Origin of the sequence: Nocardia sp. AB354 (assembly GCF_049538315.1) — a bacterium.
Taxonomy (GTDB): domain Bacteria; phylum Actinomycetota; class Actinomycetes; order Mycobacteriales; family Mycobacteriaceae; genus Nocardia; species Nocardia nova.
In genome coordinates this window covers 1-56665 of the sequence record NZ_JBMVFU010000018.1, presented here as the reverse complement: position 1 = coordinate 56665, position 56665 = coordinate 1, and the positions used below count along the sequence as shown (strand labels likewise).

Annotated in this window: 54 protein-coding genes and 1 tRNA gene (1 of these 55 cut by a window edge); 25 read left to right on the top strand and 30 right to left on the bottom strand. The window is 69.3% G+C overall.

Going from position 1 to position 56665, the window contains the following annotated elements; genetic code table 11:
- The 4 genes from mshC to ACPCUW_RS24195 form a co-directional block, all read right to left on the bottom strand.
- Positions 1 to 937 carry the 5' portion of a cysteine--1-D-myo-inosityl 2-amino-2-deoxy-alpha-D-glucopyranoside ligase gene (mshC, locus tag ACPCUW_RS24210; protein ID WP_063016775.1) on the bottom strand. 302 nt of this gene lie to the left of the window's left edge, so 937 of the gene's 1239 nt are visible here — the first part of the coding sequence; the start codon lies at positions 935 to 937; its stop codon lies off the left edge, out of view.
- 189 nt (positions 938 to 1126) lie between these two features.
- Positions 1127 to 1966 (bottom strand): SCO1664 family protein, encoded by an 840-nt coding sequence (locus ACPCUW_RS24205; RefSeq protein ID WP_423427275.1) that lies wholly within the window; start codon positions 1964 to 1966, stop codon positions 1127 to 1129.
- Positions 1967 to 1972: 6 nt separating this feature from the next.
- Positions 1973 to 2557, bottom strand: coding sequence for a DUF3090 domain-containing protein (locus ACPCUW_RS24200; RefSeq protein WP_062964358.1), 585 nt, complete (start codon positions 2555 to 2557; stop codon positions 1973 to 1975).
- Positions 2558 to 2581: 24 nt separating this feature from the next.
- Positions 2582 to 3331, bottom strand: a complete 750-nt coding sequence (locus ACPCUW_RS24195; protein ID WP_063016787.1) for a histidine phosphatase family protein — start codon at positions 3329 to 3331, stop codon at positions 2582 to 2584.
- A 270-nt stretch (positions 3332 to 3601) separates the two neighbouring features.
- Between ACPCUW_RS24195 and ACPCUW_RS24190 the strand changes: the two genes are divergently transcribed.
- From ACPCUW_RS24190 to ACPCUW_RS24175, 4 genes are all read left to right on the top strand, one after another.
- Entirely contained in the window at positions 3602 to 4564 is a 963-nt protein-coding gene (locus ACPCUW_RS24190; protein ID WP_063016805.1) for an aldo/keto reductase, read from the top strand.
- Positions 4565 to 4637: 73 nt separating this feature from the next.
- Positions 4638 to 5807 (top strand): heme/hemin ABC transporter substrate-binding protein, encoded by a 1170-nt coding sequence (locus tag ACPCUW_RS24185; RefSeq protein WP_423427273.1) that lies wholly within the window; start codon positions 4638 to 4640, stop codon positions 5805 to 5807.
- A gap of 377 nt (positions 5808 to 6184) precedes the next feature.
- Entirely contained in the window at positions 6185 to 7189 is a 1005-nt protein-coding gene (locus ACPCUW_RS24180) for a FecCD family ABC transporter permease (RefSeq protein WP_082857269.1), read from the top strand.
- Entirely contained in the window at positions 7186 to 8043 is an 858-nt protein-coding gene (locus ACPCUW_RS24175) for a heme ABC transporter ATP-binding protein (RefSeq protein WP_423427271.1), read from the top strand. Before ACPCUW_RS24180 ends, ACPCUW_RS24175 begins: the two co-directional genes overlap by 4 nt.
- 8 nt (positions 8044 to 8051) lie before the next feature.
- Here ACPCUW_RS24175 and ACPCUW_RS24170 read toward each other — a convergent pair whose 3' ends face one another.
- The 3 genes from ACPCUW_RS24170 to ACPCUW_RS24160 all read right to left on the bottom strand — a co-directional run bounded on the left by ACPCUW_RS24170 (position 8052) and on the right by ACPCUW_RS24160 (position 11476).
- The gene (locus tag ACPCUW_RS24170; protein ID WP_423427269.1) at positions 8052 to 9041 is read right to left on the bottom strand and encodes an RNA polymerase subunit sigma-70; all 990 of its coding nucleotides are present in this window, start codon (positions 9039 to 9041) and stop codon (positions 8052 to 8054) included.
- 23 nt (positions 9042 to 9064) lie between these two features.
- Entirely contained in the window at positions 9065 to 10057 is a 993-nt protein-coding gene (locus ACPCUW_RS24165; RefSeq protein WP_423427267.1) for a zinc-binding dehydrogenase, read from the bottom strand.
- A gap of 177 nt (positions 10058 to 10234) precedes the next feature.
- Complete coding sequence (locus tag ACPCUW_RS24160; RefSeq protein WP_423427265.1) at positions 10235 to 11476, bottom strand: epoxide hydrolase family protein; 1242 nt, start codon at positions 11474 to 11476, stop codon at positions 10235 to 10237.
- 85 nt (positions 11477 to 11561) lie between these two features.
- Here ACPCUW_RS24160 and ACPCUW_RS24155 point away from each other — a divergent pair, with 85 nt between their 5' ends.
- Positions 11562 to 11999, top strand: a complete 438-nt coding sequence (locus tag ACPCUW_RS24155; protein WP_423427263.1) for a MarR family winged helix-turn-helix transcriptional regulator — start codon at positions 11562 to 11564, stop codon at positions 11997 to 11999.
- A 41-nt stretch (positions 12000 to 12040) separates the two neighbouring features.
- On the opposite strand, the gene ACPCUW_RS24150 is transcribed toward ACPCUW_RS24155, so the two are convergent.
- From ACPCUW_RS24150 to ACPCUW_RS24140, 3 genes are read right to left on the bottom strand one after another with little or no spacing between them, the layout of a single operon-like run.
- Entirely contained in the window at positions 12041 to 14191 is a 2151-nt protein-coding gene (locus tag ACPCUW_RS24150; protein ID WP_245925637.1) for an MMPL family transporter, read from the bottom strand.
- On the bottom strand, positions 14143 to 14676 hold the full coding sequence (locus tag ACPCUW_RS24145) for a hypothetical protein (protein ID WP_030516907.1): 534 nt from the start codon (positions 14674 to 14676) through the stop codon (positions 14143 to 14145). The genes ACPCUW_RS24150 and ACPCUW_RS24145 overlap by 49 nt, the downstream gene beginning before the upstream one ends.
- A 56-nt stretch (positions 14677 to 14732) precedes the next feature.
- Positions 14733 to 14978, bottom strand: a complete 246-nt coding sequence (locus tag ACPCUW_RS24140; protein ID WP_227463155.1) for a hypothetical protein — start codon at positions 14976 to 14978, stop codon at positions 14733 to 14735.
- 259 nt (positions 14979 to 15237) lie between these two features.
- Between ACPCUW_RS24140 and ACPCUW_RS24135 the strand changes: the two genes are divergently transcribed.
- The 4 genes from ACPCUW_RS24135 (at position 15238) to ACPCUW_RS24120 (ending at position 19654) form a co-directional block, all read left to right on the top strand.
- The gene (locus ACPCUW_RS24135; protein WP_423427262.1) at positions 15238 to 16260 is read left to right on the top strand and encodes a YncE family protein; all 1023 of its coding nucleotides are present in this window, start codon (positions 15238 to 15240) and stop codon (positions 16258 to 16260) included.
- The gene (locus tag ACPCUW_RS24130) at positions 16260 to 16550 is read left to right on the top strand and encodes a DUF5703 family protein (protein ID WP_051024622.1); all 291 of its coding nucleotides are present in this window, start codon (positions 16260 to 16262) and stop codon (positions 16548 to 16550) included. Before ACPCUW_RS24135 ends, ACPCUW_RS24130 begins: the two co-directional genes overlap by 1 nt.
- 3 nt (positions 16551 to 16553) lie before the next feature.
- Entirely contained in the window at positions 16554 to 17648 is a 1095-nt protein-coding gene (locus ACPCUW_RS24125; RefSeq protein ID WP_423427260.1) for a quinone-dependent dihydroorotate dehydrogenase, read from the top strand.
- Between the two features lie 173 nt (positions 17649 to 17821).
- The gene (locus ACPCUW_RS24120; RefSeq protein WP_063032312.1) at positions 17822 to 19654 is read left to right on the top strand and encodes an AMP-dependent synthetase/ligase; all 1833 of its coding nucleotides are present in this window, start codon (positions 17822 to 17824) and stop codon (positions 19652 to 19654) included.
- A 79-nt stretch (positions 19655 to 19733) separates the two neighbouring features.
- Here ACPCUW_RS24120 and ACPCUW_RS24115 read toward each other — a convergent pair whose 3' ends face one another.
- Together ACPCUW_RS24115 and ACPCUW_RS24110 are read right to left on the bottom strand one after the other, a co-directional pair.
- A complete protein-coding gene (locus ACPCUW_RS24115) occupies positions 19734 to 20285 on the bottom strand; it encodes a YbhB/YbcL family Raf kinase inhibitor-like protein (protein ID WP_063017762.1) in 552 nt (183 codons plus the stop codon).
- Positions 20286 to 20318: 33 nt separating this feature from the next.
- Entirely contained in the window at positions 20319 to 21668 is a 1350-nt protein-coding gene (locus tag ACPCUW_RS24110) for a M20/M25/M40 family metallo-hydrolase (RefSeq protein WP_063017760.1), read from the bottom strand.
- 276 nt (positions 21669 to 21944) lie between these two features.
- On the opposite strand from ACPCUW_RS24110, the gene ACPCUW_RS24105 reads away from it, so the two are divergent.
- Both ACPCUW_RS24105 and ACPCUW_RS24100 read left to right on the top strand, forming a co-directional pair.
- Positions 21945 to 22598, top strand: a complete 654-nt coding sequence (locus ACPCUW_RS24105; protein ID WP_423427258.1) for a hypothetical protein — start codon at positions 21945 to 21947, stop codon at positions 22596 to 22598.
- A 3-nt stretch (positions 22599 to 22601) separates the two neighbouring features.
- Positions 22602 to 22970, top strand: a complete 369-nt coding sequence (locus tag ACPCUW_RS24100) for a hypothetical protein (protein ID WP_423427256.1) — start codon at positions 22602 to 22604, stop codon at positions 22968 to 22970.
- Between the two features lie 30 nt (positions 22971 to 23000).
- Here the strand turns inward: ACPCUW_RS24100 and ACPCUW_RS24095 are convergent, their stop codons facing one another.
- Positions 23001 to 23906, bottom strand: a complete 906-nt coding sequence (locus ACPCUW_RS24095; RefSeq protein ID WP_063017754.1) for a sterol desaturase family protein — start codon at positions 23904 to 23906, stop codon at positions 23001 to 23003.
- A gap of 176 nt (positions 23907 to 24082) precedes the next feature.
- On the opposite strand from ACPCUW_RS24095, the gene ACPCUW_RS24090 reads away from it, so the two are divergent.
- The 4 genes from ACPCUW_RS24090 (at position 24083) to ACPCUW_RS24075 (ending at position 26887) form a co-directional block, all read left to right on the top strand.
- Positions 24083 to 25540 (top strand): sensor histidine kinase, encoded by a 1458-nt coding sequence (locus ACPCUW_RS24090; RefSeq protein ID WP_423427254.1) that lies wholly within the window; start codon positions 24083 to 24085, stop codon positions 25538 to 25540.
- A complete protein-coding gene (locus ACPCUW_RS24085; protein ID WP_423427253.1) occupies positions 25537 to 26193 on the top strand; it encodes a response regulator in 657 nt (218 codons plus the stop codon). Before ACPCUW_RS24090 ends, ACPCUW_RS24085 begins: the two co-directional genes overlap by 4 nt.
- Before the next feature lie 186 nt (positions 26194 to 26379).
- Positions 26380 to 26694 (top strand): integration host factor, actinobacterial type, encoded by a 315-nt coding sequence (mihF, locus tag ACPCUW_RS24080; RefSeq protein ID WP_030516894.1) that lies wholly within the window; start codon positions 26380 to 26382, stop codon positions 26692 to 26694.
- A 107-nt stretch (positions 26695 to 26801) separates the two neighbouring features.
- A tRNA-Leu gene (locus ACPCUW_RS24075) sits at positions 26802 to 26887 on the top strand.
- Between the two features lie 351 nt (positions 26888 to 27238).
- Here ACPCUW_RS24075 and ACPCUW_RS24070 read toward each other — a convergent pair.
- The 8 genes from ACPCUW_RS24070 to ACPCUW_RS24035 form a co-directional block, all read right to left on the bottom strand.
- Positions 27239 to 27889 carry a hypothetical protein gene (locus tag ACPCUW_RS24070; RefSeq protein WP_423427251.1) on the bottom strand — a complete coding sequence of 217 codons (651 nt, stop codon included), beginning with the start codon at positions 27887 to 27889 and terminating at the stop codon, positions 27239 to 27241.
- A complete protein-coding gene (locus tag ACPCUW_RS24065) occupies positions 27886 to 28140 on the bottom strand; it encodes a hypothetical protein (protein WP_423427249.1) in 255 nt (84 codons plus the stop codon). The genes ACPCUW_RS24070 and ACPCUW_RS24065 overlap by 4 nt, the downstream gene beginning before the upstream one ends.
- Before the next feature lie 103 nt (positions 28141 to 28243).
- Positions 28244 to 29965 (bottom strand): SulP family inorganic anion transporter, encoded by a 1722-nt coding sequence (locus ACPCUW_RS24060; protein ID WP_423427247.1) that lies wholly within the window; start codon positions 29963 to 29965, stop codon positions 28244 to 28246.
- Between the two features lie 126 nt (positions 29966 to 30091).
- On the bottom strand, positions 30092 to 30904 hold the full coding sequence (locus ACPCUW_RS24055) for an SAM-dependent methyltransferase (RefSeq protein WP_227463153.1): 813 nt from the start codon (positions 30902 to 30904) through the stop codon (positions 30092 to 30094).
- 90 nt (positions 30905 to 30994) lie between these two features.
- Entirely contained in the window at positions 30995 to 31279 is a 285-nt protein-coding gene (locus ACPCUW_RS24050; RefSeq protein ID WP_423427245.1) for a hypothetical protein, read from the bottom strand.
- A gap of 9 nt (positions 31280 to 31288) precedes the next feature.
- Positions 31289 to 32593 (bottom strand): S8 family serine peptidase, encoded by a 1305-nt coding sequence (locus ACPCUW_RS24045; protein ID WP_423427244.1) that lies wholly within the window; start codon positions 32591 to 32593, stop codon positions 31289 to 31291.
- A 65-nt stretch (positions 32594 to 32658) separates the two neighbouring features.
- A complete protein-coding gene (locus ACPCUW_RS24040) occupies positions 32659 to 33570 on the bottom strand; it encodes an NAD-dependent epimerase/dehydratase family protein (RefSeq protein WP_423427242.1) in 912 nt (303 codons plus the stop codon).
- Between the two features lie 59 nt (positions 33571 to 33629).
- Positions 33630 to 34304 (bottom strand): PaaI family thioesterase, encoded by a 675-nt coding sequence (locus ACPCUW_RS24035; protein ID WP_423427240.1) that lies wholly within the window; start codon positions 34302 to 34304, stop codon positions 33630 to 33632.
- 140 nt (positions 34305 to 34444) lie between these two features.
- Here ACPCUW_RS24035 and ACPCUW_RS24030 point away from each other — a divergent pair, with 140 nt between their 5' ends.
- The gene (locus ACPCUW_RS24030) at positions 34445 to 34924 is read left to right on the top strand and encodes a nuclear transport factor 2 family protein (RefSeq protein ID WP_423427239.1); all 480 of its coding nucleotides are present in this window, start codon (positions 34445 to 34447) and stop codon (positions 34922 to 34924) included.
- Here ACPCUW_RS24030 and hrpB read toward each other — a convergent pair.
- The 4 genes from hrpB to ACPCUW_RS24010 form a co-directional block, all read right to left on the bottom strand.
- Positions 34921 to 37362, bottom strand: coding sequence for an ATP-dependent helicase HrpB (gene hrpB, locus ACPCUW_RS24025; protein WP_423427237.1), 2442 nt, complete (start codon positions 37360 to 37362; stop codon positions 34921 to 34923). The genes ACPCUW_RS24030 and hrpB overlap by 4 nt on opposite strands.
- Complete coding sequence (locus ACPCUW_RS24020) at positions 37359 to 38984, bottom strand: class I adenylate-forming enzyme family protein (RefSeq protein ID WP_423427235.1); 1626 nt, start codon at positions 38982 to 38984, stop codon at positions 37359 to 37361. Before ACPCUW_RS24020 ends, hrpB begins: the two co-directional genes overlap by 4 nt.
- 77 nt (positions 38985 to 39061) lie before the next feature.
- On the bottom strand, positions 39062 to 39988 hold the full coding sequence (locus ACPCUW_RS24015; RefSeq protein ID WP_104365251.1) for a cyclase family protein: 927 nt from the start codon (positions 39986 to 39988) through the stop codon (positions 39062 to 39064).
- An 81-nt stretch (positions 39989 to 40069) separates the two neighbouring features.
- Positions 40070 to 41494, bottom strand: a complete 1425-nt coding sequence (locus ACPCUW_RS24010; RefSeq protein WP_423427233.1) for an amidase — start codon at positions 41492 to 41494, stop codon at positions 40070 to 40072.
- A 323-nt stretch (positions 41495 to 41817) separates the two neighbouring features.
- Between ACPCUW_RS24010 and ACPCUW_RS24005 the strand changes: the two genes are divergently transcribed.
- Positions 41818 to 42579 carry a dienelactone hydrolase family protein gene (locus tag ACPCUW_RS24005; RefSeq protein WP_423427232.1) on the top strand — a complete coding sequence of 254 codons (762 nt, stop codon included), beginning with the start codon at positions 41818 to 41820 and terminating at the stop codon, positions 42577 to 42579.
- Positions 42580 to 42705: 126 nt separating this feature from the next.
- Here the strand turns inward: ACPCUW_RS24005 and ACPCUW_RS24000 are convergent, their stop codons facing one another.
- From ACPCUW_RS24000 to ACPCUW_RS23985, 4 genes are all read right to left on the bottom strand, one after another.
- Positions 42706 to 43119, bottom strand: a complete 414-nt coding sequence (locus ACPCUW_RS24000; protein ID WP_063017731.1) for a VOC family protein — start codon at positions 43117 to 43119, stop codon at positions 42706 to 42708.
- 76 nt (positions 43120 to 43195) lie between these two features.
- Positions 43196 to 43702 carry a hypothetical protein gene (locus ACPCUW_RS23995; protein WP_423427230.1) on the bottom strand — a complete coding sequence of 169 codons (507 nt, stop codon included), beginning with the start codon at positions 43700 to 43702 and terminating at the stop codon, positions 43196 to 43198.
- Between the two features lie 70 nt (positions 43703 to 43772).
- Positions 43773 to 44210: an META domain-containing protein gene (locus ACPCUW_RS23990; protein ID WP_423427228.1), complete on the bottom strand. Its 438-nt coding sequence runs from the start codon at positions 44208 to 44210 to the stop codon at positions 43773 to 43775.
- A 30-nt stretch (positions 44211 to 44240) separates the two neighbouring features.
- Positions 44241 to 45437 carry an Ig-like domain-containing protein gene (locus ACPCUW_RS23985; protein ID WP_423427226.1) on the bottom strand — a complete coding sequence of 399 codons (1197 nt, stop codon included), beginning with the start codon at positions 45435 to 45437 and terminating at the stop codon, positions 44241 to 44243.
- Positions 45438 to 45712: 275 nt separating this feature from the next.
- On the opposite strand from ACPCUW_RS23985, the gene ACPCUW_RS23980 reads away from it, so the two are divergent.
- From ACPCUW_RS23980 to ACPCUW_RS23960, 5 genes are all read left to right on the top strand, one after another.
- Positions 45713 to 46399: a rhomboid-like protein gene (locus tag ACPCUW_RS23980; protein ID WP_423427224.1), complete on the top strand. Its 687-nt coding sequence runs from the start codon at positions 45713 to 45715 to the stop codon at positions 46397 to 46399.
- Between the two features lie 235 nt (positions 46400 to 46634).
- Positions 46635 to 48242: an ABC transporter substrate-binding protein gene (locus ACPCUW_RS23975; protein WP_423427222.1), complete on the top strand. Its 1608-nt coding sequence runs from the start codon at positions 46635 to 46637 to the stop codon at positions 48240 to 48242.
- A 5-nt stretch (positions 48243 to 48247) separates the two neighbouring features.
- Positions 48248 to 49204 (top strand): ABC transporter permease, encoded by a 957-nt coding sequence (locus ACPCUW_RS23970; protein ID WP_423427350.1) that lies wholly within the window; start codon positions 48248 to 48250, stop codon positions 49202 to 49204.
- Positions 49197 to 50072, top strand: a complete 876-nt coding sequence (locus ACPCUW_RS23965; protein WP_423427220.1) for an ABC transporter permease — start codon at positions 49197 to 49199, stop codon at positions 50070 to 50072. Before ACPCUW_RS23970 ends, ACPCUW_RS23965 begins: the two co-directional genes overlap by 8 nt.
- Positions 50073 to 50140: 68 nt before the next feature.
- A complete protein-coding gene (locus ACPCUW_RS23960; RefSeq protein ID WP_423427218.1) occupies positions 50141 to 51745 on the top strand; it encodes a dipeptide ABC transporter ATP-binding protein in 1605 nt (534 codons plus the stop codon).
- 8 nt (positions 51746 to 51753) lie between these two features.
- Here the strand turns inward: ACPCUW_RS23960 and ACPCUW_RS23955 are convergent, their stop codons facing one another.
- A complete protein-coding gene (locus ACPCUW_RS23955) occupies positions 51754 to 52833 on the bottom strand; it encodes an ABC transporter permease (protein ID WP_423427216.1) in 1080 nt (359 codons plus the stop codon).
- A 256-nt stretch (positions 52834 to 53089) separates the two neighbouring features.
- Here ACPCUW_RS23955 and ACPCUW_RS23950 point away from each other — a divergent pair, with 256 nt between their 5' ends.
- The 3 genes from ACPCUW_RS23950 to ACPCUW_RS23940 all read left to right on the top strand — a co-directional run.
- Positions 53090 to 54172 carry an LLM class flavin-dependent oxidoreductase gene (locus tag ACPCUW_RS23950; RefSeq protein ID WP_423427214.1) on the top strand — a complete coding sequence of 361 codons (1083 nt, stop codon included), beginning with the start codon at positions 53090 to 53092 and terminating at the stop codon, positions 54170 to 54172.
- 2 nt (positions 54173 to 54174) lie between these two features.
- Positions 54175 to 55539 (top strand): NtaA/DmoA family FMN-dependent monooxygenase, encoded by a 1365-nt coding sequence (locus tag ACPCUW_RS23945; RefSeq protein ID WP_423427212.1) that lies wholly within the window; start codon positions 54175 to 54177, stop codon positions 55537 to 55539.
- Positions 55536 to 56665 (top strand): LLM class flavin-dependent oxidoreductase (locus ACPCUW_RS23940; RefSeq protein ID WP_423427209.1); only part of this gene is annotated, 1130 nt, incomplete at its 3' end. The genes ACPCUW_RS23945 and ACPCUW_RS23940, both read left to right, overlap by 4 nt.

The window sequence follows — 56665 nt, the reverse complement described above, 5'->3', positions numbered from 1 at the left end:
TCGCCGACGGATCCACGCCCGCGCGCCGCAACTTCGACACGAACACCAGATTGCCCCGCGACTTGGACATCTTCTCGCCGTCCAAGCCGATCAACCCGGCATGCACGTAGTGCCGGGCGAAGCGCCGATGCGACACCAGCGCCTCGGCGTGCGCGGCCGAATACTCGTGATGCGGGTAGATCAGATCGCTGCCGCCACCCTGAATGTCGAATTCGGGGCCGAGCCGGTTCAACGCGATAGCCGCACACTCGATATGCCAGCCCGGGCGGCCCTCGCCGAACGGCGCCGGCCACGACGGCTCACCCGGCCGCGCCGCCCGCCACAACAGCGCGTCGATCGGGTCGCGCTTACCCGGGCGCTCCGGATCGCCACCGCGCTCGGCGAACAGCCGATCCATCGTGGCCCGGTCGTAGCCGGATTCGTAGCCGAACTGCTCGGTGGCGTCGTGGCGGAAGTAGATGTCGCGGTATTCGGCGTCGTCGACCACATACGCCGCCCCGGCGGCCAGCAGTTTGTCCACCAGTTCGACGACCTCGCCGACCGATTCGATCGCGCCGATGTAGTCGCGCGGCGGCAGCACCCGCAGCTGCGCCATATCCTCGCGGAACAACTCGATCTCGCCGGTGCCGAGTTCGCGCCAGTCCACCCCGTCGCGCTCGGCCCGCTCGAACAGCGGATCGTCGACGTCGGTGATGTTCTGTACGTAGTGCACCTCGTGGCCGCCGTCGCGCAGGATCCGGTTGACCAGATCGAAGGCCAGATAGGTCGCCGCGTGCCCCAGATGCGTGGCGTCGTAGGGTGTGATGCCGCAGACATACATGGTGGCGGTCGCGCCGGGCGACACCGGGCGCACCTGCCGGTCGGCGGTATCGAACAACCGCAACGGCGGTCCGGATCCGGGGACGGCGGGAACGGAGATTTCGGACCAGGACTGCATGATTCGAGGGTAAGGGTCCGGGCGGGCACCTCGCCCGCCGCCCCCGGCTACCGGGGCCGTCGCGGGGTGTTCGCCACCACATCCGACCTCGGCCGGGGTCAGCGGCGTGGCGAAGTCAACCGTTGTACGCCGCGCGCACCGAATGCGGCACGCACGTCGGCGGATCGGCGCGACCGGATTCGCGCCGGCTCAGAACGCGGGCCAGGGAATGGGGCGAGAGCTGATCGGTTGCGGTAGCACCGGATCGTTCAGCAGCTCGCGGGCCCGCGCCTCCAGGGCCTCGATCTCGTCGTCGGTGATGTGCTCGGCCAGCGCCGAACCGATCGGACCCGAAAGCCGGTCGGCGAACACGGCGATGTCACCGAGCAGTTCCTCCCCCACCGGCTCACCCGCCCAGCCCCACAGCACCGTGCGCAATTTCGGTTCGCTGTGCAGGCAGATCCCGTGGTCGACCCCGTAAACACCGCCGTCGACGCCTTCGAGGGCGTGCCCGCCCTTGCGGTCGGCGTTGTTGAGCAATACGTCCAGCACCGCCATTCGGCGCAGTCGCGGATCGTCGGCATGGACGAGTGACACGCGCGCACCCGTGCCGTCCACCGCCCGCAGCACTTCCCGGAACCCGGCGGGCACCGCACCGGCGGGCACCAGATCCACCAGATCCAGGCGCTCCGGCGCCGCCTCACCCGGGTCGACGGTCTCGATCCAGCGCTGCACCATGCCGGGCCCCAGCGGACCCTCCCGCAGAATCGTCTCCGGAATCACCGACCACCCCAGCGCCGCCGACACCAGATATGAGGCCACCTCGCGCCCGGCCAGCGTGCCGTCGGGGAAATCCCACAGCGGACGCTCCCCGCGCACCGGCTTGTACACCACCCGCAGCGGCTCCGCGCCACCGTCGACCGGCGGGTCGATCTCACACACCAGGGTCAGGTTGCTGGCGGTGGTCACCCGCCCGATGATCGACAACTCACCGCTGTAGAGGCCGTCGCGGGCCGCGCCCTCGTCTGCGGTCGCCGCGCGCGTGGTCACCGGTCCTCAGTCCTCCAGATCGGTCGCGCCGAAGATGTCGCCGCGCTTGTAACCATTGGTGCGCACACACATGTGCCCCTTGGGCGAGAGCGGTTCCCCGCACAGCGGGCACGGCGGCCGTCCGGCCGCGATCACCTTCGCCGACCGCAACGCGAATTCGCGGGCCTGCTCCGGGGTCAAGAACACCCGCACCGCGTCGGGGCCTTCCTCGGTGTCGTCGAGGACCACCGATTCGTCGACCTCGGTCTCGGTGATGGCCAGCAGTTCCACCACCACCGCGCCGGCATCGGCGTCCCAGCCCAAACCCATTGTCCCGACCCGGAATTCGGTGTCGATCGGCATCTGGAGCGGAGCCGTGTCGGAGACGTCCTCGGCCTGCGGCGGCACCGTGGCGCCGAACCGCCGCGCCACCTCGTCCAGCAGCAGACCCATCCGGTCGGCGAGCACCTTCACCTGCTGCTTCTCCAGCAGCACGCTCACCACGCGGGGTTCCTGCACGGCCTGTAGGTAGAAGGCGCGATCCCCTGGCTCACCGACGGTTCCGGCGACGAAACGGTCGGGGGTGCGAAACACATGGATTGCTCGGGCCATCTGCACCTCCTGAAACCGACTGCATCACTGATTACGCTCGTTCCCCGAATCGGGGGGATCCGCAATATTCCCATTATCCGCCCGCGGCGCGGCGCCCACCTCACCGCCGGGGACGGGCCCGGCCCGCTGCTCGGACGGTTGTGCGACCGCGGCCAGCGCCGACAGGTCGGAGCCGGTGTCGTTGACCCGCCACACGTAGGGGGCGGCCGGGGTGTAGCGGACGACGCTGATGGAGGCCGGTTCCACCACGATGCGCTGGAACCCGTCGAGATGGATGCCGAACGCGTCGGCCAGCAGCGACTTGATCACGTCACCGTGTGTGCAGGCCACCCACAGCACATCGCGGCCGTGGCGTTCGGCGAGTTCGGTGTCGATCGCGCGCACCGCGGCCACCGCCCGGTACTGCACCTGGGCCAGGCCCTCACCACCGGGAAACACCGCACCCGAGGCGTGCTGCTGCACGACCTTCCACAGCGGTTCCTTCACCAGCTCCGAGAGCAGCCGGCCGGTCCATTCGCCGTAATCCACCTCGAGCAGGCGCTCGTCGGGTTCGGGTTCGAGGCCGAGTTTGTCGGCCAGTGGCGAAACCGTGCGCGTGCAGCGCAGCAGCGGCGAATGTGCGATGTGCTCGATCGGTAACGGTGCCAGGCGTTCTGCCACCGCCAGTGCCTGCTCGGTGCCGCGCTCGGTGAGCTCGACCCCGGGACTGCGGCCGGCCAGCGTGCGCGCGGTGTTGGAGGTCGACACCCCGTGCCGCAGCAGGATCACCGTCATGGGACCAGACTAGGCGATCACCACCGCCGGGCTCGCGCCGTCACCGGCCCGCGACCTCGGCCGCCCGCCCCGGCGATGCGGAACCCGCTGGTATGCAACCTGTTTCGCTGTCGGAGGAATCGGCGACCGGGCCTGTGACTCGGCCTCCCCGCACCGGCGGGCGCTGTGGTACACCTCGCATCTTCCGGCGGTTCGCGAGTGGTATCCGTTTCCGGGACCGGTTGTGGCCCTAGGCTCGGACACTGTGACGAGAGCTGGGGCGGTGTGGTGATGGAACAGCGGGCGGTGGGCCGCAGTGGCCTGCGGGTATCGCGGATGGGGCTGGCCACCCACACCTGGGGCCGGGAAACCGATGCCGAGGACGCGGCGGCGCAGCTGGTGGCCTTCGTGGAGGCCGGCGGAACGCTGGTCGACACCTCGCCGGTGTATCAGGGCGGCGCCGCGCAACGCATGCTCGGCGAGCTCGTGGGTGAGCTGGTGCCGCGCGACGATCTGGTGATCAGCGGGTGTGCGGGCCTGGTGCCGGTGCCCGGGGTCACCGATCCCGACGGCGGACCCGCGGCCGGCATCCACTGGAGTGTGGACGCGTCGCGACGCACCCTGATGCGTCAACTCGACCGCACCCTCGCCGAACTGGGCACCGACTATCTCGACATCTGGAGTGTGGCGGCCTGGGACCGGCACACCCCGCTCGACGAGATCGCGGCCACCCTCGACCATGCCGTGCGCTCGGGCAAGGTGCGCTACGCGGGGGCGCGCGGCCTGAGCGCCTGGCAGCTGGCCACCCTGGCCTCGGCGGCCCCGATCGTGGCCGCGCAGTCGCCCTATTCGCTGTTGGCACGCGGTGCCGAAGCCGAACTGCTACCGGCGGCCGGGCACCACGGGGTCGGGTTGATCGCGGCCTCACCGCTGGCCGGTGGCATCCTCACCGGCAAATATCGCGACGGTGTGCCCGCCGACTCGCGTGGCGCCGACGAGGCGACCGCAGCCGAAATCCGCGAACGTCTCGACGAACACGCCACCCGGGTGGTGGACGCGGTGGTCACCGCGGCCGACGGGCTGGGCACCTCGCCCCTGGCGGTGGCGGCGGCCTGGCTGCGCGACCGGCCGGGCGTCGCGTCGATGATCGTCGGCGCCCGCGATATCGGTCAGCTCACCGGCGTTCTCGCCGCGGAAACGCTGGAACTTCCGCGGGCGATCGCGGCCGCTCTCGACGACGTCAGCGGTATCTGAGCGGCCGCGCCGGCGGGACGTGCGCGCACAGGGCGGTGACAACCGGCCCGCGCGACCACTTAGGCTTGCCTACATGAGGTGTCTCGACGTCCGATCGGCCCGCATCGCCTCCGCCGCACCGGCGGGGCCCACCGAGCCGGGCGCGCCGGCGCTGAGGTTCGCGACGACCGCACGGAACCGTTCGGCATCGACCGAGCCGGGTGGACGGCAGCGGCCGGCCCGGGGCGGCACCCGGTGGCTGCTCACGGTGCTCGCGGTGCTCGCGGTCGTGCTGCTCGCCGGAGTCACCACCGCGTGCGGGGGCAGCGGCGCCTCGGGCGAGCAGCAGGGCGCGATCACCGCGACGCTGGCGAATCCGGATCCGACGCCGATCGGCCCCGAGCCGGTACCCGCGCTACCGGTCACCGTGCGCTCGTTCGACGGCGCCGAGGTCACCGTCACCTCCGCGGACCGGATCGTGGCCGTGGACCGCTACGGCACCCTGGCCCAGACCGTGTGGGCGCTGGGCCTGGGCTCCAAACTGGTGGGCCGCTCGACCTCGGCGGCCTTCCCCGCGGTGCGCGACGTGCCCAACGTGGCGGGCGGCAACGGCAGCATCAACATCGAAGCCGTTGCCGCGCAACGGCCCACGGTGTTTCTCACCGACACCACCAGCGCCACCCCCACCATGCGTGATCAGCTGCGCGCGCTCGGCATCACGGTTGTGTACTTCGACCCGCAGCGCACCATCGACGGTGTCGGCCCGCAGATCCGGTCGGTCGCCGACGCCTTGGGCGTCCACGACCAAGGAGTGAAGCTGGCCGAGCGCACGCACGCCGAGATCGCCGCGGCCACCGCCGCGATGCCGAAACGCCAGCCGCCGTTGAAGATCGGATTCGTCTACCTGCGCAGCACCGCGATCACCATGCTCGCCGGGCCCGGCTCGGGCGCCGATTCGCTGGTGGCGGCACTGGGCGGCGTCGACGCCGGAACCGCGGCGGGACTGACCGAACCGTTCACCACCATCACCAGCGAGGCGATGATCAGCGCCGCACCGGACGTGCTGCTGGTGATGTCGGACGGGCTGAAATCGGTCGGCGGCGTCGACGGCCTGGAGAAGGTGCCCGGGGTCGCCCAGACGCCGGCCGGGCGCGATCACCGCGTCGTCGACATGTCCGATGCGGTGCTGCTCAGCTTCGGACCCGAAACCGGGCATGTGCTCGAAGCGCTGTCGAAGGCCGTCTACGGCACCCAGCCCGCATGAGTCCCGGCGATTCGCCCGGTGAGGACTCGGCCGCCGATCCCGGTCTGCGACCGTCCGGACCGAATGTGGCACCTTCTGCGGGATCCGTTGCGGCACAACATATCTCGGACCTGCCCGGTGCCGAGTCGAGCGCGAACGGCGCATCCGAACCGGAGAACGGTGCGGGCGCAGGCACTTCCGGGCCCGATGCGCTCAGCGGCCGGAGCGCCGAACGGTCGACGGTCGCACCTTCGGCCGGGACCGGCGGCGGTGCGGCTTCCGGCACGCAGCGGGCAGAACCGCATCCGAGGTCCAACTCGGCCGCTTCCGCTCCGGGCGACGCCGTCGTCGGTCCGCGCACACCGCGCCGCTGGTCCCGCATCACCGTCGTCTTCGCGATGTCGATCGCACTGCTGGTGATCCTGGCGCTGATCTCGGCCGCTGTCGGGCAGGTCCCCACGACCCCGCTCGAGGTGGCCGGCAGTGTGCTGCACCGGATCGGGCTCGACTGGGGGCCGATGCCGCACCACCCCGCCGGTGAGGTCACGCTGTGGGAGGTCCGGTTCCCGCGGGTGGTGCTGGCGATGCTGGTCGGGGCTGCGCTGGCGACCGCCGGAGCGCTGCTGCAGGGTGTGTTCGCCAATCCTTTGGCCGAACCCGGCGTGATCGGTGTGTCCGCGGGCGCGGCCGTCGGGGCGGGTGTGGTGATCGTGGTCGGTGGCGCGTTCGTGGCGGCCTGGTCGGTCGCCGGAGGCGCGTTCGTCGCCGGACTGGGGACCACACTCGCGGTGTATCTGCTGTCGCGTTCGGGCGGGCGCACCGAAACCGTCACGCTGGTGCTGACCGGTGTCGCGGTCAACGCCTTCGCCGGCGGTCTGATGTCGTTTCTGCTGTTCACCGCCTCCCCCGCGGCGCGCGATCAGATCGTCTTCTGGCAGATGGGCAGCCTGAACGGCGCCACCTGGCAGGCGGTGGCCGTGGTGGCGCCGCTGGCCGCGCTGGGTGTGGCGGCGGCGGTCGCGATGGCGCCGCGCCTGGATCTGCTCGCCCTCGGCGAATCGGCGGCGCGGCACCTCGGTGTCGACGTGGAACGCTTGCGGCGCAACGTGATCGTCGTCGTCGCGATCCTCGCCACCGCCGGGGTGGCCTTCACCGGCATCATCCTGTTCGTCGGATTGGTCGTCCCGCACGTGGTGCGCATGCTCGTCGGTCCCGCGCACCGGGTGCTGATCCCGCTATCAGCGATCCTCGGCGCGGTGGTGCTGCTGGCCGCCGACATCGGGGCCCGGACCCTGGTCCACAACGCCGATCTCCCCCTGGGCATGCTGACCTCGCTGGTCGGCGGGCCGTTCTTCTTCTGGCTGCTGCGGCGCACTCGCGCCCGATCGGGAGGCTGGGCATGAGCGGCGCCGGAACGGCACGCGTGCGCGCACTGATCCGCACACTTCGCCCTGCCCACGGTCTTCCGGAACCGACACCGCGCGGTGCGGTGACCCTGCGAGCGCGCGGCATCGATATCGCGCGCGGCGGGCGGCCGGTGCTCGAATCGGTCGACATCGACGTCGTCGCCGGGCAGATCCTGGCACTGGTGGGTCCCAACGGCGCGGGCAAGTCGACGCTGCTGGCCGCGCTGTCGGGCGAACTCGAACCGGCAAGCGGCACAGTCGAACTCGACGGCCGACCGGTCACCGATTGGACTCCCACCGATATGGCGCGCCGCCGCGCGGTGCTGCCGCAGAACCACACCGTCGGATTCCCGTTCACGGTGCGCGAGGTCGTCGCCATGGGCCGCTCTCCCTGGGCGCGAACCCCGCGCCAGGAATTCGACGACCGGCTGATCGCCGCCGCGCTGGCCGCCACCGATATGGAACATCTCGCCGCACGGCCGTTCCCGGCGCTTTCCGGTGGTGAGCGTGCCCGCGCGGCACTCGCCCGGGTGCTGGCTCAGGACACCGAGACGTTGCTGCTCGACGAGCCCACCGCCGCATTGGATCTCGGCCATCAGGAACAGGTGCTGCGTCTGGCCGCGGCCCGCGCCGGCGAGGGCGCGGCGGTCGTGGTCGTACTGCACGATCTGGGCCTGGCCGCCGCCTACGCCGACCGCGTCGCCGTGCTCGACGCGGGCCGCCTCGCCGCTGTCGGCCACCCGCGCGAGATCCTCACCACCGACCTGCTGACCCGCGTCTACCGTCACCCCGTCGAGGTCATCGACCACCCCGTCACCGGCGCCCAGCTGGTCCTGCCCGTGCGACGCTGAACCCCCGTTCAGTCCGCGAGCACGTCCGGGTGGCCGAACAGTGCGACCAGCGCCGGATCGTGGAACTTCACCACCCGCGATACCCCGGTGGCGGTCGCCGCCAGCACCACGATCCCGTCCGCACGCAGCAGGCCGTTCGCGGCCCGGTGATAGACGACGGCGGCGGGCTGTCCGTTGGCGGTGGTGGCGACCATCCGCCACCGGCCGGGCACACCCAGCACGTAGGTGTCGAGCATGCGGAGGCAGTGCGCCCGCCCGGCCTGCCAGTCGCGGAACGGGGTCGCCTCCAGCGTGGCATCGGTGCGCAGCACCTGTTCCAGCAGCGCGACGTCGGACCGCTCGAAGGCCGCGATGTAGCCGTCGAGCAGTGCCCGTGCGCGCCGGTCGGTGGGTTCCAGTAGTTTCTCGGGTGCCGGGTCCAGTTCGTCGAGGCGGGCGCGGGCGCGTTGCAGTCCGCTTTTCACCGCCGCCGTCGTGGTCCCGAGAATCTCCGCGGTCTCGGCCGCGGAAAAAGTCAGCACCTCGCGCAGCAGGAGGATGGCGCGCTGGCGCGCGGGCAGGTGCTGCAGACTCGCGACCAGCGCCAGCCGCAGCGATTCGCGTGCGACCACCACCGCTTCCGGATCGTCGGCAGTCGCGATCCAGCCGTCCGGAAGCGGTTCCAGCCATGAAACCTCGCCTGCCGCAACATATCTCGGCGGGTTGCCCGACTCGTTGTCCGGACCGCCGAGTCCCGAGGGCAGTACCCGCGTGTGATGCGAGGTCCTCGCGGTGAGGCAGACATTGGTAGCGATCGTGTACAGCCACGACCGCATTGACGCCCGGCCCTCGAACCCGGCGTAGGAACGCCAGGCCCGAAGGTAGGTCTCCTGCACCAGATCCTCGGCATCCTGTGCCGAACCGGCCATGCGATAGCAGTGCGCCAGCAACTCCCGGCGGTAGCGCTCGGAGTCGGCGGCGAACCGGTCCCGGTCGGCCGTGCGCACATGCGCGGTCATATCGCCGAGTGTAGGAGCCGTGATCACGGCCGCAGCGCCAGTTTGCCGACGGTCGCGCGAGCCTCCAGTTCGGCCAGCACCTTCGGGCCCTCGGCCAAGTCGTAGACCGTGGGCCGGGCCGGTTCGACCACGCCGGCGGCGACGAGGGCGAACACCTCCGCCATGACCGCGCCGAAGATTTCGGGCGCCGCCTGGATCAGCACGCCGATGTTGAGGCCGATGAGCTGAATCTGGTGTTCGTAGATCAGCTGCCGATTGCTGATCGTGGCATCGCCACCGGCCGCGCCGAAGACGACCACCCGGCCGGTGACCCGTTTGGTCGCGGCGAGGGTATCCGCGAAAACCGAACCGCCCGCGGATTCGAGCACCAGATCGGCGCCGGCGCCGCCGGTCAGCTCCCGCACCTCGGCGGCCAGGTTCTCGCCGCGCGAGTCCAGAACGTGGTCGGCGCCCAGCTCGCGCACGAGGTCGTGTTTGCCGGGCGCCGCGGCGGCGATGACCGTCGCCCCGAAGTGTTCGGCGAGAGTCACCGCGGCCTGTCCGGTCGCGCCCGCCGCGGCCTGGATCAGCACGGTCTCACCGGCCACGAGGCGGCCCAGCGGTTTCAGCGCGGCGAGCGCGGTAGGGAGGTTGACGGTCAGGCCCAGGGCTTGTTCGGCGGTCCAGCCCTCCGGCACCGGCACGGCCGCCGCGGCCGGAAGGACCAGGTATTCGGCGAACGCGCCTTCCCCCACGCCGGCCACGCGTGCTCCCGGCCACGGTTCGGTTACGCCCTCGCCCGTTGCCACGACCTCGCCGGCGGCTTCGAAACCGGCCGGGTACGGCGGCTGCGGGCCGCCGAGGAACGTCCCTCGGCTTTTCGAGATGTCGGCGAAGTTGACCCCGGCCGCGGTCACCCGGATCAGGATCTCGCCGCGGCCCGGGTGCGGCACCGGCGCGTCGGTGATCAGGCACGTGTCCTGCGGGCCCCGCAGGGACGTCTGGCGCAGGGCTCGCATGGTCGCGGGAACGCTCACGGCACTCTCAACTCTCTTTCTCGGCTCGTCGCGGCCCACCGGTTCGGCGCCGCCGACCATGTAGACCTCGGGTGCCGCGAAAAGGAATCGGTGGGCCGGCCCGAGTTCGCGGAGCGAACGACCTTGACGAGCCCGGCCGGTCTCTGGTTCTCGCCCCGGTGACCCGCCGCTACCGGGTCAGCGCCGCCCGCGGAAGGTGCGGCGCAGGTCGTCGATCCACAGATCCGGGATCTCCCACGGGATGAAGTGGCCACCGCGGTCGTGGACGGTGAGCTCGACGTGGTTGTACCACTGGGCGCGGTCGCCGGTGCGGAAGTTCTCGACGCGGTCCTCGGTGTCGACACCGGGCGGGTTCTCGTAGCCGACGAAGGTGATGCCGGTGGGTGCCTGAACGACCGGAAGGCGGTCGTGTGAAGGCGTCCAGGGATAGCGATTGTTGTTGGCGTAGAGGCGGATCGAGGTGCCGATGGTGTTGGTGGCCCAATAGATCGTGGCGTGGGTGAGCATATCGTCTCTGCTGAACACGGTTTCGACGTCACCGCCGTTGTCGCTCCACTTGCTCCACCGCTCCAGAATCCACGCCAGCATGCCCGCCGGAGAATCCGAGAGGGCGTGGGCGAGGGTGCTGGGGGCGAGCAGGTGCGCGGCCAGGTGGACGGCGAAACGTCTGTCCAGCTCCACGAATCGTGCGTGCACCGCCGCGGGCAGGTCGTCGGGAATCGGCCGCCCACCGCTGAAGTCCCAGGCTCGATCGCCGTTGAACAGGGTCAGTTTCAGCCCGGATCCGATGTGGATGGCGTACAACTCCTCGGCGTACTTGTGGCCGAGCTGCGCGGTGACCAGCGCGCCGACGTCGCAACCCGCGGCGGCGTATTTCTCGTACCCCAGCACCTCGGTCATCAGTGTGTGCCAGAGGTCGGCGACCTTCCAGAAGTTCAGATCGGGGCGGTCGAGCAGCGGACTGGAGAATCCGAAGCCCGGAAACGACGGCACGATCACGTCGAACGCCTCGGCCGGGTCGCCGCCGTGCGCACCCGGATCGGCCAAGGGGCCGGCGACCTTGGACCAGTGCCAGAACGTCCAGGGCCAGCCGTGCGTCAGGATCAGCGGTGTCGGATTCGGGCCGACTCCGGGTTTGCGCATGATATGGATCGGCACCCCGTCGATGTCGACCTTGTAATGCTGAAAGGTGTTGATCTCGGCTTCGGCTGCGCGCCAGTCGTATCCGCTGCGCCAGTAGTCGACGAGCTCCCGCAGATAACCGGCGGCCACGCCGTAATACCCGTCGTCGTTGCCCACGTCGTCGGGCAGGCGGGTCCGCTCCAGGCGCTGCCGCAGGTCGGCGAGCACACTGTCGGGGACGTGAATCGTCGTGGGAGTCAAGGGGAACGGTCGGGCATCGTCGGTGGTGTCGTTCATATGGCCTCCTGCGCCGTGTGAACGCCACAATTACATAAGCAACTTATTTAAGCAACTTGTATAAGTTCCGGATATAGTTGCTCGTGTGGACGACATCGATGATTTCGACGTGGACGGGTTCGCTGCGGTGATCGAGGACTTCAACCGCGTCTACATCCGCATACCGGTCCGGGAGAAGCTGCCGTTCACCACGCTGTCGGTGCTCGACACACTGGCGCAGCGGGGCCCGATGCGACTGACGGAGCTGACCGATACCGAACAGATGACCCAGCCGGGCATCACGCAACTGGTCGCGCGCCTGGAGCGCGACGGCCTGGTGCTGCGCCGCCGCGACCCCGGTGACGGGCGGGCCGTGCTCGTGCACCTCACCGAGGCCGGCCGGCAGATCCGGCGCAGCCGCCACGACGACCGGGTGTGCTATCTGGTTCCGCTGATCGGCGAACTGAGCCTCGCGCAGCGCCGGGCCTTGGCGGCCGCCCTACCCGCGCTCACCCGGCTGGCGCAGTTGGAACGGGAGCGCTGACACCGCGCATCCGTCCCGGCCCGCTGTTGCCTGCGGAAGGCTCACCGCCACACCAATTTCAGCACCGCGGGGGTCAGCAGCATGCGGATCACGGTGGCATCCAGGATCAGGGCCGCGATCATGCCGTAGGCGATGTATTTCATCAGCACCAGATCGGAGAAGCCGAACGCACCGGTCACCACGATCAGAATCGCCGCCGCCGAGGTGATCACCCCGCCGGTGTGGGCGATGCCGTAGCGGATCGCCTCCGCCGGCGGCGCCCCGCCCGCCCGTGCCTCGGCCATGCGCGATTGCAGGAACACTTCATAGTCGGTGGACAATCCGAAGAGCACCGTCACGATCAGCACCAGCACCGCGAACATCAGCGGCCCCGGGGTGAAGCCGAGCAGGCCCGCGCCGTGCCCTTCGACGAACAACCACGTCAGAATGCCCAGTGCGGCACCGAGACTCAGCGCGCTCATCAGCACGGCCTTCAACGCCAGCACGATCGAGCGGAAGGCGATGTACATCAGCACCAGGGCCGCAGTCGCCAGAATCGTTGCCAGCAAGGGTAATCCGTCGATGAGGCCGTGGATGGCGTCGCGTTCCAGGGCCGGCACCCCGGCCACCATCACCTGCACCCCGGGCGGATGCGGAATCGCACGCAGCGCCGCGATGGCGGCGTCGGCGTCGGTCTTGTGCACCAGACCGGTGGACAGCACATTGATCCCGTTGGTCGTCGGCGCCGCCGCCTCGAACGGTCCCGTCAGCCCCGGTGCGAAATTGGCTTGGAACCGGATATCGGACAACTGCTGCGGATCCGCCCCCACGACCACCAATTTCAGTGGCTCCGTGCGGAATTCGGGAAACAGCGCGTCGAATTTCTCCTGTGCCACGCGGGCCGGGTTGTCGGCCGCCAGGTATCGCTCCGACAGGCCGCCGAATTCGATGTTGCGGAACGGGATCAGCAGGAAGAGCAGTCCGGCCACCACCGGCACGATCACCCGCGCGGGATGACGCATCGCGAACAGGGCCAGCTTGGAGAAGAACCCGTTGTCGATCTCCTGGGCGCTGCGGATCCCGGCGAACCGGTGCCAGCCCCACAGATCGATGCGCCGCCCGACGATACTCAGCGCCGCCGGCAGCGCGGTCACCGACAGCAGCGCCGCCAGCAGTACCGAACTGATGCCGCCGTAGGGCACCGAGCGCAGCACCCCGTTCGGGTAGATGAACAGCGCCGCCAGGCTCACCGCGATGATCGCGGCGGAGAACAGCACCGTGCGCCCGGCCGTGGCGACCGTGCGCGCGGTCGCCTCCTCCACACTGCGCCCGGCCGCCAGCTCCTCCCGGAACCGGGTCACCGCGAACAGGCCGTAGTCGATCGCCAGCCCCAGGCTCACCAGGGTGACCACGGCGCTGGCGAAGACGTTGACGTCGATGTGGTCGGTGAGCAGGCGCATCATGCCCTGACTGCCCAGGATCGTCATCCCGCCGATGAGCACCGGCAGCAGCGCGCCGACCACGCCGCCGAACACGAAATACAGCAGCACGGCCACCACCGGCAGCGCGATCAGCTCGGCGCGGTGGATATCGTCCTGCATCCCGATGTTGATGCCCTCGACCACCGGTTGCAGACCCGCCAGCTGTACCGTCGTGCCGCCCGGTCCGCGCCCGGAACCGCCTGCGCCCAAATCCTTTTGGATGGCGAGGTAGTTGTCGACGGTGGCGGTGTCGGAGCCGTGCAGGCCGATGCTGGCGAAGGCGTGGGTGCGGGAGGCGTCGGCGAACTGCCCCATCATCGAGCCGTCGAAGTAGCTGTCGATCTTCTTGATCCGGTCCGGATACCGGTCGTGCAGATCCTTCAGGGCCGAGGCGATCGCCGTGCGGATCGGCGGATCGTCGACGGTGTGGCCGGGTGGTGCTGTGTAGAGCACGATCACGTCGGCATCGGTGTCGCGGCCGAAGGTCTGGTCGGCGAGTTTGGAGGCGACCACCGATTCGCTGTGTTCGTCGAACCACCCGCCCTGCGTCAGCCGGGAGCCCAGATCACGGCCGTAGAACCCCGAGACGGCCACGATCAGTACGAAGATCGCGAACACCAGGTAGCGATGGCGATGAACGAATCGACCCCAGCGCAGCAGAAACCCCTCGAGCATGCCGGGGGTCAGCCGCAGGCCGCGGTGCGGTAGTCGGCCGAACGCAGGATCCCGCACAGATCGTTGCGCGAGATCTTCCACTTCCCGTCGATATCGACGAAATGCACGATGGTGGTGCGCACGTTCTCGCCGCTGCCGTCCTTGTCCAGCCGCATCGTGGCGGTGAGGGTGCCGTCGTGGTTGTCGAATACCGGATCGACCACGCCGTAGACGGCGCGCGGATTGTCGTGCAGCGCCTTGTACATGTCGGGAATGGCGTCCTTGAACGCGGCGCCGTCCTCGATCAGGTCGGTGCGTTCACTGTCGGGCAGCGAGGGATCCAGTGCGCGTTTGATCTGTGAATCCAGCTGTGCGGCGGTCGGCAACGGCGGCCGGTTGGCGCTGCTGACGGCGGCCGCCTCCGAGGAGGAGGTGAGCGCGGCGTAGGCCGACGAGCGCGCCGCCGCCACCGAAGCCTCGTCGGGACCGCTGTCGCAGGCGGCGATCACCAGCGCGAGCATCGTGATTCCGAATGCGCCGTGGACCGTGCGTCGCAATGCCATTACGTCCTCGAATGTGTCGAAAGTAACCGGTGGTTCCTACAGTCTGGCACGTGTGATCAGCGGCCCTCGATGACCGCGCTCAACCGGTTCAGCAACGCGCGCACCGTCGTGGTCGCCCCGCGCTGCGCCGGGACCGGCACGGCGGTCGGCACCAGATCACGCACCAGGGCGCGCACGCTGCGGGCGTCGTCGAGGTCGATATCGGTGACGGCGGCCTCGACCACGGCCACCACATCCTCGGGGCCGGGCACGTCGGTGGGGGTGTCGGCGCGGTAGATCTCGAGGGTGAGGGTGGAACGCACCGTGCGGAAGGCGAACGGCTGCCCCTCGGCCGTTCGGCCGAACCCGTGGGCGAACGGACCAACGGTTAAATCTTCAAGTGTGAATTCAGACGTGCGGTCTGTTTCCAACCGAGACTCCCCTGGTTCGACGTCCGATATGAGGTATCCACGGTAACGGGTGAGGCGCGTGCCACGCCGGAACCACCCCGGTGACCGGGCCGCGTGTCCGATCATGGTCAGATGAAACAGTACGCATGAGTCACACGAAGGAGTTCGGAGCATGCGGGGTTATCGGTCGGCACTGGGTGCCGTCCTCGCGGCCGCCGGCGCCGTCGTGCTCGTCGCGGGCTGTTCCTCCCACAGCGACGACACCACTGCCCCCGCGGCCGGTGCTCCCGGACGCGCCGCCGCCGCGCCGGCGGCGACCGCCACGCCCGCCGGAGCCGTCACCGCCTTCGGGCCGGTCGGGACACTGCTCGCCGAACCCGCCACCGGCCGGGTGGTCGCCCTCGACCCCAACGGCCTCGGGTTACGCCTGGTCGACCCCGCGAATCCCGCGGCCGCGCGGGCGCTCACCCTGCCCGCGCAGGCCACCGGCCTCGCCCTCGGCGCCCCGGGCGAGGTACTCGTCGCGGCCGGGCGGGAGGTGTTGCGCGTCGATATCGCCACCGCCGCGATCCGCCCGGTGCCCGTCGACGGCGACGTGCGCGCGATCGCGCGGCGCGGGGACGGCCGTCTGGTGGCCGGACTCGACGGTGGCCGCGTGCAGATCCTCGACGCGGACGGACATCCGAACAAGATCGTCAGCGGCCTGAGCACCGTCGACGCGGTGGCCGCCACGGCGAACGCGGTGGCCACGCTGGATCTGGACCAGACCACTCTCACCGAACTCGACCTCGATCGCGACCGCCCGGGGCTGGCCCTGCGCGCGGGCCTGGGCGCCACCCATGTGATCAGCGACCATTACGGCCGCCTGCTGGCCACCGATACCTCCGGCGGAGCCCTGCTGGTCTACACGACCGATCCGCTGCTGCTGCGCCAGCGCTTCCCGGTCGGGCCCTCCCCCTACGCCCTGGCCTACGATGAACGGTCCGACACCGTGTGGCTCACGCTCAGCGGAAGCAACGAGGTGGTCGGTTTCGATCTGTCGACCGGTATACCGGAAGAAGTGGGTCGCTTCGCAACGGTGCGCCAGCCCAATTCGCTGACGATCGACAGCCGCACCGGCGACATGTTCGTCGGGTCGGCAACCGGAGACGGTCTGCAACGCATCGGCGCGGACCAGAGGAAGAGAGGTCAGTGATGGCTCGAGCGCCTCGATACGAGTCGGCGTCCGGCGCCGCACACCACGACCGGCGCAGACGGTCGATTCCCGCGGGATGGGAGGAGACCAGCGAAGAAGGAGAATACGAGTACGTGCCGCTACGACTACCCCCGGACGTGAATCGGGTCACCGCGTCCATGCGCCTGGCCATCCAGGCCGAATTCGGCGGCTGGGAGCTCTCGCGAGTGCGCGCCTACACCGACGGCAGCCGGCGAGTGTTGTTGCGGCGGCGCAAAACCAGCTTCCCCGTGACCGAAACGGGGATGTGAGGGATGTATTCCTTATTCCTGCGGTTGCTGTTCCTGGTGCCGCCCGAGCGTATCCATCACCTCGTGTTCACCGTCATCCGGCTCACGACCGCTTTCCCGCCCACACGATGGCTGGCCCGAAAACTCACCGCGGCGGGCAATCCGATCCTCTCCACCACCGTCTTCGGCGTCCACTTCCCGGCGCCGCTCGGGTTGGCGGCCGGGTTCGACAAGAACGCCGCCGGTGTGAACGCTTGGGGCGCACTGGGTTTCGGGTTCGCCGAGATCGGCACCGTCACCGCGCAGGCGCAGCCGGGTAATCCGGCGCCGCGACTGTTCCGGTTGCCTGCCGACCGCGCGCTGATCAACCGGATGGGCTTCAACAACCACGGGGCCGCCGCAGCCGCGGGACGGCTGGCCGCACGCCGGAGCGGTGGCGTGCCGATCGGCGCCAACATCGGCAAGACCAAGGTCGTGGAGCCCGAACACGCCGCCGAGGACTACGCGCTCAGCGCGCGGCTGCTGGGCCCGCTCGCGGACTTCGTCGTGGTCAACGTCAGCTCACCCAACACCCCGGGGCTGCGCGATCTGCAGGCCGTGGAATCGCTGCGCCCGCTGCTGCGCGCGGTGCTCGACAGCGTCGCGGCCGGCGCCGAACCCAAACCGGTCCTGGTCAAGATCGCCCCCGATCTGTCCGACGAGGACATCGACGCGGTCGCCGACCTGGCCGTCGAACTCGGGCTCGCCGGAATCGTGGCCACCAACACCACCATTCGCCGCGACGGACTGGCCACTCCGGCCGCCGAGGTCGCCGCGATGGGCGCGGGTGGGTTGTCCGGACCGCCGGTCGCCGACCGCTCGCTCGAGGTGCTGCGCCGCCTCTACGCCCGCGTCGGAGACCGGCTGGTACTGATCTCGGTCGGCGGCATCGAGAACGCCGATCAGGCCTACGAGCGCATTCTCGCGGGAGCCTCGCTGCTGCAGGGCTACACCGGGTTCATCTACGGCGGGCTGTTCTGGACACGCTCGGTGCACCGCGGCATCGCCGCGCGCCTGCGCGCGGACGGATACCGCAGCCTCGCAGAGGCCGTGGGCGCCGCCCACACCGCCCGCGCCTGAGCGCGGCTGGCCCCACCCGCTCGCCGATAACTCTGCTGCGGCCGGTTTCCGGTGCGCGGAGCCGGTTGCTACCGGCCGGAACAGCCCCCCGAATGTCCGATTTCACGTTTAGGATGGGTGATCCGCATCACGTCCCCGACGTGATGTTCGTGCACCGACCGGGAACAAGGGATATGACCACAGCAGAGATCGGCTACACCCACCACACCGGCGCCACGGTCCGCACCGTGCCCGAGGCCTTCCAGCAGACGGCGACACTACGCCCGAATCAGGTCGCGTTGCGGACCGTCGGCGGTACCCAGCAGATCACCTGGGCCGACTACGCGCGCCGGGTGCGCGCGATCGCGGCCGGGCTGGCGAAACTCGGTGTCGCGCACGGTGACACGGTTGGGATCATGCTCACCAACCGGCCGGAGTTCAATCTGGTCGACACCGCGATCCTGCATCTGGGCGCCACCCCGTTCTCGGTGTACAACACCAGCTCTCCCGAACAGATCGCGCACGTGTTCGGCAACGCCGAGAACGGCGTGGTCGTCACCGAACAGGCGTTCCTGGCGCCGATCACCGCCTCCGGGGTGAAACTCGAGCACGTGATCGTCGTCGACGGCGCCGCACCCGAGGGCGGGCTGACCCTCGATCAGGTCGAGAACGATCCGGCCGAGGATTTCGATTTCGACGCCGCCTGGCAGGCGGTGCGGCCCGACGATCTGGCCACCCTGATCTACACCTCCGGCACCACCGGGCCGTCGAAGGGCGTGGAGATCACCCACGCCAATGTCGTCGCCCAGATCGTCGCGCTCACCAACGGCGCCCTCGTCGCCGATATCGAAGCGCGGGCGGTGTCGTACCTGCCGGCCGCCCATGTCGCCGACCGCATCTCCGGACACTGCCTGAACCTGTTCACCGGCGTCACCATCACCTGCGTGCCGGATCCGCGCGAGATCGCCGCCGCTCTGCCCGATGCCCGGCCGACCTTCTTCTTCGGCGTGCCGCGGGTGTGGCAGAAGATCAAGGCCGGTGTCGACGCGGCGATCGCCACCGAATCCAGCGCGGTCAAGAAGGCGCTGGCGCAGTGGGCGATCGGCGTCGGCGTGGCCACCGCCCGGGCGCGATTGGCCGGCGGCAACGGCGGCCCGCTGCTGGCCGTCCAGCACAAACTCGCCGATGCGCTGGTGTTGTCGAAGTTGCGCGCCACCCTCGGCCTGGACGAGTTGAAGGTCGCCTCCTCGGGCGCGGCCGCGATCCCGCCCGAGACGCTGGAATTCCTGCTCGGGCTGGGCTTCACGGTCAGCGAGGTGTGGGGCATGTCGGAGACCACCGGCGTCGGCACCTTCACCGAACTCGAGAAGCCGCGACCCGGTTCGGTGGGCCGGGCCGTCGACGGGGTGGAGATCCGCCTCGACAGCGACGGCGAACTGCTCATCCGCGGCGGCATCGTCAGTCACGGCTACCGCAAGATGCCCGAGAAGACCAGTGAGGCCATCGATTCCGACGGCTGGCTGCACACCGGCGATATCGCGACCATCGACGGCGACGGCTACGTCACCATCGTGGACCGCAAGAAGGAATTGATCATCACCGAGGCGGGAAAGAACATCTCCCCCACCAACATCGAGAATTCGGTGAAGGCCGCCTCGTCGCTGATCGGCCAGATCGTCGCCATCGGCGACTCCCGCCCGTACATCGCCGCGCTGGTCGTGCTCGACCCCGACACCGCCGCCGTGCGCGCGAAGGCGCTGGGCATCCCCGACGCCGATCTCGACGCCCTCGCCGCCCATCCGCAGATCCTCGAGGAGGTGCGCGCCGCGATCGTCGCCGGTAACGCCAAACTGTCGCGGGTGGAGCAGATCAAGCGTTTCCGCATCCTGGCGCGGGCCTGGGAACCCGGCGGCGTGGAACTCACTCCCACGCTGAAGTTGAAGCGCTCGCCGATCGCCGCCGAGTACGCGGCCGACATCGCCGAGCTCTACACCGATCCGGTCCCCGAGGGAGTGCACAACCTCTAGTCGAATCGGTTCGGACACAGTCTGTTTCGCGTCGGCGGGGTCTTCGGCAGTTACCGAAGATCCCGCCGACGCGTCGAGACTACTTCTGTTCGTAGGTGCCGACGAGCGTCGCACGCGCGATGGCGTGGGAGAACAGATTGAAACCCAGATAGGCCGGGGTCGCGTCCGCGCCGACGCCCAGCGATTCGACGTCCACGGCGTGCACCACGATGAAGTAGCGGTGGTAGCCGTGTCCGGGCGGCGGGCCGGCGCCGACGAATCCGGCGAAGCCGCCGTCGTTGCGCAACTGGATCGCCCCGCTCGGCAGGGCGCCGCCTTCACTGCCCTCTCCGGCGCTGCCCGCACCCGATTCCAGCGAGGTCACCGACGCCGGGATGTCGGCGACGGCCCAGTGCCAGAAGCCGGAGCCGGTCGGTGCGTCCGGGTCGTACATGGTGACCGCGAAACTCTTGGTCTCGGCCGGGAATCCGCTCCACGACAACTGCGGGGAGATATCTCTGCCGCCCGCCCCGAACACCCCGCTGACCTGTTCGTTACCCAGCGGCTGTCCGTCGGTGACATCGGTGGAGGTGAGGGTGAACTCGGGCAGCTGCGGCAACGCCGCATAGGGATTGTAGGAATAGTCGGGCACGAGGACCGTCCTTTCTGCTAGTCGAGCGGATCGTCAGCTGTGCAACAGGAAATGCTCCATGACGCGAGCGCCGAATTCCAGCGCCGACACCGGCACCCGTTCGTCCACGCCGTGGAACAGTGCGGAGAAATCCAGCTCCGGCGGCAATTGCAGGGGCGCGAAGCCGAAACACCGAATTCCCAAGCGCGCGAACGCTTTCGCGTCCGTGCCGCCGGACAGCATGTAGGGCACGGTGCGGCCGTTCGGGTCGTGGGCCAAGATCGCGTCGTTCATGGCATCGACCAGATGCCCGTCGAACGTTGTCTCGTAGGAGTCGAGTCTGGTGATCCACTCGCGCTCCACGTCCGGGCCGATCAGCTCGTCGACCTCCCGTTCGAAGGCCGCCTGCCGGCCCGGCACCACCCGGCAGTCCACCGTCGCCTCGGCGGTCTGCGGAATCACATTCGCCTTGTACCCGGCGCGCAACATGGTCGGGTTGGCGGTATCGCGCAAGGTCGCGCCGATGATGCGCGAGATGGTGCCCAGTTTCGCGAGCTGACCCTCGATATCCGGGCTGTCCGGATCGAAGTCGATGCCGGTCTCCTCGCTGACCGCGGCCAGGAATTCGGCCACCGAATCCGACAGCACCAGCGGGAACGTGTGCTTACCCAGCCGCGCCACCGCCTCGGCCAGAATCGTGACCGCGTTGTCGTCGTGCAGGAACGAGCCGTGGCCCGCGCGGGCCTTGGCGCGCAATCGCATCCAGCCCAGGCCCTTTTCGGCGGTCTCCACCAGATACAGCCGCCGCTCGGTGCCGTCACGGCGCGGCACGGTCAGCGAGAAGCCGCCGACCTCTCCGACCGCCTCGGTGACCCCTTCGAACAGATCCGGCCGGTTGTCGGCCAGCCACTGCGAACCCCACTTGCCGCCGTTCTCCTCGTCGGCGAGGAACGCGAACACCAGATCGCGCGGCGGCACCGTGCCCTCGATCTTGAACTGGCGGGCCACCGCCAGCATCATGCCGACCATATCCTTCATGTCGATCGCGCCGCGGCCCCACACGTAGCCGTCGCGGATCGCGCCCGAGAACGGATGCACACTCCAGTCCGCGGCCTCGGCCGGCACCACGTCCAGATGGCCGTGGATCATCAGCGCGCCACGACCGCGATCGGCTCCGGGCAAGCGCGCGAACACATTTCCGCGTCCGGGGGCTCCCGACTCCACGTATTCGGTGGTGTAACCGGCCTGCTGCAACTGGTCGGCCACCCACTGCGCACATTCGCGTTCACCCTTGGTGGTTTCCAGCACCCCGGTATTGGAGGTGTCGAAGCGAATCAGCGTGCTGACCAATTCGACCACTTCGGCTTCCGCCCGGGAGCGGGACTCGCGCTGTACACCTGTCACGCCCCTTTCCTACCACGCGTCGCGCCGGGGCGAATGACGCCCGACCCGGCCGGGCCCGTGGAACCCCGCATCGACGTGGGCCTCGGCACGCTCACATCGCAGCGGGCTCCCCGCGCCTGCTCGGGCAATGTCGACCGCGTTGTGATCTCGCTGATCGAATTGTCCGGCCGGGGCGTCGCCGGAGATCGGCGGCGTGTCCCGACGGTGCCGTCGGCTCGGCGAGATTCTTCGCATATCGGGCGCGCGGATTCCGGTGGTGACACTTATCATTCCGGCATGCGCCGTCGTAGGTGGCTTCGGGCCGCGGTGTGCTCGAGCGTGTTGATCGCCTGTGGCTGCGTCGGCGCGGTGGAACGCGACGCCTTCGAGCAGCAGATCCGCGCTCGCGGGGGTGGCCTGGTGGACGGCCTGCCGGCCGCGGCATTCGAGGCGGTGCGAAACCGGCTGGGCACCGGCGACATTCAGGCCGGCGTCGTGATGTTCGTCGCTCCCGAGTCGACGCAGTTCCGCCTGGTCCTGGCCGATCAGCCCGAGCAGGTGACCCGATTTCTTGCCGACCACGACGATCTGAGCACCCGTGAACCGGTCGTCCACCTGCGCGTCCGAAGTCCGCAGCGCCCACGCGAACTCGACGACTACTCCTATCGCCTCGGCGCCGTGAGCGCACCGCGGCCGGTGCGCGTCTCGGCCTTCGACCACCTGGACGGCGAATGCTTCTCCCTCGGCGACGTACCCGGCCTCACCCGTCTCGAGTCGATCGTCGAGACCGCCCGCGCCCGCAGTGGCCTCGCCGACGGTGTCGTTCCGGTGATCGTCGTGAGCCGATTCGGGCGCGACATCCGTATCGTTGCCGACGTGACCTCCGCGCGGTCGGACATGATCGCCGAATTCGATTCCGCCGGTTCGTTTCTCCGTATCCGGCAGGTGTGAACAGTGGCCGGACCGATCGTTTCCGCACTCGGCGCAGGCGTCAGCGCCGGGAGTCTCGTCAGCTTCGTCCTGCCACTGGCGATCTGGCCCGGGGAGGCCCGGCTCACGGCGCCGCTGTTCTGCCGGTCCCCCTACCTGGATCCGATGGTGGTGTCGGACACCGTTCAGGATTCCGAGGGCACGTCGGTGAACTACACGCTCTACTGCGTGAGCGAGCGCGGCGCTCTGACCGACGAAGGTTTCGCGCTGCCGTTCCTCACGCTGTTCGCGGCGCATATCGTCCTGGTCACCGCCGTCGTCCTGGTGGCGGTGCTGTGGACGCGCAAGTCGTCGGCGGACACTCCGGCGGCGACCGGCGCCGTGGAGCTGTGACGCCCCAGCGGCGCGGTCCACGCCGATGCGCTAGCCCGTCGTAACGGCGGCGCCGGCCGGTTCGGGCAGCTGTCCGATCGGTGTCCCCGTCGCGTTCTCCCGCCAGCCCGGCGGGCCGAAGACATAGCCCAGTCGCCCCCGCCAGGTTCGGGCGTGGCGCACGTCGCGCAGAAGCGCCGCGAATTCGTGGTAGTTGACCTTCAGCGGATTCCCGGTACCGATGTCGTGGGTGAGCCCGTAGCGGATGGGTTCGGATTCGGCGGCGAAACTGCCGAACATGCGATCCCACACGATGAACACACCGCCGTAGTTGGTATCGAGGTAGGGCTGGTTGGAACCGTGGTGCACGCGGTGATGGGCCGGGGTGTTGAAGACGAATTCGACCGGCCGCCACAGGGTTCGGACGCGCTGGGTGTGGATCGGGAATTGATAGAGCAGCCCGAGGGTGTTGAGCAGGAAGATCATCCACGCGGGGAAGCCCAGCAGTGCGGCCGGCACCCATGCCAGGCTACGCGTCATCGAGGCGATCGGGTTGAGCCAGGGCAACCGGATCGCGGTCGTGAGATTGAAGTGGGTGCTGGAGTGGTGCACCGAATGAGCCGTCCACAGCAACCGGATTCGATGATCGGCCCGATGCGCCCAGTAGTAGCAGAAATCGGTGACCACCAGTCCCAGCAGCCACACCCACCAGTCGCGCGGTGACAGGTGCAGGGGTGTCCACGAGGCCGCCAGCACGATGGTGGAGAACGGCAGCACGTATTGCAGCAGCGGCTTGGTGAGCTGGCCGATCGCATAGGTGGCCCAGTTGGTGGCCGCCTCGCGTCCGTATCGCCCGCTGGGTGCGCGGTCGGGATCGCGGCGCGCGTCCCACCACTCCACGGCCATCATGGCGATGAAGGCGGGCACCGCGTACAGCGCCAGGTCCGCATTGTTCATCCGAACTCCTGTCCGATCTGTGATCCGGCCGTACGCGGGAACCGAGGTGTCCCCGCGCGCGGCGTGCCACAGCGACGGTAATGCCGCCGACCAGCCGGAACATCGGGCCCGAGAGGGATTGCCGATCCCCCGGCCGAGGGACTCGCCGTCCCGGTCCGCGCCGGTATCGTCGCGGTGTGTTGTGGGAGCGAGCGGTGTCGCCGAGCCCGTGGGCGCTGCTGCGGCGCACTCCACGGCCGGGGGCAGAGAGCGCGGCGGAGCCGCCGGGCGGTGAACTGCGTGCGGTTCGCCGGTCGCTGACCAGGCAGTCGGTGGCGGTCGCGGTGGTCGCGGCCGTGGTGGACGCGGTCGTCTTCACGCTCTCCGGCATCTTCGCCGTAGCGCCCGGCCCGGCCGCCGCGGTCCTGGTGGCCATCGTGGCGGCCGATCTGGCCTTCGCGGCGCCACCGGCGACGGCTGCGGTCGTCGCGGTCGTCCAGGTCGGGATCCGGCTGGCGGTCACCGTGTTGTTGCATCGGCACGGGCTGCCCGTCCGGGTGGCCGACGTCGGCTTCCTCGTGGCCGGCTATCGGGCGGGTGCCTGGTTGTCGGGCCGGGCCTCACTGGTCACGGTGCCCGTCCTGGTGCTGGGGGCGTGCGGTGCGCCGCTGATCGCGGGCGGGGCGCCTGCGGCGGACTGGCGGCTGCTGCTCACATCGTCGATCTCCGGTGGCGTCGTGCCGTGGCTGGTCGGCCGCTACACCGCAGGTCGCGGCGCCTACATCGCGGAACTGGAGCAGCGCGAACGGCTCGCCCGCCAGCAGCAGCGGACCGCGCTGGAACGGGCGCTGACCGACGAACGCGAAGCGATCGCCCGCGACCTGCACGACGTCATCTCCCATCACGTGAGCGCGATCGGCATCCATGCGGGCGCGGCGCGTCTGGCGCTGCACGGAAGCGGCGCCGCCGCCGCGGCGACGCGCTCGCTGTCGGCGGTGGAATCGGAGAGCCGCGCCGCGATGGTGGATCTGCGCCGTCAGCTGGATCTGCTGCACGGCCGCGAGGACGCCGCCCGCCAGCCCGGTATGGCCGATATCGACGATCTGGCCGACCGCGTGCGCGGCGCCGGGCTGGACTTGACTGTCACCACCACCGGCGCCGAACTACCCCGTTCGCTCGACATCACCGTCTACCGGATCGTCCAGGAACTGCTCACCAACGCCCTGCGCCACGGCGCCGGCAGCGCGCGGCTGACGGTCCGCAACCACGGTACCGGGGTCGAGATCGAGCAGTCCAATCCGCTTGCCGGCGAAGAGGATTCGAACGTGTCCGCACCTTGCGCACCGGCGCGACCGCTCGGTTCGGCAGCGACTCCGCACGGGCCCGATGCGGTCCGCTTCCCGGCCGCTGAGCGTGCGACCGTCCGCGCCACCGCACCGGCCGGGGCCAGGTTCCGTTCCGGCCGGCGAACGCCGTCGCGAGAACGCGCGACCGTCGCCCGGCCGGGTGGTGCCGCGCCGGAAGCGACCACGGGCGTGCACCGGGGACTCGACGGCATCCGCCGGCGCGCGGAGTTGTTCGGCGGCAGCGTGGACCACGACGTCGCCGACGGTCACTGGCGGGTTCTCGTCCGGCTCCCGGGCGGGCGGTCGTGACGGGCACGGTCCGGGTCCTCATCGCCGACGACCACGCGATGTTCCGATCCGGACTGCGGGCCGTCCTCGATGCGGCCCCGGACCTCGAATGCGTCGGCGAGGCGGGCGACGGTCGCACCGCCGTCGCCGACACCGCACGGCTGCGGCCCGATGTGGCGATCCTCGACATCCGGATGCCGAAACTCGACGGTCTGGCAGCCACGGAGGCCATCGTGGCCGCCGGCGGTACCCGGGTGCTGGTCCTGACCACCTACGACAGCGAGGCGAGCCTCGCGCGCGCCCTGCAGGCCGGTGCCAGCGGCTTCCTGCTCAAGACGCTGCCACCGGAGGAGCTGATCGCGGCGATCCGCGTGGCGGTGCGCGGTGACGCGATCATCGACCCGTCGATGACCCGCCGGCTGGCCACTCGGCTGGCCGACACGCTGGCCCTGGCGCCACCGCCCGATCACGCCCTGACCGCCCGGGAACAGCAGGTTCTCCTCCTGCTCGCCGACGCCCGCAGCAACAGCGAAATCGCCGCCGCCCTGGGGGTCGGCGAGGAGACCGTGAAGACCCACGTCTCCCGGATTCTGGCGAAACTGCAAGTGCGCGACCGCATTCAGGCCGTCGTGTACGCCTACCGGCACGGCCTGGTGCGATCGCCCGGCCGCTAGCCGTCCGCCGGGCACCCCGACGACGTGGGCGAATCGTGGCAAATTTCCCGCATCTCGGGTATCCGAACCCCCGCCACCACCGCCGAACCGGGATTATCCTCGCGGTGTGTCGACCCATCACCGGGCTGCCGGTGATGTTCAATCGGTGCCGTTGAGGTTCCAGCGAACGAGTGAAAGGTTAGAGACATGGCACTTCCCACCATGACCGCCGAGCAACGCTCCGAAGCGCTGGCCAAGGCGGCCGCGGTCCGTAAGGCGCGGTCGGAACTGATCGAGCAGATTCGCAAGGGCTCGGTCTCGTTGGCCCAGGTGCTCGAGCGTGCCGACAAAGAGGACCTGGTCAAGAAGACGAAGGTCGCCGCGGTCATCAAGGCTCTGCCCGGCATCGGGCCGGTCAAGGCGGCAAAGCTGATGGACGAAGCCGATATTCCGGTCGACCGCCGTATCGGCGGCCTGGGGTCCCGTCAGCGTGCCGCACTGCTCGAGGCGTTGACGAACTAGCCCTCCCGAAGGCGGCGCTCAGCAGTCACCCGCGAGTCCGGGACCTGCACGGACACCCGTGATTTGGACCTCGCGGAGAGATCCGTTAACCTTGCTGAGCACCACCGGTCCGGGTGGCGGAATGGCAGACGCGCTAGCTTGAGGTGCTAGTGCCCTATTAACGGGCGTGGGGGTTCAAGTCCCCCTCCGGACACTGTGTGTAACTCGGAGTTACAGATAACCCCCGGCTTTCGGCCGGGGGTTATCTGTTTCCCGAAATTCTATCGCGTCGGCTCCGCGCCGTCGGAGTGTTCGCCCACATGGGCTCCCCGAATATGGCACCAACCTGCTGTGAGTTCAGTTTCCGCTGGTCGCAGCTGCTGATTTGGGCGGGCTCAGCCGGCTCCCGAGGTTGCCCGGTCGTGGTCTCGGAGTAGCTTGCGGTCCCGCGCCTATGCGGGCCGACTATCACGCGCGGCCGGAAAGCGGCGTGACGCCACCGATACAACTGCGCCGAGTGCGCGACGTTCGTCCGCGACTCTCGAGGCTAGCGGTTTGTCACCGGCTAGTGCAGTTCTCCGATGGGGTAATCGGGCACTGTAACCCCCGCGCTGTTGAAACAGAACCAATACCAGTCGCCACCGAGGTGACGGGATGCGCGTGCCGCGGGCCGGTGGCCGGAATGATCGGCAAAGCCACTCCCCATCGAGCAATAGTTCGCCATAGGGCCAGTCCTGAAGTAGATGCCGTCGTCGCGGCGTTCCACACCGCGTATGCGATAAAGGCCGAGGCGGCCACCTTCGAACGTCCGTGGATCGACCCCAGCAGTCACCTGCTGTGCCGCATCGTCGAAGGCGTGCGCCGAGAGGTACCAGCGTGCAGCCATTGGCAGGTGTGCGCTCCATGAAATGGCCGTGAGCGCGATTATCAGTACGGGAGCAGCCAGGGGGCCGAGCTCAGGTACCCGAAGCCGCCGGGCTCGGATTGCCAGGATCGGGTAGGTGATGACCACGGTCCACACCACAACCGCCACGAATGCCCCGCCGAGGATCTCCGACGGGGACAACGACATGATCTCGGTGCCGACCGGCTCGCTCGCCGGGACGAGTATCCCAAGGCAGGCCACGACAGTGCAGACGAGCAGAAGAAGCCTGCGAAGCAGTGACCGGTGTCGTCGGTTCCCTGGTTGGCTTTTCTTGGTCGGGGCCGTACTCATGGCAGGAGCCTAGGCTCCTGGCCGCGATCGTGGGTGTCGGCGTGTCGCCGCCGATGAAAAGTTGCCGCCGCGCCGTCACTCCTGTCGAGTGTGTCTGTAATACAACCAAATTCGCCGTGGCCATCGCGCACAGCCTCGCGGGTGATCGGTGACAGGCCGGTTTGGAGGAACAACTGCCCCGCACAGTCGTTGTCGCGCGGGGGGAGATGCTGCAACTGGTTGTTGTCAGCTCCGGATTCGAGTTCGGTCACCGACCGACCACACCGACACCGGCTCTCGCGCCGGCCATTACATCCACGGCGTCCCTGACATCAGCGGTTACGCCACAGAACGTGGAACTGTCCGCGACGGCCTCTACCGCGGCGATTCGGCGCCGTCGGAGTCGGAGTGTTCGCCCACATCGGGCAGATCCGCGACTGCCGCTGTCACGGTCGGGTACAGCCCGACCGGCGTCGAGCCTGCTTCGGCGGTGCCCAACGCGTCACCGAACTGGCCGATCGAGCGGGCGATCCGGAAATCGATGTGGCGCCGGCCCAGATCGTCGCGCAGATCCGCCAGCATCGCCGCGGCGGTGACGTCGATACTCGGGGAGGTCTCGGCATCGAGCACCACCAGCCGGGTGGCGTCGGTGCACAGCTGCTCGATACGACCGCGCACATAGTCGGCGTTGGCGAAGAACAGGCCCGATTCGACGCGCACGACCACCAGATCCGGCCGCTGGGTCAACTCGGGATGCCGGTCCGCGTCCAGCCACAGCGTGCCCGACCGCACCACCGGCGCCACATGCGGGCGCGACGAGCGGTACACCAGCAGCAGCATGGAGATGCCGATGCCGATCAGCAGGCCGGGCAGCGTATCGAACAGCAGGACGCCGATCATCGCCGCGACGGCGGCGGTGAAGTCGGCACGGGCGGCCTTGCCGTAGATTCCGCCCAGCCGCTGCGTCCACACCCGATACCGCCGCCGCAGCGCCGCGAAGTCGACCAGCTCGATCACCGCCGCGATCACCACACCCGCCAGCGTCGCCTCGGGCAAGTTCTCGAACAGGCCGGTGAGAAACAGCAGGGTCAGCACCGTCAGCGCCGCCACCACCAATCCGCTGCCCTGTGATTTGGCCCCTGCCGAGCCGTTGACGGCGGTTTTGGACAGGCTTCCGTTCACGACCATGCCCGACGCCAGCCCGGCGCCCAGATTCGCCGCTCCCACGCCGAGCAGTTCGCGGTTGGCGTCGATCTGGTAACCCGCTTCGGCCGCATAGGTTTTCGCCGCACCGAGGCCCTCGGCGAAGCCGATCAGCAGGACGCCGACCGCGGGGCCCAGCAGATCGATGTAGTCGCTGACATCGAGGCCGTCCGGAAGTCCCAGCGCCGGCAGACCGGAATCGATATGGCCGACGATGGCGACTCCGCGCTCGTCCAGATCGAACACCGCGACCGCGCCGATCCCGGCCAGCACCGCGAGCAACGAACCGGGTACCAGCGGCAGCCATCGCTTCACCACCAGCACGATCGCCAGACTCACGAAGCCGACCACCACGGTCCGCCACTGCGCATCGCCGAGGTGGCGCAGCACTCCCCACGCCTGTTCGAAGAAATTGCCCGCGTGCTTGGGGATGCCGAGCAGTTTCGGCACCTGGCCGATGATGATGGTCAAGGCCAGCCCGATGATGAAACCCTTCAGGACCGGTTCGGAGATGAACGCCGCGACGAAGCCGAGCCGGATCGCTCCCGCGATCAGGCCCACGATTCCGGTGGCGATGGCCAGCCCCGCCGAAAGCGCGATGTAGCGGCCGCCATCGGCACCCGCCATCGGTGTCACGATCGCCGCCGACAGTGCCGCGGTCGCCGACATGGGTCCCACGACCAGATGGCGGGAGCTGCCCGCCAGCGCGTAGAGCACGAGCGACGGTACGGCCGCGTAGAGGCCCACGACCGGCGGCACACCCGCGATCGTGGCGTAGGCCAGTGCCTCGGGCACCAGCACCGCCCACACGGTAAGTCCGGCGACGACATCGGCGCGCAACCACTGCGGGCGATATCCCGCCAAGGACTCGAGTATCACCCAGCGTGCCGCCACCTGTCCTCCACACGTCCGCGGGACCGGTCTTCTCGATCACCGACCGTCGTTGCCGCTCGGCAGCGACGCTAACGGCGGTGGCGGCGGGCGCGCGTCACACGTTGCGGGTGAATTCGTGGTCGGCGCTCACACCTTCTTGCCGACCGCGCCGTAGAGCGAGACCTTCTTGTCGTGGTCGGCGGGATGTTCGATGCCCTCCTGCCGCCACCGGTGAATGACCTCCACACCCGGCTCGACGAGTTCGAGGCCGTCGAAGAAGCGGGCGACCTCGTCACGGCTGCGCGGGCGCACCGGAATGCCCTGATCCGAATACACCTGCAGCAGGCGGCCCATCCCGTCGGGATCGTTGGCACCGTTGTCGAAATCCGTGGTGACATGGCTCATCGCGAGATACGAACCGGGGGCCAGCGCATCCATCAGCGTGTTCACCATGGCGTAGACGTCACCGGGCACGAAGTGGACCACCGCCATCAGCGAAATCGCCACAGGCTGCGACAGATCCAGCGTGTCGCGCAGCTCGCGAGAAGCGAGGATCGCCTCGGGATCCGCGGCGTCGGCCTGCACATAGGTGGTACGGCCTTCGGGGGCGCTCACCAGCAACGCCCGTGCGTGCGCGAGCACGATCGGATCGTTGTCGACGTACACCACCCGCGACTCGCATGCGTGTTCCTGCGCGACCTGGTGCAGATTGGGTTCGGTCGGAATCCCGGTGCCGATGTCGAGGAACTGGCGCACGCCCTGCTCGGCGAGATAGCGCGTCGCGGTGCGCATGAATTCACGGTTGGTGCGCGCGGTCAGGCGGACCGCGGGAAAGTTCGCGAGAGCGGTCTCGGCGGCGCGGCGGTCGGCCTCGTAGTGGTCCTTGCCGCCGAGAAAGTAGTCGTACATGCGGGCTGGGTGTGCCACATCGGTGCGCAGGTCGACCGGATGATCGGACACGGGAAGGCTCCTCGCGGGTCGGGAATGTATCGCCGATATATAGCGCATACGATCCAATTCGGCAGGGGGACGGCGCAATTCGCGCCGCGATCAGGCCGGGGCGGAGTCGTCGGGCGGCAGCCGGGGCGACCGGGGATCGGGCGCGGCGTCGTGCGCGGGGCCGATACGCGGATCGGCGAAGATCTCGGCCGCATCCGAGATCGCCGCCGCCCGCGTCGCGGCCGCATCGCTCACCCGCAGGGCATACAGGTGTTGGTCCGGGTCCACCGCGACGAGGCCGTAATCGAGGTCGACCTCGGCCTCGGTGAGGTGCAATTCACGCAGCGCCGCCGCCAGGGTGGCGTCGCTGGAGAGCCGGACGGTGAGCAGCGGCATGGTTCCACGCTACGCGCGGATCTCGGTGTTCTTCAGCTCCGCCAGCAGCGCGGCGGCGTTCACCACACCGAATCCGTAGTCGTAGTCGAACCCGCCGGGCTGCGCGGTTGCGGTGCGCCGCAACAGGTCTCGCAGCTGGGCCGGTGCCAGCTTGCTCGCCGGATAGACTGTGCGGATCGCCGCGACCAGTCCGGCGGCGACCGGGCAGGCCGCCGACGTTCCCGTATCGGGCTCTTTCGCGCCGAATACCGTCGACCCGAGGAAGTGGGTGTAGCTGCAGACGTCGGGTTTGCGGTCGGACAACCGGCCCGGCCCCTGCGAGGAGTAGCCGACGCGCTGTCCCTTGCTGTCGACTCCGCCGATGCTCAGCACGCTCGGATGCGAATTGGCGCCGCCGATCGGCCGATCCTGGTACGCGCACCGCGAATCGGGACAGTCGCGACCGCAATTGCCCGCGGCGAACAGGATGTCGGCGCCGGCCGCTTCCAGCGAACCGACGATCACGTTGAACGGATGCGACGGGTTGTCGGAGTAGTTGCCGGGCTGCCCCACCGGGAAGTCCCAGTCCGGTGAGAAGGCGCCCCAGCTGTTGCTGATCACCAGCGTGCGGGTGACCTCCGGCTGGTCGGTGAGCACGGTGCGCAGATGGGCGTAGGCGGCCAGCGCGTCCGACAGCAGCCCGTCCATCGTGGAGCCGCCGCGAGTCTTGCTCTGCAGCACCGGAATATCGAGCAGCGTGGCGTTCGGCGCACCGATCAGGGTGTCGAACGCGCACATCGATCCGTGGTCGACCGGGAACTGTCCGGCCGTGCCGCTCACCCCCGGCGGATTCCAGCTGCGCGCGGCGTCGACGGTCACCGGGCCGCCGCGGGCCTGCTCGACGCGGGCGGCGTTGATGCCGGTGTCGACGATCGCGACCGCGACCGATTTTCCGTCCATCCCACCGGCGGCCAGATCGCCGGTGTGCAACAGGGTTTGCACGTCGTGCCAGGTGCCGACCGCTGGATCGCCGCCGCAGGTGAGGTTCGTCTCGATCCGCGGGTCGGCGAAAACGCCTGCCACGCCGCGGGTTCCGGTCAGTCGCGCCACCGTGGCGTCGAGGTCGTCGTCGGGGATCTGCCCGCGCACCACCACCGAACCCGCGCCCGCTCGGTCGGCGGCGACGGTATCCGGGACGGACAGTGGGGCGAAGTCGTGGTCGAGGTCGAACCCGGGCAAATCGCCGGCGACATCCGCCGGGGCCACCGAGACGGCCGGATCGGCAACTGCGGCAATCAGATCGGCGGAGGGACGGAGTTGGATGAGTGCGCGCATATCTGCCATCCTGCCGCCAATTGCCGCGAATTTCCCCCTATTGCGCGAACGGAGTGCTCACCCGGTCAGCGCGCGGCCGACACCACGTCCACGAGGGCTCGGACTGCGCGCCGGCAGTCGTCGCGGCTGTAGCCCAGCAGGCGCACTTCGTCGGGATCCGGTTCGTAGGCCAGGGTGTTGCCGCGGCCCTGGATGATCGAGGCATCCGGCTGCAATCGGTGCGGCTCGTCGCGCTCGGTGATGACCCGCCCGCCGCCCGCGGCGTCGACGAGCATCTGGAAGAACTCCCGATACGACAGGTTCTGGTCGCCGACGAGGTAGGCCGCACCGGGCTCACCCCGCACCAGTGCGCCCCGAATCGCCTGTGCGAGTGAGGCAGCGGACATGTAGTTGGTGCCGCCGGCGGGTGCGAAGTCGGGGATGTCGGGTTCGTTCCCCGCCGCCCAGGATATCATCCGACGATAGCGGCGAGCCGACGTTCCCGGCACCGCACCGATGATCGACGGTGGATTGAGGGTGCACGCGGCGAACGAATCGTCGGCGAGCGCGCGGGCGCCCTCGTCGGCGGCTTTGCGCGCCGCGATATACGGGTTGCGCTCGGCGAGGTCGGGGCGTAGCTGGTGGTAGTAGCTGCCGACCTGCACGAAGCGCGGCACGCCGGCCTGCTTGGCCAGGGCCGCGAAACGGGGTACGCCGACGCTCTGGGTGGTCTCCCAGAATCGCCGGGTGTCGTCCTCGGGAGTCATGTGCCGCACGTCCTGCCCTGCGGCGAACACGATGCCGTCGAAGCGTTCCAGTGGTGCCGGGGTGAAGGTGGGCACCGTGTAATCGCCCAGCAGCAGCGGAAAATCGGCGACCGGTGAATCGGCCGATATCGGGCCGCGGCCCGCGACGGTGACCTCGTCACCGTGCTCGCGCAGGTGCAGCGCGGCGTGCACGCCGATCATGCCGGTGCCACCGACGATCAGAATCTTCATCTGCGGACATCTCTCGCTGAGTGGGAACAGGGGCGTGGCCGGTCGGTTCCGGTCGCTCGTCAGCGCGGCCGGGGAACCCGTTTGTCGATGAACAGACCCTCCACCGACACGCAGAGGGTGCCGTCGGCGCTGTGGATCGCGCCGGCCGAGTTGATCTTGCGGCCGTCCTCGGACACCATCCGGCCGCTGACCGTGAGCGGCTCGAACAAGGGGGTCGGACGGTGATACCGCACATTCAGTTGCGCCGTCGCGCCGCTGCGGCCCGACCAGGCGTTCGCCACCCCGAGCGTGTGGTCGAGCAGCAGCGCGGCCACTCCCCCGTGCACATGTCCCGGCGGTCCCTGATATGGAAGCGTCAGGGTCACGACACCGTCCACCGACCCGTCCGGACGGCCGGTGAGTGCGAGGGGCGGTGCGATCGCGTTCTCCGGACCGGTGACCGGATCGTGCCGGGTCACACCTTCACCGCGCCACATGTCGATCAGCCGTTCCGCGACCACCGGGGCATGCTGCTCGAGGTGGTCGGCGATGTTGTCGAGTTCCTCGGCCACCCGGTCCAGATTCGCGTTGGTCCGGTCGGTGCGCAGCAGGGCGTCGATCACCCGCCGCGCCGCGGCTGTCGCGCGGTCGACCGGGACGTCCTGCAGTTGCGAGGTCAGGACGATGTCGGCAGGTGAATTGCTCACTGTGGGAACGCTTTCCGGTTCCGGATCGGCCGACGTCGTCGCATCCATCGTGGTTTCTCCTCTGCCGTTCGCGGTTGTCGCGATACGTCAATCGCACGTTAGCGGTGTCGACCGGTCGGATGTCCGGCGAGGTCCCACCCACCGGAAAGCTCTGTCCCCGCGTCGGGCCGAGCGGCGAGGATGGGACCGTGGAACCCGCGGACCGACTTGCCATCACCACACTCCCGGCGAGATATGCGCGCGCCGCCGACCGACGGGACAGTGCGGCGCTCACAGCGCTGTTCACTCCGGATGCGGTCCTCGTATTACCACCCGTGCTGAACGGGACGGAGCAAGCCGTGGAGGTGATGGGCAGGCAGCGCGTGGTTGCCTCGGTGGTGGACGCGGTGTCACGTTTCGTGCTCACCCGCCACGTCGTGGAACAGCATGTGCTCGAGCCGGTTTCGCGCGATCGCGTGCACGGTGAGGTCTACTGCACGGCACACCACATCTCGCGGCGCGCGGACGGCTACCGGGACCGGCGGGTCGCCATCCGCTATCAGGACACCTTCGCCCGCATCGGCGCGAGCTGGTTGTTCTCCCGTCGGGAACTGGTGGTCGACTTCATCGAGGACGTCGCGGTTCGCGTTCCGGACGTTTCCAGCGCCGAGAACGCGGGTCCGGCCTAGCCGCGGCCGGCGTTGCGGGCCGTGCCGCGGTGGGCGGGCACGGTGGTGGGGTCTTCCGGCCAGGCGTGTTTGGGATAGCGGCCGCGCAGGTCCGCGCGCACGCGAGGCCAGCCGGTGCGCCAGAACGAGGCGAGATCAGCGGTGACCGCGACCGGGCGCTGAGCGGGTGAGAGCAGATGCAGCACGATCGGGACGCGGCCGTCGGCGAGGCGCGGTGCGTCGGTCCAGCCGAAGATCTCCTGGACCTTGATCGCGAGCACCGGCGGATCGGCGGAATAGTCGATGCGGGCGCGGCTGCCGGAGGGAACCTGCACGCGTTCCGGTGCCAGTTCGTCGATGCGCGCCGCGGCCGGCCAGGGCAGCAAGCGGCGCAGGGCTTGTGCGGTATCGATGCGTTCGAGATCGGCGCGGCGGCGTGCGGCGGCGAGTTCGGGTCCGATCCAGGTGTCGGCGGCGGCGAGCAGCGCTTCGTCGTCGACCGCCGGCCACGGGTCGCCCAGGGTTCGGTGCAGGAAGTCGAGGCGCTGACGCAGGGCGGTCGCCTCGGCGGGCCAGGTCAGCAGGCCGAGCCCCGACGAGGCCAGCCCGCGGCGCACGGCGGCGCCGAGCAAATCCGGATCCGGATCGCGAATGGGCTTCTCCGACAAGGTGATCGCACCCAGTCGTTCGACCCGCCGCGCCACCACATCGCCGTCGATCCACTCGACCTCGTCGGTGGTCGTCAGCAGTTCCGAGGCTGCGCGGCGGGCCAGGCGCTCGTCCGCGACCGCGGCCAGCCGGATGTAACCCTCGGAACGCCCGGGGTCGCGGGTGGCGACACCGACCGCCAGCCATTCCGGATCGCCGGTTCCCGAGCCGGCCGCAAGCGTGACCGCGGTTCCGCCGGCCATGAGATAGCTCGCCGACCCTGGGGCGCGTCGGCGCGCCAGCCGTTCCGGATATGCCAGCGCCACAATATAAGCGGGATCGTCGGCCCCCTCCGGCCCGTCGACCGTTCGGGCCAGCCGCTCGGCCTCGCGTCGCCAGCGCACCGGCTGCTCACGCCGGAGCCGGTGCAGGCCCGCGGTGAGATCGACACCCGAAATCAGGGTGTCGTCGTCGAGGACGGCGACGACTTCCGCGGCCGGTCGCGCCCCCACCTCGGCCGCTCCGTCGAGTAACGCGCGCGCCAGCCGCGGATGCAGCCCGATGCGGGCCATGCGCCGCCCGCGGTCGGTCACCGCACCGCCGGAGTCCACGGCACCCAAGGCGTGCAGCACATTCCGGCCGGCGGTCAGCCCACCGGCGGGCGGCGGATCCCACCAGCTGAGACCGTGACCGTCCGCCGTGCCCCAGCAGGCCAGTTCCAGTGCGAGCCGGGTCAGGTCGGCGGTGCGGATCTCCGGCTCGGGATAGGCGGGCAAGGTGGCGTGCTCGTGCTCCGGCCAGCATCGCCACACCCGGCCCGGCGCCTCGCGCCCGGCCCGCCCGGCACGCTGGTCGGCGACGGCCGCCGAGACGCGGACCGTGGCGAGTCCGGCCAGTCCCCGCGCCCGATCGATGCGTGGCACGCGCGCAAGGCCCGAATCCACCACGGCACGCACGCCCGGCACCGTCAGGCTCGACTCCGCCACCGCCGTGGCGAGCACCACGCGCCGCCGAGGTCCGGGACGCAAGGCCGTGTCCTGGCTCGCCGCGGATAATCTGCCGTGCAGCGGAACGATATCCACGCCGTCGTGGCCGTCCAGAAGTGCGGCGACTCTTCGGATTTCGGCCGCACCGGGAAGGAAGACCAGCACGTCGCCGTCGATTTCGGCCAGTGCGGTGCGGGTGGCGCGTGCGACCTGTGCGTCGATTCGCTCCCAGGGCAAGGGCGGGACGTAGGTTGTGGCCACGGGAAAGGTCTGCGCCTCGACCCGCACCACCGGCGCCGCGTCGTCCTCGCCCAGCAGCGCCGAAAGGCGTTCGGCGGCAACGGTGGCCGAGGTGGCGAGGACCCGCAGGTCCGGCCGCAATCCGGCCCGGGCGTCCAGTAGCAGCGCCAGCAGCAGATCCGCGTCCAGATGGCGCTCGTGACATTCGTCGAGGACTACCACGTCGACCCCCGCCAGCTCCGGATCGTCCTGCAGGCGGCGCACCAGCAAGCCGGAGGTCACGACCTCGATGCGGGTCCGCCGCCCGACCCGTCGATCCCCGCGGACCGAGTAGCCGACGGTTTCGCCCACCTGCTCGCCGAGCAACGTAGCCATCCGCGCGGCCGCGGCCCGTGCCGCCAGCCGCCGCGGCTCGGCTACGAGCACCCGGCCGGAGTTGTTCGCCGCCAGCGCCAACGGCACCAACGTCGTCTTTCCGGTGCCCGGCGGCGCGACCAGGACCGCGGTCTCGCGGTCGGCCAACGTCGCGACGAGATGATCGAGCACTGCCCGGACGGGCAGATCGGGAAGTTCGAGACCGATCACCGCAGCCCCAGCATGCGCATCGCGGTGTCGCGCGCGGCCGCGCGGTCGGTCTTGCCGCCCGGGCCGAGGTCGAGCCGGTCCACCACCACGACATATTCGGGCGTGTATTCCTTGGTCACCCCGCGCGATGCGAGCCGGTTCGACAGCCCGGGCGCGTCCAGGGTCGCGCCGTCGGCGAGCACGACCACGGCGCAGACGCGTTCTCCGTAGACGTCGTCGGGAACACCGACGACAGCGACGTCGGTGACCGACTCGTGCTCGCGCACCAGCTCCTCGATTTCGGTGATCGAGACGTTCTTTCCGCCCCGGATGACGAAATCCGATGTCCGCCCGACCACCCGCACCCGGTCGGTCTCGTCGATCTCGACGATATCGCCGAGCAGTGTCCACCCGTCGGATGTGTAGAGCTCGGCGTCGGCGGCCGGGTCGTCCCAGTACCCGGCCGACACCAGTGGCCCGCGCACCGCCGGCCGGCCGCGGCGGACGGCACCGGCCACGTCGGCGCCGGCATCGTCGAGCACGCGCACGTTCATCGCGGCGAGAGTCCGGCCGCAGGTGCGCAGTCTGGTGTCGATGTCGTCGTCGAGGGTGGTCCGGCTCACCGCGCCGCTCTCGTTGGAGCCGTAGAACTGCAGGACCTTCGCGCCGGTCCGTTCCTCGAACGCGCGGGCATCGCGATAGGGAACGGGCTCACCGCCGGTGTACAGCACCCGCAGGCTGGACAGGTCACGGCGTTCCAACGCCCCGGAACGCAACAGCATCTTGAATTGCGTACTGACGCAGCACAATACGGTGACCCGCTCGCGCTCGATGAGCATCGCGGTCTCCTCGGCGTCGAAGCGCGCGCCGACGACGACCGGTATGCCCAGCAGGGCGGGCAGGAAATGCGCCGACCACAGGCCGAATCCGTACGGCGCCGGGACCACCGAGCAGACGATGTCCCGCGATCCGATCCGAGCGCCCAGCATCGCCTCGCGCGCGAAGGCCGTCCATCGTCGCTCGGTGTGCGCGACGATCTTCGGTGTCCCGGTCGTCCCCGACGTCGAGTTGAGGATGGTCACCTGCGATGGTGTGAAAGGCGCTGTGGCGGAATATGTTTCGGTCGTCGGCGTCGTGCCGGAACGGTGGCGCGCGACGGCTCCGGACTGCTCGTCGACGAGGAGAACGTCGCCGGGCATCACACCCTCCGCCTCGAGTTCGCGGACCAGCGCCTGCCAGGATCTGCCCCGGATTTCGGGCACGGTGACCAGTGTCGACGCGTCGGTCCGGCGCATCACGTGCGCGATCTCGCGCACGCCGGATCGCACCCCGACGGCCGCGGCGATGCGTCCCGCGCGGTAGCACCCGCACAGCGCCGCGTGGACGGCCGCGGTATCCGGGAGCAGCAGCGCGACCCGCGAACGGGGACCGCCGGAAGTAGAACGCAACGCCGCACAGGTCGCGTCCGCCGACCGGTCGTATTCGCTCCAACTGGTCGGCCCACCGGTAGTGACGAATGCGGCCCGGTGCGGAATCCGCTGCGCCCAGATGCGAACGATGTCGCTGATCGCGTGGTCCGTATACGACTCCGGCGTGGACGCGAAACTGCCCGGAACGATCGACTCCGCAGCGCGGTTCGTCATGATCACCTCACTCACCTACCGCCACCGATGTCGCATCCTCAACCGTAGCCACCGCGCCCCGGTGCGCTGCACAGCGGTCAGAAGATCGCGACCGGGGCGACCGGACTGCCGGTGGCACCGACGAACGGTTCCGGCATCGCCGACAGCAGGAAGTCGTAGCGGCCTTCCTCAGCACACACCCGGGAGAGGTCCTCGAGATTCCAGTTCTGGCCCTGCAGCATGCCCATCTCGACCAGGTGCAGGGCATGCACCGCCAGCCAAGGGCCGTCGGCTTCGGGCGGGCAGATCTCGAAGGTGAGGGTGTCGGTGGCGACGGCGGCGACGTCGCGGGCATGGAACCATTCCGGGCAGCGCACCGACAACCCCGGTGACGGCGTCCCGTAGCCCTCGCGGTCGCCCGCCAGATAAAGCCGCATCTGCCCGGTGCGCACCAGCACCACATCCCCGGCCCGCACCCGCACCTGCGCCATCGCCGCGGCGGCGTCGAGATCCTCCGGTGAAACGGCGTGATCGCCGGCCAGCCGGTCGACCCCGCGGGCGCGGGCGACGTCGAGCAGCACCCCGCGCGACACCAGATGCGGCACCTTCTCGATACCGCTGAATCGGGCACCGCGGTGAGCGGTGATCGAGTCGGCGGGACGGCCGTTGTAGAGACGCCCGGCATAGGAGACATGTCCGAGGCCGTCCCAGTGCGTGCCCGCCTGCAACCCCATGGTGATCGAATCGTCGCTGGTCGCAATCGTGCCGGGCCCGAACATCTCCCAGTTCAGGGCCACCATGGTGTGCAGCGGATTCACTCGTCCCGGCACGAGTCCGGTCTGCACGCCACGCTGATGCAGCGGCAGTGCCAGCCCCACTCGCCGTCCCGTGCGCACGGTCGCCGCGGCGGCCCGGACCACTTCGTCGGTGACGAAGTTCAGGGTGCCGATGTCGTCGTCGGCGCCCCAGCGTCCCCAGTTGTTCACGCGCGCCGCGATCTCACGAAAGACAGACATGTCCGGCATGTGCGCACGGTACCGGCGGTCCCGTAGGTTGCCAATCCTTCACTCCCACTGAGCGAAACGACCGTTCGGGGCGTCCGACGGTCAGCCGACGGGCGGCCGGACGGGGGCGGTGCGCCACGGGCGTGCCTGCTCGAGTTGTGCCGCGACCTGCAGCAGCAGATCTTCGCGGCCGAAGGCGGCGACCAGTTGAACGCCGACCGGCAGTCCGGCACTGTCGGTGCCCAGCGGGAGCGAGATCGCCGGCTGCCCGGTCACATTGAACGGGCTCGTCATGCCGCTGAACGACAGCGCGTGCTCCCACAGCGACGCCGGGTCCGTGGTGTCGAGCAGGCCGAGCGGCGCGACGACCGTCCCCAGCGTCGGCGTGAGCAGCAGGTCGTGGTCCGCGAAATAGCCGCCCAGCGTGATGGCCGCCGTCTCGAGGTCGCGCAGTGCGCGGACGTAATCGCCCGCGCTGTCCTGATTCGCGGCGTCGTACATCATCCGGGTCATCGGTTCGAGGTCGTCGTCGCGCACGTCGCGGCCGAGCGCTGCCAGCCGCGCCCTCACATCCACCGCGACCGGCACCGCCATCAGATACTGCAACCCGCTCATGATTTCCTCGAAGGGAAAGTCGGGCGCCTCGTCCACGACGTCGTGGCCGAGATCGGTGAGGACGCCGGCGATATCTCGCGTCGCCGCAACACAATCGGGATGTATGGCGGCGCCCGAAGGCAGCGTCGTCGCGATCCCGATGCGCAGGTGCCCCGGATCGACGCGCATGGCGTCGACGTAGCGCATCGACGGCGCGGCGATGACGTACGGATCGCCGGGGACGGCGCCGGCGCCGATATCGAGCAACATCGCCGTATCGCGCACACTGCGGGTGACGGCGTGGTTGACGCTCATCGGCGCGGCCAGCAGATTCCGTGCCGGATAGGCGGGCACCCGGCCGCGGCTGGGTTTGAGACCCACCAGCCCACACGACGATGCCGGGATACGGATGGAACCGCCGCCGTCACTGGCCTGACCCGCGGGCACGATTCCGGCGGCCACCGCCGCCGCCGAGCCGCCCGAGGAGCCCCCGGCCGAGTGATCGAGGCGGTGCGGATTGCGCGTCGGCCCGAACAGCAGCGGTTCCGTGCTCGCGTTCAACCCGAATTCCGGTGAATTCGTCTTGCCGATGATCACCATGCCGGCGCGGCGATACCGTTGCACCAGTTCGGAATCCGCGGCGGCGACAGCGTCGGCGAACAGCCGGGAACCGTTGGTCGTGGGCAGCCCCGCGACGTCCATGTGCAGATCCTTGATCACGAACGGGATCCCGCGCAGTGGACCGTCGGGTAGCCCCGCGGCCACCTCACGACGCGCCTCGTCACCGCGCTCGCTCACCACCGCGTTGATCGCGGGATTGCGCTCCGCGAGCCGGTTCAGGCTGAATTCGAGCACCTCCTCGGCCGACACGTCGCCGGCCTCGATCGCCGCGGCCAGTCCTGTCATGTCGGTGGTGTCGAACAGATCCCGCATCGAAGTCCCTATCAGTCGTGCCGTCCCGAGAATCGCGAGTCTCGTCCTACCAACCGCCGGGTCCTGGACGGACCGGTATTCCGCCTACCGGGATCTGCCGCTTCCCGCGCGTCGCGGATTTGACGGCGGCGCGGCGCGGTGAGCTACGGTGTGAGGCGATGACTACCGGGACGGCTTCACGCCACACACGGATGGGTTACCCGGTGCTCTGCTGAGCGCCCTGCGAGCCGATACGGGCTCGCATATCGACTCCTGCGGTATCGCGCGGGCTCCGCCTTCGTCGTGTTGATCACAAACCTCAACGACGACAGAAGGATTCGACAATGACCGAAACACACGGCATCTCGGTAGACGTGCGGACGCCCGACGGTGTCGCCGACGCCTATCTCACCTCCCCTGCCGATGGCGCCGCCCATCCGGGAGTGCTGGTGGTCCAGGACGGTTTCGGGCTACGCCCCAGCCTGCGGGCGCTGGCCGACCGGATCGCCGCCCACGGCTATACCGTCCTGCTTCCCAACGCCTACTACCGTCACGGGCGTGCACCGGTGGTCGAGTTGCCGGACTACATCGATCCGGTGCGGCGACCCGAGATCTTCCAGCAGGTCTTCCCGATGATCCGCGACCTCACAGCGGAGTTCTGGCGCTCCGATGCCGCCGCCTACCTCGACTGGCTCGCGGCCTCGCCGAAGGTCGCCGCGGGCAGGGCCGGCGTCACCGGCTATTGCATGGGCGCCCGCCTGGCGGTGCTGACCGCCGGCATGTTCCCCGACCGGATCGCGGCGGTGGCCGGATTCCACGGCGGACCGCTCGTCACCGACGCCGCCGACAGTCCGCACCGCAGCGCCGGAAACATCACGGGCGAACTGTATTTCGCCCACGCCGGCGAGGACGACCACATGACCCCCGAACACATCAGTGCCTTCGACAAGGCACTGGCCGACGCCGGCGTCCGCCACCGCACCGAGGTCTACGAAGGAGCCCACCACGGGTTCACCCAGGCCGACACCTCCGCATACGACGCCGAAGCCGCCGAACGCCACTACCGCGAACTCCTGGCCCTGTTCGACCGCAACCTGCGCCGGTAGGTCGAGAACACGGACCCGCGACTGGGTGCGACGCCGGATCGCTGGGAGCAGGGCGATATCCGGGCTCGGCGGCAACGCCGAGCCCGGATATCGCCCTACCGACGCCGCAGTCCCCTCACCCGGCGACTACTTGGGCGCGACCAGTTCCAGCGCGATGTTGTCCGGATCCCGAAACTCGAGTATGTAACTGACACCGATGTCCTTGATGTCCTCATGCGCTATCCCGCAAGCGTCCAGATGCGCTGCGGCGGCTTCCAATTCGGCGAGCGACGCGACAGTGAAAGCGAGATGGTCGAGACCGACACGATTCTCGTCGAAACGGTCGGAACCGACCGGCCGCAGCCCGATCAAACCGTGTTCCATCCGGTAGATCACCCCGCCGAAAAGAAAACCGAGACGCTCACGCGTCTCCTCATCCGCATCGGCCGGAACCTCCAGCGCCACAGGCCAGCCGAATACCTGCTCGTAGAAGGCCCGCGACCGGCCGATATCGCACACCGTGAGACGGACGTGAGCAACAGATCCCGTAGCAATCGCCATAACGATCATGCTCGCACGCCGCCTCCCTACCCGCAGGTTCCCGGCCGCCGACTACCGGCCGGGCGCCCCGAGCGGGTCAGACCGGGGCTTCGGTGGGCCGACCGTGCAGCAGGGCCTGCAGTTGTTCGGTGTGGCCTGGTAGCTCCACGTCGGTCAGGCCGGTGATCAGATCCCGCAGAGGTAGTGGCTGATCGACCAGCACGGTGTCGTTGGAGAGCAGACGAGTGGGAACCACGGTGTCGAGTTCGGTTTCGCTGAGGGCCGGGCCGGAGAGGCCGCAGAGGACCTCGGCTTGCCGGTACAGGCGGTCCCGCAGGCCGGTGCTGCCGCCGGCAAGCTCTACGACACGGTCGATGGTCCAGATGTCGAGGGCAATGCGGTTGTCGTAGGTGGTGTGCTCGCCCGCGGCGACGGCCGACGCGGCAGCGATGGTGGCGGCGGTGATCAGGCAGACGTGCCCGAGGATCCGGTCGGCATTCCATTCGCCTGGTGCGGGGGCGATCGTCGGGGTCGAATCGGCTACGGCGCCGGCGGCTTCCAGAAGCGTGCGGTAGGCGTCGCTCAACGCGGTGGTGTCCAACATGGGGAAATTATGCAGGCATTCACCTGCATAATTCAACCTGGGGTTGTCCCGGAAGTGCATGCCGACCGAGTCACCCCGCAGGTTCGGACTCGTGCAGAGTCACGGTGCGGTCGGCGGTTTTCAACGTCAATGTCGCGCCGTCGAGACTCCATCTCGGGCTCGCTTGCAGGAGTGAGGTCGCCCATTCGTCGGCTCCGGCGCGGTCGCCTCCGCACGCCATGCGAGTTGCGGCGAGGGGGCCGGTGTGGAGGGTGTTCCCGGTCAGGTCGGCGGAGCCCATGAGGGTGTTGCAGCCGGCGGTGGCGCTGAGGTGACCCGCGGTGAAGGTCAGGCGGAGCGGGCCGTCGCCAGGGATTCGCGGGCCTTGGACGCCGGTGGAGACGTAAGTGTGGCCGACGGGAGTGGCTTGTGCGGAATCCGTTGGGGCGGAAACGTTTCCGGAGGAGCAGGCGGCGCCTGCCGCCAGCACGGCCAGGACCGGAGCGATTCGCAGGATATTCGCCGACATGCTCCGATGGTAGCCGCCGGGTGGGGCGGATCAGCTGTTCGCGTTACCGGCCTGCCACGTGGTCCACGGGACCTCCCAGTCGCCGTAGGTGTCCCATACGGGCAGCGGCTGCCCGCCCGAGTTGGTGATCTCCACGACGTCGCCGACGCCGAAGTGGTCGAAGAACCACTGGGCGTTGTCGGGTGAGAGGTTCACACAGCCGTGCGACACGTTGCTGGCCCCCTGCTGCCCCACCGACCAGGGCGCCGAATGGACGAATTCGCCGTCGTTGGAGATCCGTTCGTCCAGGTCCACCTTCTCGCGGTAGTACCCGGGCTGGCCGGCGCAGACCCCGTAACTGCAGGAGTCCATGATGATCGACGGCGATTTCTCCGAAATGACATGCGGCCCTTCGTGCGACGGGAACCCGGGCGAGCCGAGACTCATCGGCATCTGGTTCACCTGCGCGCCGTTGTGCAGGATCGTCAGCTGTTCGGTGTTGCCGTCGGCCTGCGCGATCCAGGAGTCGTGCACCGTGTAGTCGGCGCTGTTGTTCTCGGCGCCGAACACCCCGTCGCCGAGGTCGAGACCGAAGACGTCGGCTTCGATGTGGATCTTGGTGCCCGGCTGCCAGTACTGCGCGGCGCGGTAGTGCACATCCTTGTCGTCGACCCAGTACCAGGCGCCCGGCTGCGGCGGCGTGACGGTGACCTTCAGATGCTTCTGCACCTCGGCCTTGTTCGCCACCGGCGCGGTGAACTGGAACACCATCGGCTGCCCGACGCCGATCCCGGTCCGGGCGACCAGATCGGGCGCGGGCACCACATTCGCGTACGCCTTGTGCCCGGCGTCGATGGTGGCCACGGTGAATGTCTTGTTCGTCGCGACCTGGGCGAGGTTCACCGCTTGGGCGTCGACGCGGTAGGTGGTCCCGTAGCTCAGCGGATCCTTCGAGGTCCAACTGCGATGGTCGGCACCGAAATCGCCGGCGACCGCTTTACCGTCCCCATCGGTGACGGTGACCTTGGTCAGCATGCCGTCGGCGGAGTTCACCACGAGGGGCGTCGCCGGATTGAGCGGTCCGTGGTCGGCCGCGGGCACATCGATCGTCGCGGGCGCGGTGATATCGGGCCCCTTGGACACCGGCGCCGACGACGTGCCGCCATGCGAGCCGCCACATCCGCCGACGAGCACGACGATCGCCGTCAGCACCGCCGACACCACCAGTAGAGATCGACGCCTGCGCACGTCCTCACCGCCTCTGTCTCGCACCCTCGCATGCACAGCGCCCACCCGGGACACAGCACCCTCCAGTCCACACCATCAATCCGGTGTCGCACCGCAGCAGCAGAGTACGTGTCGTCGCCGCCCGGCGCGCGTCCGGCATGGTCGGACCAGGCGTTTTGCCGCATTCGTGGCATTCGGCGACGGATGATGCGGGCTCACCCGCTACGGGTGATTGCGCGCGGACAGTGCGGCCGCATAGTGGAGCGATCTTCGCGATTCGTCGAGGAAGGTGACCGATGCCCAGGCGAGAGCGCTTCCGGTGGCGGACCGCCGCGGGCGCGGTCGGCGACTACATCCGGCACGCGCCCGGCACCTACATCTGGCTGGCCATCCTGCTGGTGTCCACACTCGTGGTCCGGCACCTGCCTCCCGATCAGGCCGAGATACTGCTGGGCAACCGCTCGACCAATCTGCATCATCTGCGCGAGGATCCGGTGCACGTGCTGATCTCCAGCGCGTTCTGGCTCGCGGGCGGTGGCTGGTTCGGCTACGCGGTCAGCTACACCCTCTTCCACGCCCAGGCCGAACGCTGGCTGGGAACGCTGCGCTGGCTGGCGGTGGTGGTGATCGCGCACGTCGGCGCGACCTATATCAGCGAGGGCGTGCTGTATTGGGCTATTCATCACGGTTACGCACCCGAATCCGCGGTGAACACCCTCGATTACGGCGTGAGCTACGCCTTGGCGGGTGTGATCGCCGTGCTGGTGTATCGGATCGCGAAGCCGTGGCGGTACGTGTACCTGCTCGGAGTGGTCGTCTTCTACGCGATTCCGGTCTTCGCGAACCGAACCTTCACCGACATAGGACATTTCAGTGCGATGGTCCTCGGCCTTGCCTGCTACCCGCTGACCCTCGGGCGTCCGGGTGTGTGGGATCCGGAGGTGGCGGTGCGTGGGCTCGCCGGGTCCGTGCGACACCGGTAATCACACCGCTGGGCCGTCGTCGCGACAAGGATTGGATTCAGCGCGATCCAGAGTGCTGACCCCGCATCGGAATTCCCCTAGCGTGACGTTTCGCCCATCCAGAGCGATCGAGAGACCCGGCTCCACGACATCGCAGCAACCCGCCGACCGGGTGTGGGTGCTACCGCCGGGACCGGCCGACCACTTCCAGCCGTCCACCCGGCACCTACCGCATCGATCCACCCGGAGTCATCGAATGAAACGCATTCTCTCGCCGGCGCTCGCACTCACCGCGACGCTGGCGATCGCCGCCTGCGCGAACACCACCGATGGTGGCGGCGACGCCGGTCCGCCGCAGTCGGGCGGAACCCTGCGCTACGGCCTGTCGCAGGCGCCGACCTGCTCGGATCCGGCCCAGGCCGGCACCAACCAAACCCTCTACGTGGCACGCCAGATCGTGGATTCGCTCACCGACCAGGATCCCGCGAGCGGGGAAATCAAGCCGTGGCTGGCGACCTCCTGGCAGGTGAGCCCGGACGCGAAGACCTTCACCTTCCATCTGCGGCCCGACGTCACGTTCAGCGACGGCACACCGCTGACCGCCACGTCGGTGCAGAAGAACTTCGACGCCGTGGTGCACACCCTCACCGCGGCGAAAGCGCCGCTGGGCGCGAGCTATCTGTCCGGCTACGCGGGGACCACGGCGATCGATCCACTCACCGCCGAGGTGCGATTCGACACGCCGAACGCGCAATTCCTGCAGGCCTCCTCGACCCCGCAGCTGGGCATCCTCGCCGCCGCGACCACCGCGAAACCGGCCGAACAGCGCTGCCTCGGTGACAACATCGGCAGCGGTCCGTTCGTCTATGCCGGCTATCGCCAGGACGCCTCCGCCACACTGGTCAAGCGCCCCGGATACCGGTGGGGTTCGGCGGTGTTCGCCCATTCCGGCGAGGCGTATCTGGATCGCATCGAATTCACGGTCGTCCCCGAGGCAGGAGTGCGGACCGGCAGCCTGTCGTCGAATCAGCTCGACGCCGTCAGTGACGCACTGCCACAGGATGTCCCGCAACTCGAGGCCGCCGGCGCCAAGGTGCAGTTCGACTCGAATCCGGGCGTTCCCTTCGGACTGCAGCCGAATGTGAGCCGTGCGCCGCTGTCGGATTCCGCCGTGCGCCAGGCCCTGTTGCACGCCATCGACCGCAAACAGCTGGTGGATACGGTGCTGGGACCGCAGTTCCTGCCCGCCACCGGCCCGCTGGCCTCGAAAACGCCTGGGTACGTGGATCTTTCGAAGTCGATAACCTTCGACCCCGACCAGGCGCGTCGCCTCCTGGACCAGGCCGGGTGGGTGCCCGGCGGCGACGGAATCCGCATCAAGGACGGGCGGCGACTGTCGTTCGGTGTGCTGTTCGGTGCGCAGTTCGCCGCGAATCAGGCGACCTTGGAACTGGTGCAGCAGCAACTACGCAAGGTCGGGGTGGACATCCGGCTGGAGTTGACGCCCGTCGCCGAGTACACCGCGCGGCAGAACGCCGGTGACTTCGACGCCACCTACTTCAACACCACCCGCGCCGACGGCGACATCCTGCGCACCACCTTCGGCCGCGGACAGCGAAACCTCAACCAGCGCGGACCGATTCCGGCGCTGGACCAGGCGCTCGCCGACCAGCTCTCGACCACCGACCCGGCGGCGCGGGCGGGGATCATCGGGCAGGCACAGCGATCGGTGATCGAGAACGGACTGTGGTTGCCGACCATCGAATTGTCGCAGGCGATCGGTGTGTCGGGCGCGGTGCACGATCTGAAGTTCGAGGCCTCGGCCCGTCTGCAGTTCCACGACACCTGGTTGAGCAAGCGATGAATCCGATGACCCGGTATGTGATCGTGCGCGTGCTGCAGGCGATCGGCGTGCTCTGGGCGGCGTTCACCATCTCCTTCGCCGTACTGTTCCTGCTGCCGTCGGATCCGGTGCAGATGGCCGTCGACGCGGATCCGGGCGTGCCTCCCGATCCCGCGGCCATCGCGGAACTGCGGGCCAGATACGGCCTGGATCGCTCGGTGCCGGAACAATATTGGACCGCGCTCACCCACGCCGTCCGGGGCGATCTCGGGCGCTCGCTGAACACCGGGCAAACCGTCACCGGGGCCCTGGCGCAGTCGATTCCCTCGACTCTCGCGCTGGCCGGTCTCGCGCTGCTGCTGGCGATCGTCTTCGGCGCCGCGCTGGCCGTGGCCGCGTCCTACACCCGGCGGCCGTGGTTGCGGAATCTGCTCACCGCGCTACCGCCGATCGGCGCGGCGATGCCTACGTTCTGGGTGGGATTGCTTCTGCTGCAACTGTTCTCGTTCCGGCTTCGTCTCGTGCCCGCATTCGGCGGGACGGGTTTCAGCGGCACGATCCTGCCCGCGATCACCCTGGCCGTGCCGGTCGGTGCCGTCATCGCGCAGGTGCTCCACAGCGGTCTGGCCACCACCTGGCGGCAGCCGTTCGTCGAGGTGGCTTTCGCCAAGGGCGCCTCGCGGCTGTGGGTGCAGTGGCGGCACGTGCTGCGCGCCGCGGCCGGGCCGGCCCTCACCGTCGCCGGACTGTGGGTCGGCACGGTACTGGCAGGTTCCGTGGTGGTCGAGACCGTGTTCTCCCGCGGCGGACTGGGCCGGCTCACTCAGAACGCGGTGCTGCATCAAGACATTCCGGTGGTGCAGGGCATCGCGTTGATCGCCGCCCTGGCATTCGTGGTGGTGAACCTGGCGGTGGATCTGATCTATCCGGTGCTCGATCCCCGCGTCGCCGAGGCTCGCGAGAAGGTGCGCGTTCATGTCTGACACACTGCTCATCGCCGACCCCCCGTCCGTCCGGACGGCGGAACTGCGGCGCGCGTTGGCGCCGAAACGGCTGCGTGCCACCGCAGGACTCGCGGTGTCGATCCTCGTGCTGATCGTGGTTCTCGGCTGGGCGGTCGCGCCCTCGCTTCTCGCCGGCGACGATCCACGCGCGGGCGTGCCGGAGGAGAAATTCCGCGGCCCGAGCCTGCAGCACTGGTTCGGTACCGACAATCTCGGCCGCGATCTGTACACCAGAGTGGCGCACGGGGCGGCGCTGACGCTGTCGGCGACCGTCTGTGCCGTGCTGCTGGGGCTGGTGGTCGGGTCGGCGATCGGTCTCGTCTCCGGCACCCTCGGCGGCACCGTCGATGCCTTCGTCATGCGCGGAGTCGATGTGCTGCTCGCGATTCCCGAACTGTTGTCGGCGCTGGTACTCATCACGGTGCTCGGTCTGGGCACCCGGAACGTGGCCATCGCGGTGGGAGTGGCGCTGATCGCCCGGTTCGCGCGGGTGATGCGTGCGGAAGTGCTGCGAGTGCGCCGCGCGCCCTACGTGGAGGCGGCGTTCGCGTGCGGAGTGCGCTGGCACACCGTGCTGCTGCGTCACATCCTGCGGACGGCCTACGCGCCGGTCGCCGCCCTGGCCGCGGTCGAATTCGGTGTTGCGGTGCTGGCGATCTCGTCGCTCAGTTTCCTCGGCTACGGCGCCGCGCCACCCACCCCGGAATGGGGTTCGCTGATCTCGGAAGGCCGCAACTACCTCGTGCTCGCCTGGTGGATGACCACCCTGCCCGGCCTGGTGATCGTCGCGGTGGTGCTCGCCGCCCAGCGCATCGGCCGTTCGATCGGGAGCACGGACGACCGATGAGACATACTCGCGCGGCTTCTGATCGGTCCGACCGGGTGCGGGTGTCCCGCGAAAATACAGGAGGACCGATGAGCGACGATACATTGTTGCGGGTCGACGACCTGCACGTCCGCTACGGCGGCGCATCGGTGGAGGCGGTGTCCGGTGCGACGCTGGAGATCGCTCGCGGAGAGACCGTCGCGCTGGTCGGCGAATCCGGTTCGGGCAAATCCACACTCGCCCATGCGGTCATCGGCCTGTTGCCCGATTCCGCGGAAGTCTCCGGCGGCGGAATCGTTTTCGACGGTCACCGGCTCGACACCGCGTCCGACCGCACCCTGCGCGGCCTGCGGGGTGCGCGCATCGGACTCGTCCCGCAGGATCCCGGGACGTCGCTGAATCCGGTGCAGCGCATCGGCGATCAGGTGGCCGAGGTGTTGCGCATCCATCGGCGGGCCGATCGCCGCACGGCACGGCTGGAGGCGGTGCGGTTGCTCACCGAGGCGGGCCTGGACCGGCCGGAGGTGCGGGCCAGGCAATATCCGCAGGATCTGTCCGGAGGGCAGCGCCAGCGGGTACTGATCGCGATCGCACTGGCCTGCGAACCGGAGCTGGTGATCGCCGACGAACCGACCAGCGCCCTGGACGTCACCGTGCAGCGCCGCATCCTCGATCACCTCGCCGACCGCACCGCGCAGCTCGGCACGGCGGTACTGCTCATCACCCACGACCTGGCGGTGGCCGCCGACCGCGCCGATCGGATCGTGGTCATGCGGCACGGCCGGATCGTCGAAACCGGAACCACCGCAGCCGTTCTCACCGATCCGCAGCACGAATACACTGCCGAACTGCTCGCCGCCGCGCCGAGCGCGGAGTCACCGGTGCGCCGAGCGCGCCCGCGTGCCGAACGATCCTTGCTGGTGGCGACCGGTTTGCGCAAGAGTTTCCGGATCGCGCGGGGCGTGCGCACGGACGCGGTCGACGACGTCTCACTGGATCTCGATCGCGGCGAGACACTCGCCCTGGTCGGCGAATCCGGCTCCGGCAAGACCACCACCGCTCGCATCCTCGCACGGCTGTCCGCGCCCGATGTGGGCAGCATCCGCTTCGACGGGCGCGATGTCGCCGGTCTGCGCGGCGCCGCGCTGCGGGAATTTCGCCGGCGCGTCCAGGTGGTGTATCAAAATCCCTACACATCGCTGAATCCCACCCTGAGTGTGGCGAAGATCGTGGGAGAACCGTTGCAAGCCTTCGGGATCGGCGATCGCCGCGCCCGGGTCGCCGAACTGCTCGAGCAGGTAGCCCTGCCCGGAGAAGTCGCCGACCGGCGCCCGGAGCGGCTGTCGGGCGGGCAGCGGCAGCGCGTCGCGATCGCGCGGGCGCTGGCACTGCGGCCGGATGTGCTGGTGCTGGACGAACCGGTGTCGGCGCTCGATGTCGGAGTGCAGGCACAGATTCTGGCGTTGCTGGAGCGATTGCAGTCCGAGCTGGACCTGAGCTATCTGTTCATCTCCCACGATCTGGCCGTGGTGCGTCGCATCAGCGACCGCGTCGCGGTGATGCGGCAGGGCACGATCGTCGAAACAGCCGACACCGCAACGCTGTTCGACGATCCGAGGCACGAATACACGCGCGAGTTGCTGGCCGCGGTACCGGGCGGGTTCGTCCGGCCGGCGATCGAACGGTCCGCCTGAGACGGGAACTATTCGTCGTGGCCGGCCGGCTCGTCGGGGTCGTTCGCATCGGTCTGCCGGTCCCGCCACACCCAGAACACCGCTGAGGCGACCAGCGCCCACCCGGCGAGCACCAGATACGGGAAGAGGTGCTGGTGGCCGGAGAAGTACACCGCGGTGTGCTGGGCGTTCACCGACGCGCCCGGCGGTAGCCAGCGGCCGATCGCCCCGAGTACCGATGGCAGCAGCGGCCACGACACCGCGCCCCCGGAGGACGGGTTGCCCAGCAGCACCATCACACCCCAGGTCGGGATCATCGCCCAGCGCCCGAACAGCGCGCTGAACATCGAGAAGATCATGCCCGAGGTGAACATCGTGAACGCCAGGATTCCCCACGACTGCACGAACGGCAGCGTCAGCGCGCCCAGCCACCAGTCCACCAGGGCGGCGATCGCGAACCCGCCCAGCAGGGAGTAGGCGACGGTGAACCCGATCCGCTGCACCGCGGTCAACGCCCCGGCGTGCACGCTGAGCTGGATGGCGCCGACGAAGCCGATGATCACCGCCGCCAGCGTGATGTAGAAGATCGCCAATCCGCGCGGATCGCCCGGCTGGAGCGGGTTGATATCGGTCACCACGATCGGTATCCCGGTCCGGCGGCTCGCCTCGGCGGCCGCGGTGGTGACCACCTGGGCCACCGACGAACCGGACGCACCCGACACATCGACCGGGATCCGCGCGGCGGTGCGCACGTCCAGGATGGCGAACACCCGCTGCGATTCGACGGCCTCGCGCGCCGCCTCCGGGGTGTCGTAGTGCAGCGGATGCAGCGAGCCGTTCAGTTCTCGGTCCATGGTGTCGAGGAAGCGCTGGTCGAGCTCCGGTACCGCGGTCCCCGCGTCGACGACGGCGACCGGGATCCGGTGCGGTGTCGGATTGGCGAGGATATAGGTGTAGGAGCCGGCGAACAGTCCGGCCGCGATCGCCAGGATGAACACCAGCACCGTTGCCGGCAGATACGGCGAGTGCCGGAAGCGATGCCAGCGGCCGCGCCATCCGCTCGGGGCCACCGGCACCACGGCCGCGGTATTCCGCTCGTGGTCGGACATGCCGCCACCTTAGGAGCCCCCGGCACCCGAATCCGGGAAGCCGGCAGGAACGGCGGCCCCCGCAGGAAGGCCGCTTCGAGTCCGCGCCGATGCCGCCGCCGCAAGAATAGAATTCAGCGCGATCGAGAGTGCTGACGCCGCAGGTGATTTCTCCTAGTTTGAGCTTCTGCCCATCCGGCGATCGCGGGACATCTCCGCTTCCCTCCTACCGCGATGCGGCCGTGTTGTCTGGTGTCGATCGAAAGGACGCCTTCGCATGTCGTCGTTGCCGCCCCTGCTCGGGGTGGAATTGTCCGGCACGGGTACCCACCCGGCGTCGTGGCGGCGGGCCGACTCCCGCGCCGAAGAGCTGTTCACACCCGGCTACTGGCTCGACGCGATCACCGCCGCCGACCGGGCCGGATTCGACTTCGTCTTCCTCCCGGACTCCTTCGGTGTGGGCGCCGGCGGTTACGGGCCGTTCGACGCGATCGCGCTCGCGGCCCGTGCCGCCGCCGCGACCCGGACCATCGGCCTGATCCCGCAGGCCACGGTCACCCACACCGAACCGTTCCACGTGTCCAAGGCGATCGCCTCCCTCGACTACGCCACCTACGGCCGGGCGGGGTGGGAGGTCGCCGTCTCGGCCGAGGCCGAGCAGACGACGCTGTTCGGCCGCAAGCAGCCGCGGGACGACACCTCGCTGTGGCGGGAGGCCGACGAGGCAATCGAGGTGGTGGCCCGGCTGTGGGACAGCTGGGAGGACGACGCCGAGATCCGCGATCTCGCGACCGGCCGGTTCATCGACCGCGACCGGTTGCACTACATCGATTTCGAGGGCGAGAACTTTTCCGTCAAGGGCCCCTCGATCACACCCCGGCCGCCGCAGGGCGGGCCGCCGATCGCGGTGCGCGCCGCGTCTGCGGCGAGCACCCGCCTCGCGGTCAACCGTGCCGATCTGATCCGGATCAGCGCCGCCGGCCTCGACGAGGCCGCCGCCCTGCGCACTCGGCTGCGCTCCGCGGTCGCCGCGGCCGGCCGGACGCCCGACGAGGTGCGGATCCTGCTCGACGTCGAGGTGCATCTCGCCGCGACGGAGGGCCGGGCCCACGCGGAGCTCGACCAGCTCGACGCCTGGGGGCCTGCGGCCCCGGCCGCGACCGTGCGCCACCTCGGCACCGCCGACGGACTGCGCGCGCTGCTCGACCGGACTCGGCGCGAATGCGCCGCCGACGGTCTGGTGTTGCGGCCATTGGCGATACCCGCGTTCAGCGCCGCACTCGTGCGGCCGGCACGCAGCCTGCGCGGCCGCATCGGCTTGACGCGCCCCGCCAACCGCTACGTACTCGCTCAAGGATGAGGATGCCGAAACAACAGGTACGCAAGCAGATTCACCTGGCCGCCCACTTCCCCGGAGTGAACAACACCACGGTGTGGAGCGTGCCGGAATCGGGCAGCCAGATCGAGTTCGACTCCTTCGTGCACCTGGCGCGCACCGCCGAGCGCGGCCTGTTCGACTTCTTCTTCCTCGCCGAGGGGCTGCGGCTGCGCGAACACCGCGGCCGCATCTTCGACCTCGACGTGGTCGGTCGTCCCGACACCTTCACCGTGCTCAACGCGCTCGCCGGGGTCACGACCCGCCTCGGCCTGGCCGGCACGATCAACACCACGTTCAACGAACCCTACGAACTCGCACGGCAATTCGGCAGCCTGGACCACCTCTCGGGCGGACGGGCCGCCTGGAACGCGGTCACCTCCTCCGACGCGTTCACCGGCGAGAATTTCCGCCGCGGCGGCTATCTGGACCACTCGCAGCGCTACGTGCGCGCGGCGGAGGTGGTCGACGCGACCCGCGCGATCTGGGACAGTCGCGCCGGCGGGGCGCCGGTCGTCGACCGCGAACGCGGGGTATTCGGCGGCCCGGCGTCCCGATTCGCCTATCGCGGAACGCAATTCGATATCGAAGGCGTCTACGGGTTGCCGGCGAGCCCGCAGGGATATCCGGTGCAGATTCAGGCCGGTGATTCCGAGGAGGGCCGGGACTTCGCCGCCGCGAAGGCCGATGCGATCTTCAGCCGCCACGGCGAACTCGAGGACGGGCGCCGGTTCTACACCGACATCAAAACCCGGCTCGCGAAGTACGGCCGCCGCCGCGACGATCTGAAGATCCTTCCCGCCGCCACTTTCGTGCTCGGTGACAGCGACGCCGACGCGCAGGAGCGGGCCCGGGAGATCCGCCTGCAGCAGGTGGGGCCGCAGACCGCGATCGCCTTCCTCGAACAGGTCTGGGGCCGTGACCTTTCCGGCTACGACCCCGACGGGCCGCTGCCCGAGAGCGATCCGGTCGACAACGCGAACATCACCCGCGGACGCGTCCGGCACGCCAAGGATCCGCGCGCGATCGCCGAGGACTGGCGCGCCAAGGCCGCCGCGGAGAAGCTGAGCATCCGCGAATTGATCATCGAGGTGACCGCGCGCCAGCAGTTCGTCGGCACGCCCGCTCGGGTCGCCGCGGAGATCGATCGGTACGTGCAGTCCGACGCCGCCGACGGATTCGTGCTTGTCCCGCATCTCACGCCCGCCGGCCTCGACGAATTCGTCGACAAGGTCGTTCCCGAACTTCAGGAGCTGGGCAGTTTCCGAACCGAGTACACCGGTGTGACCCTGCGCGAACATCTGGGTCTGCGCCATCCGCATCGCGGCAGCGAAGGAGTGCGAGCGTCATGACCGTGCCGTTGTCGATTCTGGATCTCTCCCCCGTCAGCGCCGGATCCACACCGCGGCAGGCGCTGCGCAACACCATCGATCTGGCCCGTCACGCCGAGGCGTGGGGGTATCGCCGATTCTGGGTCGCCGAACATCATTTCGTCGCGGTGGCCTCCTCGGCGCCGACCACCCTCATCGCGTTGATCGCGGCCGCCACCGACAGCATCCGCGTCGGCTCGGCCGCCGTGCAGGCCGGTCAATACACCTCCGCGGCGGTGGTCGAGGCGTTCGGCACCATCGACGCGCTGTATCCGGGACGGCTGGATCTGGGGCTCGGACGCTCGGCGCATCGGATCGCGGAGGTGCGCTCGGCGGGGGTGAAACCCGTACCCGCGCCCGACCGCCCGACCCGGGTGCGCGACGGTGTGGTGATCCCGCCGCCGTTCAGCCCCGGGCGGCTGCTGGATACGACCCGGCTGGCGGCGAGTTTCGAGGCACTGCAACTGCCCGGGACAAAGCCACTGGACTACGGCCGTCAGGTCCGCGAGATCCGCGACCTGCTCTCCGGGAACTACCGCAGCTCCGAAGGTGTTGCCCTGCACTCTGTTCCGGGCGAGGGTGCCGAGGTTCAGCTGTGGCTGTTCGGAAGTTCCGGCGGTGAGAGCGCCCAGCTCGCGGGCCGGCTCGGACTCCCGTTCGCGGCCAACTACCACGTCTCCCCCGGCACGATCGTGGAGACGGTGGAGGCGTATCGCGCCGCCTTCCGGCCCTCGGCGGTTCTCGACCGGCCGTATCTGGTGGTGTCGGCGGACGTGGTGGTCGCCGACGACGACGCGACCGCCACCCATCTGGCCTCGACCTACGGACATTGGGTCTACAGCATCCGCAGCGGCGCCGGCGCAGCCGAATACCTCGATCCCGATACCGCTCCCCCGCTGACCGAACAGCAGCAGCGCCTGGTGCACGATCGCGTCACCACTCAGTTCGTCGGCGCGCCGAATGTGGTGGCCGAACGACTCTCGGCGCTGCAGCAGCTGACCGGCGCCGACGAACTCGTCGTCACCAGCGTCACCTACCGGCACGAGGACAGGCTGCGCTCGCACGAACTGCTCGCCTCCGAATGGGGTCTACCGCAGCTCCGCGCGGC

Excerpts from the sequence above, each read along its gene's own strand:
- ACPCUW_RS24200 (WP_062964358.1), bottom strand. The coding sequence starts at position 2,557 with ATGGCCCGAGCAATCCATGTGTTTCGCACCCCCGACCGTTTCGTCGCC.
- ACPCUW_RS24195 (WP_063016787.1), bottom strand. The coding sequence starts at position 3,331 with ATGACGGTGATCCTGCTGCGGCACGGGGTGTCGACCTCCAACACCGCG.
- ACPCUW_RS24190 (WP_063016805.1), top strand. The coding sequence starts at position 3,602 with ATGGAACAGCGGGCGGTGGGCCGCAGTGGCCTGCGGGTATCGCGGATG.
- ACPCUW_RS24185 (WP_423427273.1), top strand. The coding sequence starts at position 4,638 with ATGAGGTGTCTCGACGTCCGATCGGCCCGCATCGCCTCCGCCGCACCG.
- ACPCUW_RS24180 (WP_082857269.1), top strand. The coding sequence starts at position 6,185 with ATGTCGATCGCACTGCTGGTGATCCTGGCGCTGATCTCGGCCGCTGTC.
- ACPCUW_RS24175 (WP_423427271.1), top strand. The coding sequence starts at position 7,186 with ATGAGCGGCGCCGGAACGGCACGCGTGCGCGCACTGATCCGCACACTT.
- ACPCUW_RS24170 (WP_423427269.1), bottom strand. The coding sequence starts at position 9,041 with ATGACCGCGCATGTGCGCACGGCCGACCGGGACCGGTTCGCCGCCGAC.
- ACPCUW_RS24160 (WP_423427265.1), bottom strand. The coding sequence starts at position 11,476 with ATGAACGACACCACCGACGATGCCCGACCGTTCCCCTTGACTCCCACG.
- ACPCUW_RS24145 (WP_030516907.1), bottom strand. The coding sequence starts at position 14,676 with ATGGCATTGCGACGCACGGTCCACGGCGCATTCGGAATCACGATGCTC.
- ACPCUW_RS24135 (WP_423427262.1), top strand. The coding sequence starts at position 15,238 with ATGCGGGGTTATCGGTCGGCACTGGGTGCCGTCCTCGCGGCCGCCGGC.
- ACPCUW_RS24130 (WP_051024622.1), top strand. The coding sequence starts at position 16,260 with ATGGCTCGAGCGCCTCGATACGAGTCGGCGTCCGGCGCCGCACACCAC.
- ACPCUW_RS24125 (WP_423427260.1), top strand. The coding sequence starts at position 16,554 with ATGTATTCCTTATTCCTGCGGTTGCTGTTCCTGGTGCCGCCCGAGCGT.
- ACPCUW_RS24120 (WP_063032312.1), top strand. The coding sequence starts at position 17,822 with ATGACCACAGCAGAGATCGGCTACACCCACCACACCGGCGCCACGGTC.
- ACPCUW_RS24105 (WP_423427258.1), top strand. The coding sequence starts at position 21,945 with ATGCGCCGTCGTAGGTGGCTTCGGGCCGCGGTGTGCTCGAGCGTGTTG.
- ACPCUW_RS24095 (WP_063017754.1), bottom strand. The coding sequence starts at position 23,906 with ATGAACAATGCGGACCTGGCGCTGTACGCGGTGCCCGCCTTCATCGCC.
- mihF (WP_030516894.1), top strand. The coding sequence starts at position 26,380 with ATGGCACTTCCCACCATGACCGCCGAGCAACGCTCCGAAGCGCTGGCC.
- ACPCUW_RS24070 (WP_423427251.1), bottom strand. The coding sequence starts at position 27,889 with ATGAGTACGGCCCCGACCAAGAAAAGCCAACCAGGGAACCGACGACAC.
- ACPCUW_RS24050 (WP_423427245.1), bottom strand. The coding sequence starts at position 31,279 with ATGCCGCTGCTCACCGTCCGGCTCTCCAGCGACGCCACCCTGGCGGCG.
- ACPCUW_RS24045 (WP_423427244.1), bottom strand. The coding sequence starts at position 32,593 with ATGCGCGCACTCATCCAACTCCGTCCCTCCGCCGATCTGATTGCCGCA.
- ACPCUW_RS24040 (WP_423427242.1), bottom strand. The coding sequence starts at position 33,570 with ATGAAGATTCTGATCGTCGGTGGCACCGGCATGATCGGCGTGCACGCC.
- ACPCUW_RS24035 (WP_423427240.1), bottom strand. The coding sequence starts at position 34,304 with ATGGATGCGACGACGTCGGCCGATCCGGAACCGGAAAGCGTTCCCACA.
- ACPCUW_RS24020 (WP_423427235.1), bottom strand. The coding sequence starts at position 38,984 with ATGACGAACCGCGCTGCGGAGTCGATCGTTCCGGGCAGTTTCGCGTCC.
- ACPCUW_RS24015 (WP_104365251.1), bottom strand. The coding sequence starts at position 39,988 with ATGCCGGACATGTCTGTCTTTCGTGAGATCGCGGCGCGCGTGAACAAC.
- ACPCUW_RS24010 (WP_423427233.1), bottom strand. The coding sequence starts at position 41,494 with ATGCGGGATCTGTTCGACACCACCGACATGACAGGACTGGCCGCGGCG.
- ACPCUW_RS24005 (WP_423427232.1), top strand. The coding sequence starts at position 41,818 with ATGACCGAAACACACGGCATCTCGGTAGACGTGCGGACGCCCGACGGT.
- ACPCUW_RS24000 (WP_063017731.1), bottom strand. The coding sequence starts at position 43,119 with ATGGCGATTGCTACGGGATCTGTTGCTCACGTCCGTCTCACGGTGTGC.
- ACPCUW_RS23995 (WP_423427230.1), bottom strand. The coding sequence starts at position 43,702 with ATGTTGGACACCACCGCGTTGAGCGACGCCTACCGCACGCTTCTGGAA.
- ACPCUW_RS23990 (WP_423427228.1), bottom strand. The coding sequence starts at position 44,210 with ATGTCGGCGAATATCCTGCGAATCGCTCCGGTCCTGGCCGTGCTGGCG.
- ACPCUW_RS23980 (WP_423427224.1), top strand. The coding sequence starts at position 45,713 with ATGCCCAGGCGAGAGCGCTTCCGGTGGCGGACCGCCGCGGGCGCGGTC.
- ACPCUW_RS23975 (WP_423427222.1), top strand. The coding sequence starts at position 46,635 with ATGAAACGCATTCTCTCGCCGGCGCTCGCACTCACCGCGACGCTGGCG.
- ACPCUW_RS23970 (WP_423427350.1), top strand. The coding sequence starts at position 48,248 with ATGACCCGGTATGTGATCGTGCGCGTGCTGCAGGCGATCGGCGTGCTC.
- ACPCUW_RS23965 (WP_423427220.1), top strand. The coding sequence starts at position 49,197 with ATGTCTGACACACTGCTCATCGCCGACCCCCCGTCCGTCCGGACGGCG.
- ACPCUW_RS23960 (WP_423427218.1), top strand. The coding sequence starts at position 50,141 with ATGAGCGACGATACATTGTTGCGGGTCGACGACCTGCACGTCCGCTAC.
- ACPCUW_RS23955 (WP_423427216.1), bottom strand. The coding sequence starts at position 52,833 with ATGTCCGACCACGAGCGGAATACCGCGGCCGTGGTGCCGGTGGCCCCG.
- ACPCUW_RS23950 (WP_423427214.1), top strand. The coding sequence starts at position 53,090 with ATGTCGTCGTTGCCGCCCCTGCTCGGGGTGGAATTGTCCGGCACGGGT.
- ACPCUW_RS23945 (WP_423427212.1), top strand. The coding sequence starts at position 54,175 with ATGCCGAAACAACAGGTACGCAAGCAGATTCACCTGGCCGCCCACTTC.